General features: G+C 66.8%; 50 protein-coding genes and 1 pseudogene (2 of these 51 only partly in view). 28 read left to right on the top strand and 23 right to left on the bottom strand.

Annotated elements, in window-relative coordinates; all coding sequences use genetic code 11:
• Both U4Y88_RS32190 and U4Y88_RS32185 read left to right on the top strand, forming a co-directional pair.
• Positions 1-270 carry the 3' portion of a histone deacetylase family protein gene (locus tag U4Y88_RS32190; protein ID WP_321788847.1) on the top strand. 753 nt of this gene lie to the left of the window's left edge, so 270 of the gene's 1023 nt are visible here — the last part of the coding sequence; its start codon lies beyond the left edge, outside the window; the stop codon is at positions 268-270.
• 39 nt (positions 271-309) lie between these two features.
• Positions 310-1416: a porin gene (locus tag U4Y88_RS32185; RefSeq protein ID WP_321788845.1), complete on the top strand. Its 1107-nt coding sequence runs from the start codon at positions 310-312 to the stop codon at positions 1414-1416.
• Positions 1417-1588: 172 nt separating this feature from the next.
• On the opposite strand, the gene U4Y88_RS32180 is transcribed toward U4Y88_RS32185, so the two are convergent.
• On the bottom strand, positions 1589-2230 hold the full coding sequence (locus U4Y88_RS32180) for a LysE family translocator (RefSeq protein WP_321788843.1): 642 nt from the start codon (positions 2228-2230) through the stop codon (positions 1589-1591).
• Positions 2231-2649: 419 nt separating this feature from the next.
• Between U4Y88_RS32180 and U4Y88_RS32175 the strand changes: the two genes are divergently transcribed.
• On the top strand, positions 2650-2874 hold the full coding sequence (locus U4Y88_RS32175; RefSeq protein ID WP_224012137.1) for a hypothetical protein: 225 nt from the start codon (positions 2650-2652) through the stop codon (positions 2872-2874).
• A 143-nt stretch (positions 2875-3017) separates the two neighbouring features.
• On the opposite strand, the gene U4Y88_RS32170 is transcribed toward U4Y88_RS32175, so the two are convergent.
• Together U4Y88_RS32170 and U4Y88_RS32165 are read right to left on the bottom strand one after the other, a co-directional pair.
• Positions 3018-3425 (bottom strand): hypothetical protein, encoded by a 408-nt coding sequence (locus U4Y88_RS32170; protein ID WP_321788841.1) that lies wholly within the window; start codon positions 3423-3425, stop codon positions 3018-3020.
• Between the two features lie 145 nt (positions 3426-3570).
• Positions 3571-4446: an aldo/keto reductase family oxidoreductase gene (locus U4Y88_RS32165; RefSeq protein WP_321788839.1), complete on the bottom strand. Its 876-nt coding sequence runs from the start codon at positions 4444-4446 to the stop codon at positions 3571-3573.
• 214 nt (positions 4447-4660) lie between these two features.
• Here U4Y88_RS32165 and U4Y88_RS32160 point away from each other — a divergent pair, with 214 nt between their 5' ends.
• A complete protein-coding gene (locus U4Y88_RS32160; protein WP_224012196.1) occupies positions 4661-5593 on the top strand; it encodes a LysR family transcriptional regulator in 933 nt (310 codons plus the stop codon).
• 30 nt (positions 5594-5623) lie between these two features.
• Here U4Y88_RS32160 and U4Y88_RS32155 read toward each other — a convergent pair whose 3' ends face one another.
• Entirely contained in the window at positions 5624-6127 is a 504-nt protein-coding gene (locus U4Y88_RS32155; RefSeq protein WP_224012134.1) for a GAF domain-containing protein, read from the bottom strand.
• Positions 6128-6354: 227 nt separating this feature from the next.
• Between U4Y88_RS32155 and bla the strand changes: the two genes are divergently transcribed.
• Complete coding sequence (gene bla, locus U4Y88_RS32150; protein ID WP_321788837.1) at positions 6355-7248, top strand: class A beta-lactamase; 894 nt, start codon at positions 6355-6357, stop codon at positions 7246-7248.
• A 347-nt stretch (positions 7249-7595) separates the two neighbouring features.
• Here the strand turns inward: bla and U4Y88_RS32145 are convergent.
• Positions 7596-7847 (bottom strand): annotated as a pseudogene (locus U4Y88_RS32145) (hypothetical protein); the annotation flags it as partial.
• A gap of 176 nt (positions 7848-8023) precedes the next feature.
• On the opposite strand from U4Y88_RS32145, the gene U4Y88_RS32140 reads away from it, so the two are divergent.
• The 3 genes from U4Y88_RS32140 to U4Y88_RS32130 all read left to right on the top strand — a co-directional run bounded on the left by U4Y88_RS32140 (position 8024) and on the right by U4Y88_RS32130 (position 10547).
• Entirely contained in the window at positions 8024-8662 is a 639-nt protein-coding gene (locus U4Y88_RS32140; RefSeq protein WP_321788834.1) for an HAD-IA family hydrolase, read from the top strand.
• Between the two features lie 140 nt (positions 8663-8802).
• Positions 8803-9750: a LysR family transcriptional regulator gene (locus U4Y88_RS32135; protein WP_224012128.1), complete on the top strand. Its 948-nt coding sequence runs from the start codon at positions 8803-8805 to the stop codon at positions 9748-9750.
• Between the two features lie 98 nt (positions 9751-9848).
• On the top strand, positions 9849-10547 hold the full coding sequence (locus tag U4Y88_RS32130) for a DUF4410 domain-containing protein (protein ID WP_224012127.1): 699 nt from the start codon (positions 9849-9851) through the stop codon (positions 10545-10547).
• Between the two features lie 107 nt (positions 10548-10654).
• Here U4Y88_RS32130 and U4Y88_RS32125 read toward each other — a convergent pair whose 3' ends face one another.
• The 4 genes from U4Y88_RS32125 to U4Y88_RS32110 form a co-directional block, all read right to left on the bottom strand.
• Positions 10655-11359 (bottom strand): glutathione S-transferase N-terminal domain-containing protein, encoded by a 705-nt coding sequence (locus U4Y88_RS32125; RefSeq protein WP_310633432.1) that lies wholly within the window; start codon positions 11357-11359, stop codon positions 10655-10657.
• 105 nt (positions 11360-11464) lie between these two features.
• The gene (locus tag U4Y88_RS32120; RefSeq protein ID WP_321788832.1) at positions 11465-11800 is read right to left on the bottom strand and encodes a cupin; all 336 of its coding nucleotides are present in this window, start codon (positions 11798-11800) and stop codon (positions 11465-11467) included.
• A gap of 46 nt (positions 11801-11846) precedes the next feature.
• On the bottom strand, positions 11847-12617 hold the full coding sequence (locus U4Y88_RS32115) for a hypothetical protein (RefSeq protein ID WP_310633434.1): 771 nt from the start codon (positions 12615-12617) through the stop codon (positions 11847-11849).
• Between the two features lie 79 nt (positions 12618-12696).
• Positions 12697-13644 (bottom strand): LysR family transcriptional regulator, encoded by a 948-nt coding sequence (locus U4Y88_RS32110; RefSeq protein WP_224012123.1) that lies wholly within the window; start codon positions 13642-13644, stop codon positions 12697-12699.
• Between the two features lie 138 nt (positions 13645-13782).
• Between U4Y88_RS32110 and speB the strand changes: the two genes are divergently transcribed.
• The 4 genes from speB (at position 13783) to U4Y88_RS32090 (ending at position 18416) form a co-directional block, all read left to right on the top strand.
• Complete coding sequence (gene speB / locus U4Y88_RS32105) at positions 13783-14748, top strand: agmatinase (protein WP_321788830.1); 966 nt, start codon at positions 13783-13785, stop codon at positions 14746-14748.
• A gap of 78 nt (positions 14749-14826) precedes the next feature.
• Positions 14827-15282, top strand: a complete 456-nt coding sequence (locus U4Y88_RS32100; RefSeq protein ID WP_321788828.1) for a nuclear transport factor 2 family protein — start codon at positions 14827-14829, stop codon at positions 15280-15282.
• Positions 15279-16817: an aldehyde dehydrogenase family protein gene (locus U4Y88_RS32095; RefSeq protein ID WP_321788827.1), complete on the top strand. Its 1539-nt coding sequence runs from the start codon at positions 15279-15281 to the stop codon at positions 16815-16817. The genes U4Y88_RS32100 and U4Y88_RS32095 overlap by 4 nt, the downstream gene beginning before the upstream one ends.
• A gap of 135 nt (positions 16818-16952) precedes the next feature.
• Positions 16953-18416 carry a purine-cytosine permease family protein gene (locus U4Y88_RS32090; RefSeq protein ID WP_321788941.1) on the top strand — a complete coding sequence of 488 codons (1464 nt, stop codon included), beginning with the start codon at positions 16953-16955 and terminating at the stop codon, positions 18414-18416.
• 118 nt (positions 18417-18534) lie between these two features.
• Here U4Y88_RS32090 and U4Y88_RS32085 read toward each other — a convergent pair whose 3' ends face one another.
• Together U4Y88_RS32085 and U4Y88_RS32080 are read right to left on the bottom strand one after the other, a co-directional pair.
• Positions 18535-19248 (bottom strand): dienelactone hydrolase family protein, encoded by a 714-nt coding sequence (locus U4Y88_RS32085; protein WP_310630870.1) that lies wholly within the window; start codon positions 19246-19248, stop codon positions 18535-18537.
• A gap of 198 nt (positions 19249-19446) precedes the next feature.
• Positions 19447-19866: a secondary thiamine-phosphate synthase enzyme YjbQ gene (locus U4Y88_RS32080; protein ID WP_224012118.1), complete on the bottom strand. Its 420-nt coding sequence runs from the start codon at positions 19864-19866 to the stop codon at positions 19447-19449.
• A gap of 167 nt (positions 19867-20033) precedes the next feature.
• On the opposite strand from U4Y88_RS32080, the gene nfsB reads away from it, so the two are divergent.
• Both nfsB and U4Y88_RS32070 read left to right on the top strand, forming a co-directional pair.
• Positions 20034-20687 carry an oxygen-insensitive NAD(P)H nitroreductase gene (gene nfsB / locus U4Y88_RS32075; RefSeq protein WP_321788825.1) on the top strand — a complete coding sequence of 218 codons (654 nt, stop codon included), beginning with the start codon at positions 20034-20036 and terminating at the stop codon, positions 20685-20687.
• Positions 20688-20796: 109 nt separating this feature from the next.
• A complete protein-coding gene (locus tag U4Y88_RS32070) occupies positions 20797-21252 on the top strand; it encodes a PACE efflux transporter (RefSeq protein ID WP_224012116.1) in 456 nt (151 codons plus the stop codon).
• Positions 21253-21285: 33 nt separating this feature from the next.
• Here the strand turns inward: U4Y88_RS32070 and U4Y88_RS32065 are convergent, their stop codons facing one another.
• The 5 genes from U4Y88_RS32065 to U4Y88_RS32045 all read right to left on the bottom strand — a co-directional run bounded on the left by U4Y88_RS32065 (position 21286) and on the right by U4Y88_RS32045 (position 32363).
• Positions 21286-22533 (bottom strand): BamA/TamA family outer membrane protein, encoded by a 1248-nt coding sequence (locus tag U4Y88_RS32065; RefSeq protein ID WP_321788823.1) that lies wholly within the window; start codon positions 22531-22533, stop codon positions 21286-21288.
• Positions 22534-22925: 392 nt separating this feature from the next.
• On the bottom strand, positions 22926-24476 hold the full coding sequence (locus U4Y88_RS32060) for an efflux transporter outer membrane subunit (RefSeq protein WP_321788939.1): 1551 nt from the start codon (positions 24474-24476) through the stop codon (positions 22926-22928).
• Between the two features lie 43 nt (positions 24477-24519).
• Positions 24520-27834 carry an efflux RND transporter permease subunit gene (locus tag U4Y88_RS32055; RefSeq protein ID WP_321788821.1) on the bottom strand — a complete coding sequence of 1105 codons (3315 nt, stop codon included), beginning with the start codon at positions 27832-27834 and terminating at the stop codon, positions 24520-24522.
• Positions 27831-30992: an efflux RND transporter permease subunit gene (locus U4Y88_RS32050; protein ID WP_321788819.1), complete on the bottom strand. Its 3162-nt coding sequence runs from the start codon at positions 30990-30992 to the stop codon at positions 27831-27833. The genes U4Y88_RS32055 and U4Y88_RS32050 overlap by 4 nt, the downstream gene beginning before the upstream one ends.
• Positions 30993-31010: 18 nt before the next feature.
• Complete coding sequence (locus U4Y88_RS32045; protein ID WP_321788817.1) at positions 31011-32363, bottom strand: efflux RND transporter periplasmic adaptor subunit; 1353 nt, start codon at positions 32361-32363, stop codon at positions 31011-31013.
• A gap of 703 nt (positions 32364-33066) precedes the next feature.
• Here U4Y88_RS32045 and U4Y88_RS32040 point away from each other — a divergent pair.
• From U4Y88_RS32040 to U4Y88_RS32030, 3 genes are all read left to right on the top strand, one after another.
• A complete protein-coding gene (locus tag U4Y88_RS32040) occupies positions 33067-33441 on the top strand; it encodes a DUF4148 domain-containing protein (RefSeq protein ID WP_321788815.1) in 375 nt (124 codons plus the stop codon).
• Between the two features lie 189 nt (positions 33442-33630).
• The gene (locus U4Y88_RS32035) at positions 33631-34770 is read left to right on the top strand and encodes an MFS transporter (protein ID WP_224012110.1); all 1140 of its coding nucleotides are present in this window, start codon (positions 33631-33633) and stop codon (positions 34768-34770) included.
• Positions 34771-34847: 77 nt separating this feature from the next.
• Positions 34848-36248 (top strand): amidase family protein, encoded by a 1401-nt coding sequence (locus tag U4Y88_RS32030; RefSeq protein ID WP_321788813.1) that lies wholly within the window; start codon positions 34848-34850, stop codon positions 36246-36248.
• Between the two features lie 11 nt (positions 36249-36259).
• On the opposite strand, the gene U4Y88_RS32025 is transcribed toward U4Y88_RS32030, so the two are convergent.
• From U4Y88_RS32025 to bdcA, 3 genes are all read right to left on the bottom strand, one after another.
• Positions 36260-37126: a helix-turn-helix transcriptional regulator gene (locus U4Y88_RS32025; protein WP_321788811.1), complete on the bottom strand. Its 867-nt coding sequence runs from the start codon at positions 37124-37126 to the stop codon at positions 36260-36262.
• Positions 37127-37338: 212 nt separating this feature from the next.
• Positions 37339-37746 (bottom strand): VOC family protein, encoded by a 408-nt coding sequence (locus U4Y88_RS32020; RefSeq protein WP_321788809.1) that lies wholly within the window; start codon positions 37744-37746, stop codon positions 37339-37341.
• A gap of 280 nt (positions 37747-38026) precedes the next feature.
• Complete coding sequence (gene bdcA, locus U4Y88_RS32015) at positions 38027-38740, bottom strand: SDR family oxidoreductase (RefSeq protein ID WP_224012104.1); 714 nt, start codon at positions 38738-38740, stop codon at positions 38027-38029.
• A 164-nt stretch (positions 38741-38904) separates the two neighbouring features.
• Here bdcA and U4Y88_RS32010 point away from each other — a divergent pair, with 164 nt between their 5' ends.
• From U4Y88_RS32010 to U4Y88_RS31990, 5 genes are all read left to right on the top strand, one after another.
• Complete coding sequence (locus U4Y88_RS32010; RefSeq protein WP_321788808.1) at positions 38905-39414, top strand: TetR/AcrR family transcriptional regulator; 510 nt, start codon at positions 38905-38907, stop codon at positions 39412-39414.
• Positions 39415-39856: 442 nt separating this feature from the next.
• Positions 39857-40954, top strand: a complete 1098-nt coding sequence (locus U4Y88_RS32005) for an aromatic ring-hydroxylating dioxygenase subunit alpha (protein WP_321788806.1) — start codon at positions 39857-39859, stop codon at positions 40952-40954.
• 91 nt (positions 40955-41045) lie between these two features.
• A complete protein-coding gene (locus tag U4Y88_RS32000) occupies positions 41046-42335 on the top strand; it encodes an AAA family ATPase (protein WP_321788804.1) in 1290 nt (429 codons plus the stop codon).
• 12 nt (positions 42336-42347) lie between these two features.
• Positions 42348-44126, top strand: coding sequence for a cobaltochelatase CobT-related protein (locus tag U4Y88_RS31995; protein ID WP_321788802.1), 1779 nt, complete (start codon positions 42348-42350; stop codon positions 44124-44126).
• A 181-nt stretch (positions 44127-44307) separates the two neighbouring features.
• Positions 44308-45600 (top strand): J domain-containing protein, encoded by a 1293-nt coding sequence (locus U4Y88_RS31990; protein ID WP_321788800.1) that lies wholly within the window; start codon positions 44308-44310, stop codon positions 45598-45600.
• Between the two features lie 47 nt (positions 45601-45647).
• On the opposite strand, the gene U4Y88_RS31985 is transcribed toward U4Y88_RS31990, so the two are convergent.
• Positions 45648-46067, bottom strand: a complete 420-nt coding sequence (locus U4Y88_RS31985) for a MarR family transcriptional regulator (protein WP_321788938.1) — start codon at positions 46065-46067, stop codon at positions 45648-45650.
• A gap of 252 nt (positions 46068-46319) precedes the next feature.
• On the opposite strand from U4Y88_RS31985, the gene badH reads away from it, so the two are divergent.
• The 3 genes from badH (at position 46320) to aliB (ending at position 49131) form a co-directional block, all read left to right on the top strand.
• The gene (badH, locus tag U4Y88_RS31980) at positions 46320-47087 is read left to right on the top strand and encodes a 2-hydroxycyclohexanecarboxyl-CoA dehydrogenase (RefSeq protein WP_321788797.1); all 768 of its coding nucleotides are present in this window, start codon (positions 46320-46322) and stop codon (positions 47085-47087) included.
• Between the two features lie 46 nt (positions 47088-47133).
• Positions 47134-47916: a 2-ketocyclohexanecarboxyl-CoA hydrolase gene (badI, locus tag U4Y88_RS31975; RefSeq protein ID WP_321788795.1), complete on the top strand. Its 783-nt coding sequence runs from the start codon at positions 47134-47136 to the stop codon at positions 47914-47916.
• 63 nt (positions 47917-47979) lie between these two features.
• Positions 47980-49131: a cyclohexanecarboxyl-CoA dehydrogenase gene (gene aliB / locus U4Y88_RS31970; RefSeq protein WP_224012096.1), complete on the top strand. Its 1152-nt coding sequence runs from the start codon at positions 47980-47982 to the stop codon at positions 49129-49131.
• A gap of 12 nt (positions 49132-49143) precedes the next feature.
• Here aliB and U4Y88_RS31965 read toward each other — a convergent pair whose 3' ends face one another.
• The 3 genes from U4Y88_RS31965 to U4Y88_RS31955 form a co-directional block, all read right to left on the bottom strand.
• Positions 49144-50796: an inorganic phosphate transporter gene (locus U4Y88_RS31965; RefSeq protein ID WP_321788793.1), complete on the bottom strand. Its 1653-nt coding sequence runs from the start codon at positions 50794-50796 to the stop codon at positions 49144-49146.
• 267 nt (positions 50797-51063) lie between these two features.
• Positions 51064-52242: a porin gene (locus U4Y88_RS31960; RefSeq protein ID WP_224012094.1), complete on the bottom strand. Its 1179-nt coding sequence runs from the start codon at positions 52240-52242 to the stop codon at positions 51064-51066.
• A 134-nt stretch (positions 52243-52376) separates the two neighbouring features.
• Positions 52377-54302: a bifunctional sugar phosphate isomerase/epimerase/4-hydroxyphenylpyruvate dioxygenase family protein gene (locus tag U4Y88_RS31955; protein WP_321788936.1), complete on the bottom strand. Its 1926-nt coding sequence runs from the start codon at positions 54300-54302 to the stop codon at positions 52377-52379.
• A gap of 350 nt (positions 54303-54652) precedes the next feature.
• Between U4Y88_RS31955 and aroQ the strand changes: the two genes are divergently transcribed.
• The 3 genes from aroQ to U4Y88_RS31940 all read left to right on the top strand — a co-directional run.
• A complete protein-coding gene (aroQ, locus tag U4Y88_RS31950) occupies positions 54653-55120 on the top strand; it encodes a type II 3-dehydroquinate dehydratase (RefSeq protein ID WP_224012093.1) in 468 nt (155 codons plus the stop codon).
• Positions 55117-56013 (top strand): shikimate dehydrogenase, encoded by an 897-nt coding sequence (locus tag U4Y88_RS31945; RefSeq protein ID WP_321788792.1) that lies wholly within the window; start codon positions 55117-55119, stop codon positions 56011-56013. The genes aroQ and U4Y88_RS31945 overlap by 4 nt, the downstream gene beginning before the upstream one ends.
• 109 nt (positions 56014-56122) lie before the next feature.
• Positions 56123-56932, top strand: the 5' portion of a protein-coding gene (locus U4Y88_RS31940; RefSeq protein ID WP_321788934.1) for an MFS transporter. 519 nt of this gene lie beyond the right edge of the window; 810 of the gene's 1329 nt are visible here — the first part of the coding sequence; its start codon is at positions 56123-56125; its stop codon lies beyond the right edge, outside the window.

Here is a 56932-nt window from a genome sequence, read left to right as displayed (position 1 = left end):
GGCGCAGACGACGACACCTTCGTCGCTGCCGTCGCCGCCTTGTTCGAGCGCGCGCGGACATTCGGCGCGCAGGCGCTCGTCATCGCAGCGGGCTGGGACGCACACGGCGACGACCCGCTCTCGCCATTCGACGTGACGAGCGCGGCTTACGCGCGGATCGCGCGGCTCGTGAAGGCGCAGGCGTTGCCCACCGTGATCGTGCAGGAAGGCGGCTATCACCCCGGCGCGATCGAGGACGCACTGCTCGCATTTCTGGATGCCCTCGCCTGAGAGGCGCACACACTTTTTACAACAGCGAAGGGGAAGGCAATGAGAGGCAAGATGGCGTTCGCCGCGGCAGCCGCGGCGTCGATGACGGGGCTCGCCCATGCGCAGGGCTCGGTGACGTTGTACGGCATCCTCGACGAAGGCATCACGGTCGTGAATAACGAAGGCGGAGCGCATAACGTCCGCATGGAAAGCGGGGTGTATCGCGGCAGCCGTTGGGGGCTCGACGGCTCGGAGGATCTCGGCGGCGGGATGAAAGCGGTATTCAAACTCGAGAACGGCTTCAGCCTCGACAACGGTTCGCTCGGGCAGGGCGGCCTGATGTTCGGGCGGCAAGCCTATGTGGGCCTGAGCTCGTCTTACGGCACGCTCACGTTCGGCCGCCAGTACGACGCAACGACCGACTTCGCCTGGGACTACAACGTGGCGGCGATCGCGTCAGGCTACGGGTTCCACCAGGGCGATCTCGACCGGACACTCGGCGACCGTCTCGACAATTCGGTGAAATACCGCTCGCCCGACTTCCATGGCTTGTCGGCGATCGCGATGTACGCGTTCAGCAACACGGCGGGTGAATTCCACAAGGGCAGTGCGTGGAGCAGCGGCGTCTTCTACGATCACGGGCCGTTCACGGCGGCGGTGACCTATACGTATCTCGCGGGCACGACCTTCGATCCTTACGCGGCGATGGGCTTGCGCAGTTTCATGGGCCGGACCGTCGTGACGCGCGAGGGCGACGTGGTGACGCCGGTGCAGGAATCGTTCGCGATCGACTCGCTGGGGACCTTGGGTATCGGCGCGAGCTACGCGATCGGCAATGTTTCGCTGATTGCGAACATGACGAATACGCGCCTCAAGTATCAGGGCGACGCGACGGTGATGCAGGTGTACGAGGGCGGGGCGACGTGGCAGGCGACGCCCGCGCTGCTGACCGCGCTGGCTTATCAACATACGCGCTTCGAGGGCCACAAGTGGCATCAGGTGAGCCTCGGCGCGTATTACAGCTTGTCGAAGCGCACGCAGGTTTATGCGTCGGTCGACTATCTGAAGGCTTCGTCGGGCGTCGATCCCGTCACGGCTTACGACTTCGCGCCCTCGCAGGTGAGCTGGCAGGGGAATGCGCGCGTCGGCGTGTTGCATAACTTTTAAGCGGCGGCATGGCGGCATGGCGGATCGCGGACGTCGCTGTGCAGATGGCCCGGACTGGCGCTGCTCTGCGGCCGATTCAGTCCGGGACGTTGCTATGCCAGCGAAGCCTCAGGCGTTCGCCATGAGGGTGGCGTGCAAGGCGACGATGCTTCCCGCGCCGCCCGTATCGCGTTTACTGCCGCATCAGCGCCATCATCGCGCCGAAGCCGACGAACACGCCGCCCGTCACGCGATTGAACGCCTTCGCCACGCGGCGGCTCTTGAGCGTCGCGCCGATGCGCGTGCCGAAGCCCGCATAGACGAGATACCAGCTCACCTCGCAGACCGCGAAGGTCGCCACCAGCACGCCGAACTGCGGCAGCGTCGGGCGGCTCGCGTCGATGAATTGCGGCAGCAGCGCGGCCGCGAACAGGATCGCCTTGGGATTGCTGCTGGCGACGAGAAAACCGTTGCGGAACAGCGCGCCCGGCGAGCGTGCAGGGCGGGCGGCGAGCGCCTCGGCTTCGGCCTCGTCGTCGGCGTTTTGCTCGACCGGCGCGCCCCAGGCCTTCACGCCCAGATACACAAGGTAAGCCGCGCCGATGAAGCGCAGCACGTTGAACATCGTCGGCCACGCTTGCAGGAACACGCCGAGCCCGGCGGCGGAGACCGCGAGCATCAGCACGAGCGCGGACAGGCAGCCGCCCATCGTCGCGCTGGTGCGGCGCAGCCCGTACTGGGCGCCGTGCGACATGATCAGCAGCATGTTGGGACCGGGGATGGCACAGACGACGAAGACCGTGGCGAGAAACAGCCACCAGGTATGCAGGTTCATTGCGAAGGCAGACGTAAGAATTGAGCAGGCGAAACGTCGATTATGCCAGTGCGCGTGCGTCACGCGGGTCCGGCTTCGCGTGGCGATTCGCGAGCGGGCGGCCCAAAAGAAAAAAGCCCGCGATCAAGGCGGGCTTGAACCATGTCGATGGAGACATAGAGGAGACGAATCCAGTATAGGCGTGGCTTTGACGGCGGGCAATATTTCGTATGCAGATTGAACCGTTAACCATTGTTAAACCAGGCGATTTATGATTGCTATGCCGGTTGGCCGCGCCCAGAATGCATCAAACCGCCGACGCTTGGCGAGCGCGGTGCGAGCAACGAGAGAAAGGTGCGGCGGCAACGGAGTGCGTGTGCGGCCCGCGCCTCGACAGGCAAGAAGCAGGGATCGGCAATCGAGCAAACCGGAGGGGTCAAATGGGCATTCTGGACAAGTTGGGTGAAGTGGCGGGTGCGGTGGCCGCGGTGGAAGCGGCTGAGAAGGTCGATCCGGACGCGGGCTTTCTGACGAAAGCGGCAGCCGCGGTCGCGGGCTTCGAGGGCGCGGGGGCGCTCGAGAACCTCGTCGAAAAGAAGGAAGACGAGAAGGCCGCCGACGACGGCACGCAGCAGGCCGACGCGGGCGACACGCCCGCGGCTTGATGTTTGGCGTGATCTGTTCAGCGTGAGCTTTCGGGTGTGAAAGCGAGTGACAGGTCTCGATGCGTCATGATTAGCGCTCATGAGCCGCGGTCTTTGGACCGCGGTTTTTTTATGGGCGCGGGCCGCATCGGCGCTTCATGACTTCAAGACTTCACGAACACGAAATCGCACTGCCGCGCCGTAGTTCGCTGACCGCTGCCGGACGCCGCGTCGAAATGCGCGCTGACCTGGTACGAATACGGCGTGCGCGGCGACGGATGCCCGAGCGCATGCTCAGGCGAATTCGTCAGCCCATTCGCCACGAGCGTGGCGACGCCGTCGGGTTCGATCTTGCCGTCGAGCGCGAGCCAGCCGCCTTGCTCCTTCGCACCATGTTCGCCGTGCAGCACGCCTTCCACCACCGTGGCGGGAAATTGATAGGTATAACTAAATGCGTGATCGGGCGCGGGCGTCGTCGCGCAGTTGAGTGTGACGTGCCAGGCGCCGTCGAATTTCCCGGCGGCGTGCGCATCGAGTGCGCCGCCGAACCAAGCCGCGCAGGCGGTCATCATCGCGATGCCAATCCGCGCCCTGCGCATGATCCCGACACGCCGCCCGTCCATCGCCGTCCTCCGGTTTCGCGCAACATCGCGCTGCCACCGTAACGAACGCAAGGCGCATACCTGCGTGCGCCCGCGTGCGTGCGGGCCGATCGTGTCAGCTGGCGGTGCTGCCGATCGCGTCGAGTTTCGCCAGCACGTCCGCGCTCAGTACGAGGTCTTGCGCGCGCAAATTCTCACGCAGATGCGCACGCGACGACGTGCCCGGAATCAGCAGGATATTCGGCGCGCGATGCAGCAGCCAGGCGAGCGCGACGTTCATCGGCGTGGCATCGAGCGATTGCGCGATGTCCGAGAGCGCCGTCGACTGGATCGGCGAGAAACCGCCGAGCGGAAAGAACGGCACCCACGCGATGCCGCGTGCGGCGAGCGCGTCGAGGAAGGCGTCGTCGGCGCGATTGACCAGGTTGTAGTGGTTCTGCACGCAGACGATGGGCGCGATGCGCTCGGCGTCGGCGACCTGTTTCGCCGTCGCGTTCGACAGGCCGATATGGCGCACGAGGCCGCGTTCGCGCAGGCTCGCGAGCATTTCCATCTGCGGCTCGACGGGGCCTTCGGCGGGCTTGTGCACGTCGCCCATGATGCGCAGGTTCACGACGTCGATCGCGTCGAGGCCCAGGTTGCGCAGATTGTCGTGCACGGCGCGCTCGATATCGGCGGGCGCGTGCGCGGGCAGCCAGTTGCCCTGATCGTCGCGCACGGCGCCGACCTTCGTGACGATCGTCAGATCGGCGGGATACGGATGCAGCGCCTCGCGGATGATCTGGTTCGTCACGTGCGGGCCGTAGAAGTCGCTCGTGTCGATATGGTTCACGCCGCGTTCCAGCGCCTCGCGCAGCACCGCGACGGCTTCCGCGCGGTCCTTCGGCGGCCCGAACACGCCGGGGCCGGCGAGCTGCATGGCGCCGTAGCCCATGCGGTTGACGGTGCGGCCGGCGAATTCGAAGGTGCGGCTGGGGGTCTGCTGGGTCATGGTGTTTTCCTCGAAAAGGGATGGCGCCAGTATGGACTGCGGCGCGTTATTGGATAATCCCGTCAGATCCGCACGGGTTGTGCAAAATTTTGCACAATGATGCGGTGGCGCAGACATCACACTGTCCCATCCGATTGCCCCGTGTTTTCGACCCGAATCGATCCGACTCGACCTCACCATGACGCGCGAAACCCGTCCGCAAGGCCATCAGGCCCTGGAAATGAACGATCTGGCCACCTTCGTCGCGGTGGCGCGCGCGGGCGGTTTCCGCGACGCCGCGCGCGTCGGCGGCGTCTCGCCGTCGAGCCTGAGCACGGCGGTGCGGCGGCTCGAAACGAAACTCGGCCTGCGCCTGCTGAACCGCACCACGCGCAGCGTCGCGCCGACCGAGGCGGGGCAGCGTCTGCTCGAAACCATCACGCCGCTGTTCGCCGAGATGAAGGCCGCGCTCGACGTGCTCAACGGCTATCGCGACCGGCCCGCGGGCGTGCTGCGGTTGAACGTGCCGGCCAACGTCGCGCGCAGCGTGCTGCCGCCGATACTCGCGGGCTTCGCGCGCGCCTATCCCGAGATTCGCGTGGAAGTGGTGGTGGAAGATGGTTTCGTCGACGTGCTGGAGGCGGGCTGCCATGCGGGCATCCGTTACGACGAGCGGCTCGAACAGGACATGATCGCGATTCCGATCGGTCCGCGCGTGCAGCGATTCGCCACGGCGGCCGCGCCGGAGTACCTGGCGGCGCGCGGCGCGCCCGCGCATCCGCGTGAGCTGCTCGATCACGCCTGCCTGCGCGTGCAGTTTTCGGGCGGCGCGATGGCGATCTGGGAATACGAGCGCGACGGCGAGACCGTGCGGCTCGATCCGCCGGGACCGCTGGTGGTGAAGCCCGCGGCGGCGCTCGATCTGGCGATTGGCATGGCGTTGCACGGGGCGGGTGTGATCGCGATGTTCGAGGACACGCTCAAGCCGCATTTCGCGAGCGGCGCGCTGGTGCCGCTGCTGGAGGACTGGTGGCCGCAGTTTTCCGGGCCGTTTCTCTACTATCCGGGGCGGCGGCATCCGCCTGCGCCGCTGCGGGCGTTCGTCGACTTTCTGAAGTCGGGCGAGGGGGCGGATGCGGAGCCAGGCGCGGATACTTCGTCATCCTGACGATGCATCCGCGCGGGTGAAACGCGGCGTTTATCGCGCGGCTTGCTTCCAGCCGAATTCGATGAACACGCGGCACAGTTCGGCCATGCCCTTGGCGTCTTCGTCGTCGAAGCGCGCGAGATGCGGGCTGTCCACATCCCACACGCCGATCAGCGTGCCGTCGGCAGCCACGAGCGGCACCACGATTTCCGACTGCGACGCCGAATCGCAGGCGATGTGGCCCGCAAACGCGTGCACGTCGGGGACGAGTTGGGTTTCGCGCGTCTGCGCCGCCGTGCCGCACACGCCCTTGCCGAGCGGAATGCGCACGCAGGCGGGCTTGCCCTGGAACGGGCCGACCACGAGTTCCTTGCCGTCGAAGAAGTAGAAACCGGCCCAGTTCAGGCCTTCGAGCGAGTTGTAGACGAGCGAGGAGAAGTTCGCCGCGTTCGCGATCGCATCGGTCTCGCCTTCGATCAGCGCGCGCGCCTGGGCGGCGAGCGTGGCGTAGAGCGCGGGTTTGTCGGCGGGCAGGGAGTCGGAGAGCGAAAACATGGTGTGTCGAGCCTGGTGAATCTGGGGGTGAATCCGGGAATGAAGCGGCGCAAGGCGCCTTCGAGGGCGCCAGTTTAGGCCAGATCGGGCGTTCTTGCTCGTTTGGGCCCGATTACCGGCGACCGCCGTGGGGCCTTTTAGCCCGTTGCCGCGCACGCGCTGGCGCAACCGGTAGTCCATCGACAATAATCGCTCTCGTCTTTTTCAGCGACGGGAGTGGCATCGACGTGACGATTTCCAGAACGCGCAGACAGTTGAGCATCGGCTTGCCGCTCCTGCTCGGACTCGGCGGCATGACGCGCGCGGCGCGCGCCGCCGATGTGCCGCTTACCGACGCGCCGCTTGCCGAAATCGAGCGCCGCAACGGCGGGCGGCTCGGCGTGTTTGCGCTCGATACCGCGTCGGGCCGCACGCTCGCGCATCGCGCCGACGAGCGTTTTCTGATGTGCAGCACCTTCAAGGGGCTGCTGGCCGCGCAGGTGCTCGCGCGCGTCGATGCGGGCAAGGAAACGCTGGAGCGTCCCGTGCCGTACAGCGAGCACGATCTGATTTTCACCTCGCCGGTGACGAAGGCGCATGTCGCGCAAGGCGCGCTGCCGGTGCGCGCGCTGTGCCAGGCCGCCGTCGAAGTCAGCGACAACACGGCGGCGATCCTGCTGATGCGCAGCGTGGGCGGCCCGTCCGCGCTCACGCAGTTCATGCGCTCGATCGGCGACGACGTCACGCGTTCCGATCGCTACGAGCCGGCCTCGAACCAGGCGAGCGGCGTGCTCGACACCACGTCGCCGCGCGCCGTCGTGCAATCGGTGCGGACGATTCTGCTCGGCGATGTGCTGAGTCGCGCGTCGCGTGAACAACTCGAAAGCTGGATGGTCGCGAGCACGCCGGGACGCAAGCGCATCCGCGCGGCCTTGCCCGCCGGCTGGCACGCGGGCGACCGTCCGGGTACGAGCGTGGACGCGCAGACGAACGACTACGCGATCGTGCGTCCGCCGGGCCGCGCGCCGTGGCTCGTCGCGGCGTATTACGAAGCGCCGGGGCTTGATATGCCGCATCGCGAGGCCGTGCTGCGCGAGGCGGGCGCGGCGTTCGTCGCGTGGGCGCGGGACGGCGTGGCTTGAGGCGCGTTTCGCGATCGAGCGAGGATCGATCGGTGATCGTGCAACGATCAGTCGGCGTTCAAGCGGCGGCCTGCGCTTCCAGCGTCGACGCGAGGTGGTGGGCGAAGGCGCGTACGCGTTTCGCTTCGGCGATAGCCCGCGCGACACGATGCCTTCTTTCGCGCGATGGCCGCGCTGCCGGTGCCGCATGAAGCCGACGCCGTGCGGCGCGTCTGCGCGCAATTCCGGCAGCAGATCGTCGGGCTTTAGTTGCTTTAGTTGCTTTAGTTGCTTTAGTTGCTTTAGTTGCTTGAGTTGCCCGAGTTCTTTCCCGCACGCGCCTGGCGTTCGTGGATGCGGCCCGCTTCGTCGGCGATGTCGAGTTCCTTGCGTTCGCGGCGCTCCTCGTTGCCGCGCCGCGCGCGCATGCGCTGACGCGAAAGCACGCTGATGATCTCGCCGGTGCTGGCGTTTTCGGGGATCTCGTTGCGGATCACGTTGGGCACCATCGGCAGTCCTTGACGCTGCCGGCGCAGCGCCTGCGAGATCGCGCGGCGGCAGTCGTCGCCGTGGCAATCCCACTCGTCGCGCAGCTTTCCGCAATATCGGCATTTGTCCATCGATTCAGTTTAACCGGAATCGCGGTCCGCCTTTCGGGGCGCGAGCACGCCCGCGCACGCACGAACACGCGCACGCGGCGCGCTGCGTGCGCAGGCCGACGCAGCGCAGCAATCGGGGAAACGCGCGGAGTTTCGACGGCGCTATCATCGGCGATGACTCGGAGCGGGAGCGGCCCATGACGGCGACGGCGGCGCACAGCGGCAAAATCGGCACGGTCCTGTTCGACATGGAGGGCGTGCTCTCGCACTACGACCGCGACGCGCGCGCGGCGCGGCTCGCGGCGCTGACCGGCACCACGTCCGAGGCCGTGCGTGCGGCGATCTGGGATTCCGGCCTGGAGACGCGCGCCGACGCGGGCGAACTCGCGCCCGACGCCTATCTGCGCGCGCTCGGCGAACTGCTCGGCTGCGCGATGGACCGCGAGACGTGGCTCGCGTCGCGGCGCGCGTCGATCACGCCCAACGACGCGGCGCTCGCCCTCGCGGCGCGTGCCGCGCGGCGCTGCCGCATCGCCGTGCTGACGAACAACGGCCGCCTCGTCACCGATCATCTCGACGTGTTGAATCCGCCGGTCGCGCGGCTGTTCGGCGAGCGCGTCTACGGCTCGGCGGCGTTCGGCGCGCTCAAGCCCGACGCGCGGGCCTATCTCGGCTGTCTCGCGCAGCTAGGCGCGACGCCGCTCGACACGCTCTTTATCGACGACAGCGAAGCCAACGTGCAAGGCGCGCGCGACGCGGGCCTGCACGCCTGCGTCTTCGTCGATGCCGCCACGCTCGAACGCGATTTGCGCCGCTTCGGCGTGCTCGACGGCTGAACGGGCCCGCACCCGCATGCACGCGCTCGAACCCCTGCGCGAGCGCAGCTTCAGGGCGGATCCGGCTTGAGCGCGGCGCGTTTCGCGACTACGCTGCGACATTCAGTAAACGCATTCTCATCGATGGGAGCTTGCAAGGCATGCATGACCTGAGTGTCCGGCGTTTGAGCCACGTGGTCGCGCTCGCGGAGGAGCGCAGCTTCGCGCGCGCGGCCGAGCGCGTGCATCTGAGCCAACCCGCGCTGAGCCGCAGCATCCAGGCGATCGAGGAGGAACTCGGGCTGCGCCTGTTCGACCGCGCCGTGCGCGGCGTCGCGGTCACGCAGGCGGGCAAGGCGGTGGTCGAGCGCGCGCGCCGCGTGCTGTTCGAGGCCAATTGTCTGACGCGCGACGTCGAGCTGCTGAAGTCGCACGAGGCGGGTGAGGTGCGCATGGGCCTCGGTCCGTATCCGACGATGGTGCTCATGCCCGATCTGCTGGTGGAGTTTTCGCGCCGCCATCCGGCGGTCGAGATGAAGGTCTCGGTGAATCAGGGCATGCATATGGTCGAGATGCTGCTGGCCGAACAGCTCGACTTTCTGGTGACCGACCGGCGCGTGCTGCCCGACAATCCCGCGATCGCCATCAAGTCGCTCAAGCGTCACGAAGGCGGCTGGTTCGCGCGCGCGGGGCATCCGCTCGCGCAGCGCGGGCCGGTGACTGCGGCGGCGGCGCGCGCCTATCCGCTGGTGTCGGTGCCGCTGCCGCCGTTCATGCGCGCGGCCGTGCATCGGCTCATGAAAATCCGCTCGCACGAGCCGATCGCCGTGCAACTCGAATGCAACGATCTGCAGGTGCTCAAGTCCTTCGTCGAGCAGACCGACGCCTTGCTGTTCGGCACGGTCTCGTCGGTGCGGCGCGAGCTGGCGGCGGGTACGATCGAGCGCATCGAAGTGGCCGATTCGCCGCGCATGGGCCTCGATATCGCGATCGTGGTGCTGGCCGAGCGCACGATGTCGCCGGCGGGCGAAGTGGCGCTCGCGCTCGCCCAGGACCTGCTCGGGAATGCGCAGAAGGCGAGCGCCGGGCTCGGGCAGGCGAGCGCCTGAGCGGCGGCTGGCTTTGCGCGCGGCACGGTTGGCAGGCAAACGGAACACGTCCCGCGCCGCCGCTATGATGGGCGAATCCTCAACCGCTGGAGGCTGCGATGAGCCTGCCCCGATGGCCGATCGTGCTGGCCGCGCTGTGGTTCGGCGCGGGTGCGGGCGCCGCGTGCGCGCAATCGTCGGCGCCTGCCGAAGCGGCGCCGTCGGCCGTGCCCGCCGCCGCGCCGCTCGTCTACGTGAGCGACTTCGAACTCGACGCCGCGAACGTCACGACCGATCCGAATCCCGTCGATCAGGCGCGTCATCTCGGCGGCGGTCTGCTGCCGCGGCCCTTGTCGCGTCTGCGCGGCGAGGACCCGCAGGCGAAGGCGCGCGATATCGTCGAGGAAATGGCGTCGACGCTGGTCGCCGATCTGCGCCGCGCGGGCGTCGATGCGCGCCGCCTGCCGACGGGCGCGCCCACGCCCGCGCAGGGCTGGCTCGTGCGCGGCGTGTTCCTGCAGGTGGATGAGGGCAACCGGATGCGGCGCGCGATGGTCGGCTTCGGCGCGGGCGCGAGCGAAGTGCAACTGGCCGTGGCGATCGACGATCTCGCGGCGCACGCGCCCGCGCCGCTGTATCAGGTGATCGACACGCAGTCGAGCCACAAGATGCCGGGCGCGGGCGCGGCTATCGCGCTGAATCCGTACGTGGCCGCCGCGAAGTTCGTGATCGCGCGCGGCGATCAGCGCCTGACCGTGGAGCGCGCGGCGGGGCAGGTCGCCGATACGGTGTCGGCGCGCGTGAAAACTGCGCCGTGAGTCACGGGTTGAAGCGCGGTATCAAGCGTGATTTAACGCGTGATTTAACGCGTGACGCAAAGCGCGCCATCAAAACGCGCTAACAGAAACGCCGCGCTCAATCGCGTTTACACGCGCTTCGGAATTTCCAGTCCGCGCTGCACGGCCGGACGCGCGACGAACGCATCGAGCACGCGCTTGACGTTGCCGAACGCGTGGAAGTCCACGAGATCGCCCGCTTCGTAAAAGCCCACCAGATTGCGCACCCACGGGAACGTGGCGATATCGGCGATCGTGTAGTCGTCGCCCATGAGCCACGCGCGGCCTTCCAGACGCTGGTCGAGCACCTTGAGCAGACGCTTCGACTCGGCGATATAGCGGTCGCGCGGACGCTTGTCCTCGTAGTCCTTGCCCGCGAATTTGTGGAAGAAGCCCACCTGGCCGAACATCGGGCCGATGCCGCCCATCTGGAACATCACCCACTGGATCGCTTCGTAGCGCGCGGCGCCGGAGCGCGCGAGCAGCTGACCGGTCTTGTCGGCGAGATAGATCAGGATCGCGCCCGATTCGAACAGCGGCAGCGGTGCGCCGTCCGGGCCGTGCGGATCGAGAATCGCCGGAATCTTGTTGTTCGGATTCAGCGAGAGAAAGGCGGGCGACAGTTGATCGTTGGTGTCGAAGCGCACCAGATGCGGCTCGTAAGGCAGGCCGATTTCCTCCAGCATGATCGACACCTTCACGCCGTTGGGCGTGGGCAGCGAATAGAGCTGGATGCGCTCGGGATGCTGCGCGGGCCATTTCTCGGAGATCGGGAAGGTCGAAAGTGCGTTCATGCGGTTCCTATGGAGGGTCGGGTCGCGCGTGCGCGGCGACAATGGCCGCCTAGTGTAGAAGAATTACGGCGAGCGCGTTGGACGCGGCCGGATTCACACGAGCGCTTACACGCTGCCTTCCTTTTCGATCACGAGAATGCGCGCCTCGCCGCGCGGATGCGCCACGTGCTCGCAGCCCACCTGCGCGTAAAACACATCGCCGGCTTCGAGCACGGCGATGTGTTCCGAAACGCCTGCTTCGCCGCCTTCATCGCTGCGTTCCCGATAGTGCATCTCGACGATGCCGTCGAGCACGGCGAACACTTCCTCGCCGTCGTTCACGTGCCATTTGTAGGGCTGATCGGTCCAGTGCAGGCGCACGGTGGTGCCGTTCAGATTTGCGATGTCGAGCGCGCCCCAGGCGCGTTCGGCGGTGAAGTTTTTGCTGCAGATGATCTTCATGATGGCGTGAAAAATGCGGCGGGCAGTGAGGCGCTCGGTGCGGCCTTCAATGCTGCGCCGGCAACGATTGCTGGAAGCTGAGCAGATTGAGCGGCGCGACGCGGATAAAGCCGCCGCGCGGGCTGTCGATATCGGCGATCAGGGTCAGCGAGAGCGACACCGTGATCGGCAGCACGAACAGCAGGATGCGCTTGCCGTGGTCGCCGCGCGCGCCATAGCCCTGCATCAGATTGCTGAACAGCGCGATGATGACCATGAGGATCCACGCGGCCACCGGAATGCGGTTGATCCACGCGGCCTGCGTATAGCCCTGAGAGTTGATGACGTCGTTCATGCCCGCAACCACGAGCGCGGTGACCGGATTCGGCTGCGCCGCCGCCGCGTCGCGCACGCCGTTCCAGAGCTGCGTTTCGAGATCGGCGGTCTCCCGGTCGATCTGCGCGAGTCCTTCGCGGTCGTGCGTCGTGTAGTAGCGCACGCGCACATCCGTGTACTTCGCGAGCAGCGTTTTCAGATGCTCCGCGCCCGCGCCGCCGACCAGATCCGCGCGCAGATACTCGGTGCCGATCGCATTCGCTTCCTCTTCCTCCAGATTCTTGCGCTGGTCGTAGCGGCCCACCGCCATCGACAGCGTGAAGCCGATCAGCAAGGCCAGCAGCGTGAGCGTCGCGCCTTGCACGACGTTATAGTTTTCGCGTGCCGAGTCGGAGAGCGGAAAGCGCCGGTTGAGCAAGACGGCGCCGAGCGCGGCGGCGAGCGGCAGGCTGACGATCAGCGTGATGAAGAGATAGATCGGGTGCTGAAGGTATTGCGTCATGGAGGCTCCGAGTATCGTGAGTCGAAGGCGCGTGAACGGCAATAAGCGTCGGCAATCAAGGCGTTTCGGTGAGGCGATTCTACGCGTTCGCGGCGTCTTCGCGTTCGATCTCGTTCAGATGCACGGCGCGCAGATCCTCGATGAAGGCGCGCTGAATGTCGCCCGCGTTCGTCATGCGCCGCGTGACCATGTGGAAGGTCACGTCGTAGCGCAGCGCCGCCGGATTCACGGCGCGCAGCAGGCCGCCATCGACATACGGCTTGGCGAAATGCACGGGCAGATAGCCGAGATGATGGCCGGAGAGAATCAGCAGCGCGACGGCTTCCATGTTGTCGGCGATGGCGGTCACGTTGCGCTCGTGCGTGGAGTGCTGCGCCTCGGGCAGCGGATAGCTGCGCCACGCCCACTCGCAGGCAGCGGCTTCGGCGGCGCCCACGTCGCCCGGATGATCGGCGTGCGCCGCGCGCTCGAACAGCGCGTGACGCGCGCCGCAATACGCATACTGGCGCTCGATGAACAGCGCGGTGTAATCGAGGCTCGGCACGCGGTGCCAGAAATAGCCGATCGCGATATCGACCTTGCCGTTGAGCACCTGTTCCTCCAGTTCGCCCGGCGAGCGGATCTGGATGTTGAAGCGCACGGCCTGGTCGCGCTGGCGAAAGCGCGCGATGGCGTCGCTGATGCGCGCGTTCTGGCTGAACGGCGTATGGCCGATCAGGCCGAGATTGAGCTCGCCGACGAGCTGGCGGTCCATGTTCGCGGCTTCGGCGCAAAACGTATTGGTCGCCATCAGCAGCCGCCGCGCCGACATGGCGAAGCGCTCGCCCTTGGCCGTGAGCTTGAAGCCGCCGCGCCCGCGCTCGCAGAGCCGGAAACCGAGCCGCGTTTCCAGCGACGCGAGCTGCGTGCTGATGGTCGATTGCCCGACGTTCAGCGCCGCCTGGGCGGCCGTCAGCCCGCGCGCGTCGACCACGGCGAGAAAAACGCGGATCAGCCGCAAGTCGAAGTCGGTCAGGTTGGCGAGCATGCTGCGGTCCTCACATTGATGCGAATCGATGTAAACATCATCAGGCCGTCATTTTATCCATAATTTTTTCCCCCTAGCATTGCCAGCATTGGGTTTCATCCCACTGCTCCTATCGATGTTTTCAGGGTTTATACGGATATGAACGACGCGCAACACCCCTCGCTGAACCAGCCGCTCTCCGGCAACGCCATGCCGCGCTTCGGCGGCATCGCCTCGATGATGCGTCTGCCGATCGCCGCCACGAGCGCGGGGCTCGACGCCTGTTTCGTGGGCGTGCCTTTCGATCTGGGCACCTCGAACCGCAACGGCGCGCGCCTCGGCCCGCGCCAGATCCGCGCCGAATCGGTGCTGCTGCGGCCCTATAACATGGCGACGCGCGCCGCGCCGTTCGACTCGCTCCAGGTGGCGGATATCGGCGACGTGGCGATCAATCCGTTCGACATCCACAAGGCCATCGCCGATATCGAAACGGCTTACGACGGCATCATCGCCGACGGCTGCAAGCCGGTCACGCTGGGCGGCGACCACACGATCGCGCTGCCGATCCTGCGCGCGATGCACAAGAAATACGGCAAGGTGGGCGTGGTCCACGTGGACGCGCACGCCGACGTCAACGACACCATGTACGGCGAAAAGATCGCGCACGGCACGCCGTTTCGCCGCGCGGTGGAAGAGGGCCTGCTCGATTGCGACCGCGTGGTGCAGATCGGTCTGCGCGGCACCGGCTATCACGCCGACGATTTCGACTGGTGCCGCGATCAGGGCTTCCGCGTGGTGCAGGCCGAGGCGTGCTGGAACCGCTCGCTCGAAACGCTGATGAAGGAAGTGCGCGAGCAGATGGGCAACGGCCCGGTGTATCTGAGCTTCGATATCGACGGCCTCGATCCGGCGTTCGCGCCTGGCACGGGCACGCCGGAGATTGGCGGCCTCACGGTGCCGCAAGGTCTGGAAATCATTCGCGGCCTGCGCGGGCTGAATCTGGTGGGCGCGGATCTCGTGGAAGTGTCGCCGCCGTATGACCCGCAGGGCACCACGGCACTGCTGGCCGCGAATCTCGCGTTCGAGATGCTGTGCGTGCTGCCCGGCGTGGCGTATCGCGCCTGAGCGAAACGCCGAACGACGCCAATTGATACGGCATCCGAAATAAATGAAAACATTGCGCCAGATTCCCGGAGAGCGTGCATGAGCGAGACCCAGACTGAAACCCAAGCCGCCGTGCTGGCCGCCGCCGATGCGCTGATCGCATCGTTCGCGCGCCACGACCGCGACGCCTATTTCGCGGCCTTCGCGCCGCACGCCAATTTCGTGTTTCATCACGTGAGCGAGGCGCTGCCCACGCGCGCGGCCTATGAAGCGCTGTGGCGTCAGTGGGAACGCGACGACGGCTTTGCCGTGATCGGCTGCGAGTCGAGCGAGCGCGCCGTGCAGTGTCTCGGCGACGTGGCGATTTTCACGCATAACGTGCGCACGCAGGTGAGCACGCACGCGGGCCGCGAGACGCTGGTCGAGCGCGAGACCATCGTGTTCGCCCGCGAAGGCGGCACGTGGATCGCCGTGCACGAGCATCTGTCGCCGCACGCCTGCGTGGCTGTGCAGCACGAGGTGAATGAGGTGAACGCGGTGGAGGCGTCCGCATGAAGCGCGAGACTGTACTCGCCGCCGTGGAGCCGGGCGTGTTCGTCGATGGCGAATGGCGACACGGCGAAGGCGCGACGCTCGACCTGATCGATCCGTGCAGCGCGCAGTCCATCGCGCGCGTCTCGGCCGCGAGCACCGCCGATGTGGATGAAGCCGTCGCCGCCGCCGCGCGCGCCTTGCTCGGCTGGCGCAAGACGCCCGTGACGGCGCGCGGCGATCTGCTCGAACGCATCGCGCAAGGCATCGAAGCGCGCAGCGTCGAACTGATCGATTTGCAGATGCAGTGCAACGGCAAGCCGCGTTTCGAGGCGCAACTCGACGTGAGCGACGCGGCGGCCACGTTCCGTTATTACGCGCAACTGTGTCGCGAGAGCGGCGTGGCGACGTCGTCGACTGTGGCGCTGCCCGATCCCGGTTTCGACGCCGAGGTGCGCCACGAAGCCGTGGGCGTCTGCGCGCTGATCGTGCCGTGGAATTTCCCGCTCGTGACGGCCGCGTGGAAGCTCGCGCCCGCGTTGGCGGCGGGTTGCACCGCGGTCATCAAGCCGTCCGAACTCACGCCGCTCGCCGAGCGCGCTTTGGTCGATATCGTCGCGGCGGCGGGCGTGCCAGCGGGCGTGGTGAATCTGGTCGCGGGCGCACGCGAGGTCGGCGCGCATCTGGCCGCGCATCGCGGCGTGGCGAAGGTTTCGTTCACGGGCAGCACCGCCGCAGGACAAGCGGTGATGCGCGCCGCCGCCGACCGCATGCAGCGCGTCTCGCTTGAACTGGGCGGCAAGTCGGCGCTGATCGTTTTCGACGACGCCGATCTCGACGAAGCCGTCGAACTCGCTTTTAACGGCGCGTTCTTCAACGCGGGGCAGATGTGTTCGGCGACCTCGCGCGTGCTGGTGGCGCGCGCGCTGCACGACGCGTTCGTCGAGCGGCTCGTTGCGCTGGCGCGCACGGCGACGGTCGCGGCTCCCGACGACGCCGACGCGCGCATGGGTCCGCTGATCAGCGCGGCGCAGCGCGAGCGCGTGCTCGGCCTGCTCGCGCGCGGCAAGGACGAGGGCGCGCGCGTGTTGTGCGGCGGTGCGCTCGCGCGTCCCGGCTTCTTCGTCGCGCCGACGGTCTGCGCAAACGTCGCGCCCGACAACGTGCTCTGGCGCGAGGAAATCTTCGGCCCGGTGACGCTGGTGCGCGCGTTCGACACGGAATACGAGGCCATCGCGCTCGCCAACGACAGCGACTACGGACTCGTCGCCACGGTCGTGACCGCCGACGCCGAACGCGCCGCGCGGGTCGCCGACGCCTGCGAGTCGGGCGTGGTCTGGGTTAACGCGCCGCAGGTGATTTTCCCGCAGACCGGCTGGGGCGGCCGCAAGCTCAGCGGCATCGGCCGCGAACTCGGACCCTGGGGCGTGCGCGCCTACCAGGAAATCAAGCATGTGATCCGCGCGCGTCCGGCCGGCGCGCCGCCATCGCCGTCATTGCCGCCATCGCCGTCATTGCCGCAATCGCCGTCATCGCCGCAATCTCAGCAACAACCGTAACCACGAACCCAGCCGTCAACGCTCTCGCTCGCACGCCTCGCGCGCGCGGGCGGGCGCGCACCCCACAGGAAGAGACAGATGAACACTGACAACGTCAACGGTTGGGCGGCCGACGGGGCCGAACCGCCACGCAGCATGGACGCGCCCGGCGCCGTCGCGCCCTCGAAATGGCGCAAGATCGAAGTGCGTTCGATCGACTACGTGCCCGCGCACGAACGCCACGGCAGCGTGGCCGGGCAGGGGCCGTTCTGGTTCCTCGGCAACTTCCAGTTCTTCACGATCGCCATCGGCTTCGTGGGTCCGAGCATGGGACTCTCGCTCGGCTACACGATCCTCTCGGGCGTGCTCGGCATTCTGTTCGGCACGCTGTTCATGGCGTTTCATGCCTCGCAGGGCGCGCATCTCGGCCTGCCGCAGATGATCCAGTCGCGCGCGCAGTTCGGCTATCGCGGCGTGGTGCTGATCCTGATCGCGACGCTGTTCACGTTCATCGGCTTCAACGTGGTCGATACCGTGCTGATGGCGAGCGGCGTGAAGGGCATCTTCGGATGGTCGCCGACGCTCGTCACCATCGTCACGGCGCTGATCGCGCTGGCGCTGGCGATCTACGGTCACGACTGGCTGCATCGCGTGTTCAAGTGGCTGCTGGTCGCGAGCCTGCCGCTCTACGTGCTGCTGACGCTGTGGATCCTGTTCGGCGCGGTTGGCGTGAAGCCCGGCATCGTGCACGCGGGCGGCTTCTCGCTCGTCGCGTTCGCCGCGCAGTTCGCCGCGAGCGCGAGCTACAACATCACGTATGCGCCGTATGTCTCCGATTACTCGCGCTATCTGCCGCGCGATACGAAACCGCGCGCGATCATCGCGGCGGTGTTCGTCGGCGCCTCGGCGTCGGCGATCTGGCTGATCGCGCTGGGCGCATGGCTTGCGACGCGTCTCGGTGCGTCCGATGGCCTCGTCGCGCTCTACGACGCAGGCAACGCGATGTTCCGCGGCTTCGGCGTGCTGATCTCGCTGGCTTCGGTGGGCGCGATGGTCGCGACGATGGGCCTGAACGCCTATAGCGCGATGCTGACGGTGGTCACGGCGGTCGATTCGTTCAAGCCCGTGAAGCCGACGCAGACGGTGCGCGTGGTCACGGTGCTCGCGCTCGGCCTCGTATGGGTGGCGATCTCGCTGTCGCTGTCGGGCAACGCCATCGACATTCTGTTCGCGGCGCTCACGATCATGCTGTATCTGCTGGTGCCCTGGACGGCCGTGAATCTCGTCGATTACTTCTTCGTGCGGCGCGGCCATTACGCGATCACGCAACTCTTCACGCCGCGCGGTCTGTATGGCGCGTGGGGCGCGCGCGGGCTGATCGCCTACGCGGTGGGTTTCGCCGCGACGGTGCCGTTCTTTGTGTTGCCGGGCATCTACACGGGGCCGCTCGCGGCGCGCATCGGCGGCGTGGATGTGGCCTGGGCGGTGGGCCTCGCGGTGTCGGCGATCGCGTATCTCGTGTTGGCCCGCTCGATCGACGCGAAGCGCGAGCGCAAGGCGGTTCAGCAGAGCGAGCGCGAAATCGCCGAACTCGATAATGCGATGAAGCGCGCGCATTGAACGCGATAGCGTCGTGTACTTCACGACGCTGAAAAAAACGACGCGGCGCACGTTCGAAAACGTGCGCCGCGTTTTTTCATGCTTTCAGCGTGAGGCGGCTAGCGTGAAGCCGCCGCGCTCAGCCTTGCTTCCAGAGCGTGCGGCCCCAGAACGTGAGCGTGCGGTCCCACGCCTGCTGCGACCAGACCGGATCGAATTGCGTGTGCGCGATGCGGCCCGGGCCGACGGCTTCTTCGTTCGCGAACGCGTGGTAGGCGAGGTAGCGATGGAACTCGACGTTCACGCCGCCGTCCTTGAGCTTCTTTTCGAGTTCGTCGACGGTTTCGATCTTGAAGAAGCCGTCCTGCGTGCCCCAGTGGCCGAGCACCGGCGCGGTGATCTTGCTCGCGTCGAGGTAGTCGAGCGGGGGGAAGCCGTACCACGTGACCACGCCCGCGAGGTCGGGGATCTGGTTCGCGGCCAGCAGCGTGAGCGCGCCGCCCATGCAATAGCCGGTCACGCCGATGCGGTCCGTGAGCGTGCGTAGATGATCGACCGCGCCGCGGATGTCCTGCGAGGCGGCGTCGCCGAAATCGAGGCCCGTCATCAGGTGATGGGCTTCTTCTTCCTCGACCGTGCTCTTGCCGCGATAGAGGTCGGGCACGAGCGCGTAGTAGCCGGCCTGCGCGAGACGGTCGGCCACGCCGCGAATCTGGTCGTTCAAGCCCCACCATTCCTGAATCACGACGATGGCGGGCGCGCCCTGCGTTTTGGCGGGCGTGGCCAGATAGCCTTGCAGCGATTTGCCGTCGGGGCGATTGAAGGCAATCATCGAGCCGGTGGTCTTTGTCATGAGTTATTCCTTGAGGGTTCGGTGGATCGGTTCGGAAACGAAAGAATCAGGTGAGAAGCGAGTCAAAACCGGTGCCGGAAAAGCGCAAGCCGTAGCATAGCCTCTGCGCGCAAGCTTTGCTCGGATGCGCCTGACGCGCGTTGAGGTCCGCTGAGGTTCGTTGAGGTTCGCTAACGGCGTGCGGCGTGCGGCGCGCCGTCATTCGCCGATCAGGTGCAGCACGATATCGCGCGTCGAGGCGTGACGCCGATGCTCGAACAGATAAATGCCTTGCCAGGTGCCGAGCACCGGGCCGCCGAACTCGACGGGAATCGAAAGCTGCGTCTGCGTGAGCGCGGTGCGCAGATGCGCCGGCATGTCGTCGGGGCCTTCGGTGTCGTGCTCGTAGCGCTGCGGGTCCTCGGGCGCGATCTCGTCGAAATAGCGTTCGAGGTCGCGACGCACCGAGGGATCGGCGTTTTCCTGAATCAGCAGCGAAGCCGAGGTATGGCGGCAGAACAGCGTCAGCAAACCCGTGCCGATGCCGGTTTCGCGCACGAAATCGCGCACCTGCGCGGTGAAATCGACGAGCCCGCGCGAGCGCGCGTGCACGTGCAGATGATGGATGGCCTGGCGCATGGTTTTCTCCGGTGAGGCGCGACGCGAAGTCAGTCGGCGGCAGATCAAATTGGCGGCAGCAGGGCCGAGGCGCGCCCGCACGGCCGCCGCCGCATGCTGGTAGGATACCGGCCTTGCCGCCGCGCTGGCGGCCGACGTCAGACCTCGCATCGATTCAGGAGAATGTTTTGAACCTCACCCGCTTCGCCAAGTCGCGCCATTCGACCAAGTCCTTCGATCCCGCCCGCAAGATCCCGGCCGCGGTCATCGACGAGCTGAAGGAACTGATCCGCTTCAGCCCGTCGTCGGTGAACTCGCAGCCGTGGCATTTCGTGGTGGCCGAAAGCGACGCGGCCCGCGCGCGCGTGGCGAAGTCCATGCAGCCGGGCTACGCGTACAACGAGCCGAAGGTGCTGAAGGCGTCGCACGTGCTCGTGCTGTGCGTGCGCAAGGACATGGACGAGGCGCATCTGAACGCCGTGCTCGCACAGGAAGAGGCGGATGGCCGCTTCGCGAGCGCCGAGGCGAAAACGGGTCAGGCGAACACGCGTAATTTCTACGTGAACCTGCACCGCGAGCGCAACGACCTCCCGGCGTGGATGGAAAAGCAGGCCTATCTGGCGCTGGGTTCGGTGCTGATCGGCGCGTCGACGCTCGAAATCGACGCCTGCCCGATGGAAGGTTTCGACGCCGCCGCGCTCGACGCGGAACTCGGTCTCGACGCGCAGGGGCTGACCTCGCTCGTCGTGATCAGCCTCGGCTACCGCAGCGCCGACGACTTCAACGCGAAGCTGCCGAAGTCGCGTCTCACGGCGCAGGCCGTGTTCACGGAACTCGCGTAAGTCTGTCCGGCACCTGAATGCCGTGAAAGCCATGAAAGCCGGGGGCGGTGCGGTGGTACCATCGTCGCTTCCGGTTTTCCAGGCAAAAACGCGCAGGAGCGTTCACGGCATGCAGGGAATCAAACGCAGGATCGTCTACGTCACGCTGTTCGAGGGGATCGCGATCCTCATCACCAGCACGAGTTTCGCCTCGCTCTCGGGCCGCGGCATGGACCGCGCGGGTGCGGCGGCGATTTTCTCGTCGCTGATCGCGGTGATCTGGAACGTCGTGTTCAATACGCTGTTCGAGCGCTGGGAAGCGCGCCAGACGAAGCGCGGACGCAGTGTCGCGCGGCGCATCGCGCATGCCGTGGGTTTCGAAGCCGGCCTGATCCTGTTTCTCGTGCCGATGATCGCGCTCACGCTGCGCGTGCCGCTCGTCGAGGCCTTCATCATGGACATCGGCCTCTCGGTGTTCTTCCTCGTCTACGCCTACGTCTTCAATCTGATCTTCGACCGCGTGTTCGGCCTGCCTGCCTCGGCGCTGCCGCTGGAGCCGCGCGCCGGATCGGAGCCTTGTGCGTGATTGTGTGTGATTGTGTGTGATTGTGCGTGCGCCTCAGTGCCACGCGCTGCCCACCTGGATATAGAACGCGTTCTGTCCGGGACCGTGCGCCACGTCGATCCCCATCGAGAGCCCGAGCTTGCGTGCGATCAGATAGCGAAAGCCGGTGCCGAAGCCGAAGGCCGTGGGCGCGTCGCTGAACGAATGCAGATTGCCGTAGGCCTTGCCCGCGCCGCCGAAACCGAGCACCGCCCAGCGCGGCGTGACGTTCCAGCGTAGTTCCAGTTCGCCGGTGAGCTGATTGCGGTCCTGGAATTTCGCATCGGAGACGCCGCGCAGATTCACATAAGGCTGCGCGAAAAAGGGGATGTCGCCCTGCGAGAAGCCGGTGTCCACGCGCAGTCCCAGCACCCAGCGCGGCGACAACTCGATCCAGTGGTACGCCCTCGCTGCTTGCATCTCGAACGCATTGGAACTGCCGAAGCCGCCGCGCGCGAATTCGGCTTCGAATTCCGCGTAAGTGCCGCGGCTCGGATAGAAGATGTTGTCGCGCGTGTCGTAATCGATGACGATGCCGCCTTTGCCCACGCGCACGTCGCGTTCGAAATTGTGGATGCCGTTCGGCACCAGCGGGTCGAAGCGCGTGGCCGAATCGAAGAACGTATAGCGCGGCCCGACGTACCACGGACTATTGGCAATCCTGAACAAAATCTGCTGAACCAGGGCGACGCCGCTCAACTGGTAGGCGTTGGCGTTGCCTTGCAGCCCATAGTAGTTCAGATGCAGATTCACTTTGCCGATCACGCCGAGATAACGGATGCGGTCCTCGTCCCAGGTGTGGAAGTGCACGAGTCCCACGCCCCAGCTTTGCGTGCCGGTGATGAAGCCGCCGACGGCCGTGATGTTGGGCGGCGACATTTTCGGTTTGGCGTTGGCGGGTTGTTTGCTGGCGTCGCTGTCGCTGCCGTTTTCGCTGCCGCTTTCACTCGCGTTTTCGTTGGCCGCGCGTTTGGGCGCGGTGAAGTAGAGCAGCGCGAGCCCGAAGCCGTAGCCCACTGCGGGCTCGGTGATGATGGTCGGCACCGGCAGCACGCCCTTGTGAGTGAGCAGCATGTCGCTGAGGTCGAACGCGCCGTCCTCGGTGTCGCGAAACCGGGAGAACCAGGACGGATGCGCCTCGCTGGCGGCGTTCGCGGCGTCGCCGGTGCGGTTCGCGTCGGGGCTGTCGTCGGCGTGGGCCGCGGCGGCGAGCGCGAGCAGCGCGCAAAGCGCGACGGACTTCGAGTGCCGGTGGCGTGCCATCGTGGCGAAATCTCCCGCATCGGATTGGCGCCGATGCTGACGTGCTGGCGATGATCGATGCGGCGCGTGGCGGCGCGCGCGGTGAAATGACGAAGTAGCAATGACGCGATGTCGCGAGCCGTCATGCGCGAATCAGACCGCGAATCAGACGAAACGGACGATGCGCGATGAATCTATCGCCACGCTTCTGACGCGCCAGCATAGCGCAATCGATCTGACGAACGGTTGCGCTTGCCACGAAGAAGAGGGGATCGGACGGGCTGCATCAAGGCGCATGCACGAACGGCATGCGCGGCGCATCGAAGCGCGGCGAGTCTCGCGAAAATCAGCGCGCGGCGCGGCGCGGCGCGGCGCGGCAAGCCCGCCCGCGCGCCAACCACCGCGACCGCGCTTTACGGACTCGGCATGGCGGCTTGCGCGCCGCTGGCCGCCGCCGCGCCGCTGGCTTGCGCGGGCGCAACCGCGCTGGCGGGCGTGCCCCCATTCGCGCCCGTATCGACGCGATCGGGATGACGCACATCGTGCAACTGGCCGTTCCAGCCGCCGCCCAGATCGCCGATCAGCGAGGCCGCGTCGAGCAGTCGGCTCTGCTGCACCGTGAGCGCGCTTTGCTGCGTGCTCAACTGCGTGGCCTGCGCGGTCACGACCGTCGTGTAATCGACCGTGCCGGCCTCGTACTCGTTTTGCGCGATCTGCGTGGCGCGCGTGGCGTCGCGCACGGCCGATTCGAGCACCGCGGCTTGCTGCGCGAGAATGCGCAGGCCCGAGAGATCGTTTTCGACGTCCTGGAACGCCGTGAGCACGGTGCCGCGATAGTTCGCGACCGAGGCGTCGTAGCTCGCGCGCGCGGCGTCGACATCGGCGCTGCGCAGACCGCCGTCGAAAATCGTTTGCGTCGCGCTCGCGCCGAGCGACCACACATAGTTGCTGATATGCAGCAGTCCCGACAGCGGCGACTGCGTGAAGCCGTCGAGCGCCGAGAGCGAAATGCTCGGATAGTACGCCGCCACGGCCACGCCGATTGCCGCGTTCGCCGAGGCCATCTGGCGCTCCGCGGTGGCGACGTCGGGGCGGCGTTGCAGGATCGTCGACGGCACACCTGCGGGAATGTCCGGCAGGATCGGCATGCGCTCGCTATGCGGGATCGTCACGTCCTCGGGATTGCGGCCCACCAGCACCGCGATCGCGTGCTCGTATTGCGCGCGCGAGACGCCCAGCGCGATCAGGCTCGCCTGCGCGTTCTCCAGCTGCGTGCGCGCCGTGATCAGATCGGACGGCGAGACGGTGCCCGCCGCGTCCTGATCGCTGACCACGCGCAGCGAGTGCTTGTACGCCTCGACCGTTGCCGTGAGCAGGTCGATATCGGCGTCGGTCACGCGCAGATTGATCACGGCGTTCGCCAGCGCAATCTGTTCGGATAGCTGAGCATTCGCAAGCGTGGCTTCGCTCGCCTGCGCGGTGGCCGACTGTTCCTCGACCTGGCGGCGCACCTCGCCCCAGAGGTCGGGCGCCCAGCTGACGTTCGCTTCGAGCGAGCCCGCATTGACGACGCGCGCGGCGCTGCCGCTCGTGGTGGTCGCCGAGGCGCGCTCGCGCGTGGCCGAACCGGTCACGCCCAGCGTCGGAAAGAGGCCCGCGCGCGCCACGCGCACTTCGGCGAGCGCTTCCTGATAGTTCGCGTAGTTCTGCCGCACGGTCTGGTTCGAGACGGTCACGAGCGGTTCGAGCTCGTCGAGCAGCGGATCGTGGAAGGCGGTCCACCAGTCGCCCTTCGGGGCTTCGGCGGCGCCCGGCTCGGCCTGGGTCCAGCCCGGCAGTTCCTTCCATTGCGTGGGCACGGAAACCTGCGGGCGATGATAGTCGGGGCCCACCATGCAGCCGCTCAGCGCGAACGTGAGGCCGGCGGCGAGCGCGAGCGGCAGCACGCGCCGCGTGCGCTGCATCAGATGGGGCAGAGTCAGGTCAGTCGTTTTCATGATGCGGTCTTCATGATGCGTTCTCATCGGCCTGGCGATTCCAGGGCAGGCGTGCGGCCCAGCGTGCGAGACGGGCGCGCAGGCGGTCGAGGAACAGATAAATCACGGGCGTGGTGTAGAGGGTGAAGACCTGCGAGAGAATCAGGCCGCCCATCACGGTCACGCCGAGCGGCTGGCGCAGCGACGCGCCCTGGCCGATGCCGACCGCGAGCGGCACTGCGCCCAGCACGGCGGCGAAGGTCGTCATCATGATCGGGCGCAGGCGCACCACGGCGGCGTCGTGAATCGCGCTGCGCGCGTCCATGCCGAGATTGCGCTGATTCTGGATCGCGACGTCCACCATCATGATGCCGTTCTTCTTGACGATGCCGATCAGCAGAATGATGCCGATCATCGCGATCACCGAGAACGGCGTGCCGAAGATCAGCATCGCGAGAATCGCGCCGATGCCCGCCGACGGCAGCGTCGAGAGAATCGTGAGCGGGTGGATGGTGTTCTCGTAGAGCACGCCCAGCACGATATAGACCACGACCAGCGCCGCGATGATCAGCAGCGGCACGGTGCCCATCGACTGCGCGTAGGCCTGGGCCGCGCCCGCGAATTCGCCGTGAATCGCGGCGGGCATGCCGATGTCGCGCTCGGCCTGTTCGATGACCTTGCCCGCTTCGGAAAGCGAGCCGCCCGTCGGCAGGTTGAACGAGATCGTGCCCGCCACCTCGCCGCTCTGGTGGTTCACCTGGGTCGCGGTGTGGCTGATGCTCCAGTTCATCATCGCGGTGACCGGCACCATGGTTTCGGCGGCCGTGCTGTCCGCGCTGCCGCTCGAACTGCCGCCCTTGCTGTTGGAGATCGCGTTGTTCTGCTGGTTCGCCACGGCGTCGGCGTTGCGCGAGTTGGTGCTGCTGCTCGAACTGCTGGTGCTGGTGATCGCGCTATACGCGGTCACGCCCGAGACCGTGCTGCTCGACATCTGCGTGGACGCCGAACCGCTCGCGTTGCCCGCCGCCGTGCTCAGATAAATGCGGTCGAACGACTGCGGATACTGCCAGTATTGCGGCGCCACTTCCATGACCACGAAGTACTGGTTGATCGCGTTGTAGATGGTCGAAACCGTGCGCTGGCCGAAGGCGTCGTAAAGCACGCTGTCGACCTGGTTCGGGTCGAAGCCGTAGCGTTTCGCGGTCTGCCGGTTCACGGTCACATAGGTTTGCAAACCGTTTTGCTGAAGATCCGAGTTCACGTCCATGATCGTGCCGCGATGCTTGTTCAGCTCGGTCACGAGTTTGGGCACCCATTTGAACAGCGCGTCGGCGTCGTCGCTCGTGAGCGTGTACTGATACTCGGCCGCCGACTGTCTTCCGCCGATCTGCAAGTCCTGCTGCGCCTGGATGAACAGGCGCGCGCCCGAGACCGCATTGAGCTTGGGCCGCAGCCGGTTCACGACCTCGCTGGCCGAGAGCTTGCGCTGCGCGAGCGGCTTCAGTTCGATGAAGACGTTGGCCGTGTTGAGCGCGCGTCCGCCCGTGAAGCCCGCCACCGACGCCACCGCCGGATCCTGCTGCACGATCTGCTGCAACTGCGCGAGCTTCTTCTCCATCGCCGTGAACGAGATGCTCTGGTCGGCGATGATCTGCCCGATCAGAATGCCCGTGTCCTGCTCGGGGAAGAACGTGCCCGCGAGCAGGCGCGCGAGAAACACATTGCCGACCAGCAGCGCGAACAGCAGGAAGATCACGAGCTTCGCGTGATTGAGCGCGACGTCGAGCGAGCGCGAATAGAACTGCTTGAAGCGCTCGAACTGCGCGTCGATCCACTTCGCCGCGCGCGACGGCTCCTTGTGCAGCTGTTCGCGCTTGAGCACGTAGGCGCACATCGCGGGCGTAACCGTGAGCGAGACGATCAGCGAGATGATGATCGCGATCGACAGCGTCATCGCGAACTCGTGAAAGAGCAGGCCGACGATGCCCGGCATCAGCAGGATCGGCAGGAACACGGCGATCAGCGAGAGGCTCATCGAGAGTACCGTGAAGCCCACTTCGCCCGCGCCGCGCAGCGCGGCTTCCTTCGGATCGAGCCCGGCCTCGATATGGCGCACGATGTTTTCGAGCACGACCACGGCGTCGTCGACCACGAAGCCGGTGCCGATCGTGAGCGCCATCAGCGAGAGCGAGTCGATGCTGTAGCCGAGCAGGTACATCGGGCCGAAGGTGCCGATGATCGAGAGCGGCAGCGCCACGGCCGGAATCAGCGTGGCGCGCGGCGAGAGCAGGAACACGAACACCACGCCGATCACCAGCAGCACGGCGATGAAAAGCGTGCGCTCGGTGTCGGCCACCGAGGCGCGCACCGACTCCGAGCGGTCCACCGCCACGTTCACCTTGATGGTGGCGGGCAGGGCGGCTTCGATGTTGGGCAGACGCGCCTGGATCTGCTGGACCGTCTTCACGACGTTGCTGCCCGGCATTGGATAGACGATCACGAGCACCGCCGACTTGCCGTTGTAGAGGCCGGCGTTACGGATGTTTTCGTTCGAGTCGCGCACGGTGCCCACGTCGCGCAGATACACGGGCGCGCCGTCGCGATAGGCGATCACCACGTCGCGGAACGGCGCGGCGTTGCTGATCTGATCGTTCGAGGTGACGACGAAGCGCTGGTCGCCCTGATCGAGATGGCCCTTCGCGCTGTTCGCGTTGGCCGCGCCGATCGCCGCGCGCACGTCCTCCATGCCGATGCCGTAGCTATTGAGCTTGCCCGGCTCCAGTTCGACGCGCACCGAGGGCAGCGCGCCGCCGCCGAGCGTGATCTGGCCCACGCCGTCCACCTGCGAAAGCTGCTGCATGATCACCGAATCCGCGGAATCGTAGAGCTGGGCTTTCGTGAGCGTGTCGGACGTGAGCGCAAGCACCATGATCGGCGCGCTCGCGGGGTTGTACTGGCGGTAAGTGGGATTGCTGCGCAAGGTGGTGGGCAGGTCCGCGCGCGCGGCCTGGATGGCCGCTTCGACGTCGCGCGCGGCGCCGTTGATGTCGCGGTTCAGGCCGAACACCACCACGATCATCGACGAGCCCACGTTGTTGATCGAAGTGAGCTGGCTCACGTCGGCGATGGTGCCCAGACGCCGCTCCAGCGGCTCGGCCACGGTGGACGCCATGGTGTTCGGGCTCGCGCCCGCCATGTTCGCCTGCACCACGATCACCGGATAGGCGATGTTGGGCAGCGGCGCCACGGGCAGGCGGAAGAACGCGAGCGTGCCGGCGAGCAGGATCGCGATCGCGAGCAGCGACGTCGCGACCGGTCTGCGGATAAAGAGCGCCGACAGGTTCACGGTGCCGCCTCGGGCGCGGGCGGTGTCGGGGGCGTGCCGCCGTCCGCATCGCCTGGCTCGCCGCTGTCTTCATCACGATTGCGCTTGCGGCCGAAACGCTCCGCGAGACGATCGAACAGCAGGTAAATCACGGGCGTGGTGAACAGCGTGAGCAGCTGCGAAACCGTCAGGCCGCCGATGATCGCGAGGCCGAGCGGGCGGCGCAGTTCCGAGCCCGTGCCGGTGCCGAGCAGCATCGGCAGCGCGCCGAGCATGGCCGCGAGCGTGGTCATCAGAATCGGGCGGAAGCGCAGCAGCGAGGCTTCGAAAATCGCCTCGCGCGGCGGCTTGCCGTGCACGCGTTCGGCTTCGAGCGCGAAGTCCACCATCATGATGGCGTTCTTCTTGACGATGCCGATCAGCAGCACGATGCCGATGATGCCGATCACGTCGAGATCCTTGCCCGCGATCATCAGCGCGAGCAGCGCGCCGATGCCCGCCGAAGGCAGCGTCGAGAGAATCGTCACCGGATGCACGTAGCTCTCGTAGAGCACGCCCAGCACGATATACACGGCCACGATGGCGGCGATCAGCAGATAGACCTCGCTGGAGAGCGAGTCCTCGAACGCCTGCGCCGCGCCCTGGAACGACGAGGTGATCGACGGCGGCAGCTTCGCGTCGGCCTCGGCCTTGCGGATGTCGCGCACGGCGGAGGAGAGCGACGCGCCATCGGCGAGATTGAACGAGATCGTCACCGAGGGGAACTGCGCGAGGTGGCTGATCATCAGCGGCGAGCGCGTGATGCTGATGGTCGCGATGCCCTTGAGCGGCACCTGGCCCGTGCTCGCGGTCTGGCTCGGCAGATAGATGTCGCCGATCGAATCGACCGTCGGCAGCGACTCCGGCTTCGCGACCAGGATCACGCGGTACTGATCCGACTGCTGGAAGATGGTCGAAACGATGCGCTGGCCCAGCGCGTCGTAAAGCGCGTTGTCGATGGTCGCCGCCGTGATGCCGTAACGCGCCGCGAGCTGGCGGTTCACCTGCACGTTCACGGAGAGACCGTCGGTGTTGAGGTCGCTCGTGACGTCGGCGATCGACGGAATCTTCTTCATGCGCGCGACGAGGTCCGGCACGTACTGCGTGAACGCTTCCTGGCTCGGGCCGCGCAGCACGAAGTTGTACTGGCTGCGCGACACGGTGGTGTCGAGCGTCAGATCCTGCTCGGGCTGCACATAGAGGCGGATGCCCGGCACCTTCGCGACCGACTGCTGGATGCGCCGGCCGATTTCCTCGGCGCTTTCCGAGCGGTCGTCGTGCGGCTTCAGGTTGATCAGGAAGCGGCCGTTGTTGAGCGTGTTGTTGATGCCGTCGATGCCCACGTAGGAGGTGAGCGACTCCACGTCCGGGTCCTTGAGGATCTGCTCGGCCAGTTCGGCCTGGCGGCGCACCATCGCCGAATACGAGACCGAATTGTCGGCCACGCTGACGCCCTGGAGCACGCCCACGTCCTGCACGGGGAACAGGCCCTTCGGAATCATCACGTAGAGCAGGCCGGTGAGGGCGACCGTGAGCACGGCCACGACGAGCGTGAGCGTCTGATGGTCGAGCACCCAGCGCAGGCCGCGCTCGTAGGCGGCGAGCGTCTTGTCGAACAGCCCTTCGCTGATGCGCTCGAAGCGGCTCGGATGGCGCTCGGCCTGGGCGCGCAGAATCCGCGCGCACATCATCGGCACCACGGTCAGCGAGACCACGGCGGAGAGCACGATCGTGACCGCGAGCGTGACCGCGAACTCGCTGAACAGACGCCCGATCACGCCGCCCATAAAGAGCAGCGGAATCAGCACGGCGATCAGCGAAATCGTCAGCGAGAGAATCGTGAAGCCGATCTGCCCCGCGCCTTTTAGCGCCGCCTGCAAGGGCTTTTCGCCTTCCTCCAGATAGCGCACGATGTTTTCGATCATCACGATGGAATCGTCGACGACGAAACCCGTGGCGATGATCAGCGCCATCAGCGAGAGATTGTCGATCGAGTAGCCCAGTTCGTACATGATCGCGAGCGTGCCGATCAGCGAGACCGGCACCGAGATGCTCGGAATGATCGTGGCGGGCAGATTGCGCAGGAACACGAAGATCACGGCGACCACGAGGGCGACCGCGAGCACGAGTTCGAACGCGGCGTCATGCACCGAGGACTGGATCACGCCCACGCTGTTCGACACCACCGTGACCTTCATGCCGGCGGGCAGCGTCGCTTCGAGCAGCGGCAGCTGGCGCATGATCTGGTTGACCGTGGCGATCACGTTCGCGCCCGGCTGGCGCTGCACGTTCAGCACGATCGCGGGCTGCTTGTTGTACCAGGCGCCGCGCTCGACGTCTTGCGCAGCCGTGGACACGCGCGCCACGTCCTTCATGAGAACCGGCGCGCCGTTCTGGTAGGCGATGACCGTTTCTTCGTAATCCTTGGGATCGGAAATCTGGTCGTTCGAATTGATCGTGTAGTCGAGCTCGGGGCCGTCGAAGTTGCCCTTCGGCGCGCTCACGTTGACGTTGGCGAGCAGCGTGCGCAAGTCGTCGAGATTGAGGCCGTAGGCGGCGAGCTTTTGCGGATCGGCTTCCACGCGCACGGCGGGCACGTTGCCGCCGGCCGTGCTCACGAGACCCACGCCCGGCACTTCGGAAATCTTGGTGGCGAGGCGGTTGTTGGCCGCGTCCTGCAACTGCGTGAGCGACATCGATTTCGACGTGATCGCGAGCGTGAGGATCGGCTGGTCGGCGGGATTGACCTTGGCGTAGGTCGGCGGCGCGGGCAGACCGGTCGGCAGATAGCTGTTGGCCGCGTTGATGGCCTGCTGCACGTTTTGCTCGGCGACGTCGAGATTGAGCGAGAGGTCGAATTGCAGCGTGATGACCGAGGCGCCCTCGGAGCTGTACGAGACCATCTGCTGCAAGCCCGGAATCTCGCCGAGCTGCACTTCCAGCGGCGCGGTGACGGTGGTCGCCATCACGGTCGGGCTCGCGCCGGGGTAGAAGGTCTGCACCTGGATGGTCGGATAGTCGACCGCGGGCAGCGACGAGACCGGCAGGAACTTCATCGCCACGAGGCCCACCAGCACCATCGCGATCATCAGCAACGATGTCGCGACGGGCCGCAGGATGAAAAGACGCGAAATATTCATCGGTGCGGGACTGGCTGCTTAAGACGCTTGCGAAGCGGAATCGGCCGGGGCGGCGCTGGCGCCCGATGCAGCCGGTGCGGCTGATGCACCCGATGCCGCGAAGCTCGCGCGGGCATGCGCGTGCGCGGCGTTGCCCATGCGCGCTTGCGCGCCGGTTGCCGCGCCGGCACCGCTTGCACCATTGGCCCGGCGCGCGCCCGCGGGCTGGATCTTCGCGCCGTCGTTGAGGCGGTCGAGCCCGTCGGTGACCACGCGCTGACCCGCGTTCAGGCCGGAGACGATCACCGTATGCTGGCCGTCGCTCGGCCCGATCGTGACCTTGTGGACCGACACGGTGTTGTCGTCGTTGACGAGATACACGTAGTCGCCGGGCGCGCCCGACTGCACCGAAGGCGTGGGGACGAGCACCGCGTTCTGCATCGTGTCGACGAGCAGCTTCACGTTGACGAACTCGTTCGGGAACAGCGCCTCGTCATCGTTGGGGATGCTCGCGCGCAGCGTGACCGTGCCGGTGGCCGTCGCCATCTGGTTGCTGATCGCGTAGAGCGTGCCGGTGGCGAGCTGCTTGGTGTTGTCGGCGCTATAGACCGTGACGGGCAGCTTCGCGCCCGCGGTCGTGCGTTGCAGCACGTCGGACAGCGCGTTCTGCGGCACCGTGAACTGCACGGTGGTGGGCTTCATCGTCGTGATGACGGCGATGCCCGTGGAGCTCGACGCCGTCACGTAATTGCCCGGATCGACGAGACGCAGGCCGACGCGGCCCGACACCGGCGCGGTGATATGGCAATAGATCAGATCGAGTTCGTACTGCTTGATGGTCGCGAGGTCCGACTTCACGGCGGCTTCGTCCTGCGCGACGAGGAACTTCTGGTCGGCGTAGGTCTGCTCGGCGATCGACTTCTTTTCGTTCAGTTGCGTGTAGCGCGCGAGGTCGGCGCGCGCCTGGGCAAGCGAGGCCTGATCCTTGGCGAGCGTGGCCTCGGCCTGCTCCTTGTTGATCTCGTACTGGCGCGGATCGATCTGCGCGAGGAACTGGCCTTTGATCACGTCCTGGCCTTCGCGATAGCCGACTTCCGTGAGATAGCCGCTCAATTGCGGCAGCACCGTGACGGTGGCGACCGGCGTGACCGTGCCGAGCGCGTTGAGCGTGACCGGCATCGCGCCGAGCGCGGCGGGCGCGACCGTGACGACCTGGGGCGCGGCGCCGCGCTCGGGCTTCTTGCGGTGCAGCACGTGCACCACCACGAGCACGATCAAGACGAGGATGACGAGCGCGAGAATCCAGACGCCGCGCCGCTTGCGCGCGGGGGCGGGCGGCGGCGGCGGCGGCGGGGTTTGCGGGGCGGTGGGCAGGTTCGGCGTATCGCTCATGCCAGTCTCCCGGTCGATGCGGCGGCGCCGTCGAAGCCGCGGGCCACGCTGTGTGCAACGCCGTCGCCAGCGCGATGGTCATCGTGTGCGGCGCGCGCGTTCGCGTGCTTGCAGGGGCCATGTGCGGGACACGGCGTTTTTCCCGCTTCGGGAACGTGCCGTTCGACGTCGATTCGCATACGCATTCTCGTGTTTGTTGTGGGCCGCCCAAGGCCGCGCGGTACGCAGCGAGAGGCGAGACTCGCAGTCTAACCAACTCGCGCGCTAATTTCGAAACGTTAGTTTTTTGAAAGGTTTTGCCGTATTACAAGGCCTCGAATCCGTCGTGCGCCGTGACAAAGGCGAGCCGCGCGACGGCTTGCCAACGCATTGGAAACCGGCGGTGCCAGGGCATGACCCGGGCATGACCAGGGCGTGAGCAGGGTTTCAACAGGGCGTAACGCACGCTAACGGAATAGTCTTGCAAACAGCTTTCGATTGCGTGCCGAGGGGCGCGCTTCGGGGCACTTTTTCCCGCGCCTTTGCGATGTGCCGCGTCCGCACTATGTATCGCAATGTATCGGGACGCAGATACGACATACACGCTTGCAAATTGGCACGCGCGCGGAAACAAGCCAGATACATCGCGGCGTTCAAATAACTCCTGTGCACGGTTGATACCTCATCCACTGCATCCCACCCACTCAATGCCAGGAGAAACACCATGAAACTCGTTCAATCGCTCGTCGTTGCCGCTCTCGTCGCTGTGCCCGCGCTCTCGTTCGCGCAGTCCAATGTGCAAAACGCGCCCATCACCCGCGCCGAAGTGAAGGCCGAACTCGTGCAGCTCCAGCAGGCGGGCTACAACCCGGCCAGCGACAACACCCAGTACCCGGCCAATCTGCAAGCCGCGCTGGCGCGTGTGAGCGCGGCCAACGGTGAAACGGCGGTCGCGTCGTCGGCATCGTCGTCCGCATCTTCGTCATATGGCGGCGTGGCGCAGGGCGCATCGGCATCGGGCAGCCGCGCACCGCGCGTCCACGTGAGCGCGCCCGACGCGGACGTGCCCGGCCTCGGCCCGATCTACGCGCACTCGTGATGCGCGTGCATGGCTCACGCATCGCTTGAACCCGACGCATCAGACACACACGACACACCCGAAGCACCCGGCACGCGCGCGGCCCCGCCGCGCGCAGCCCTGATACGCTGCCGACCATCCGCCTCATTCACTGGCCGATCATTGCCACCGACCGGGAACCCGACCGTGCGCCCGATACACGCCGCAATCATGCTCATAGGTGTGCTGCTCGCTTCAGGCGGCTACGGGGCGACGTTTCTGTTCTCGATGCACGTGCGCGCGATCGGCGGCACCGACTTCGACACCGGCGTGGCGCTCGCGGGCGCGGCGCTCGGTACTTTCGCGGGCGTCTCGCTGACCGGCTGGGTCGCCCAGCATGTGGGCGCGGCGCGCATGGCCGCGCTCGCGGCGCTCTGCGTGGGCGCGGGCGTGGTGGGCTTCGCGCTCATGGCGCACGCGAGCGGCATCGACGCGCTGCCCGGTTTTCTCGTCGGCCTCGGCTGGGGCGCGTTCTGCCTTGCCGCGCCGATGGCGCTCGCCGAACGCACCAGCGACGCCGACCGCAGCCTCTGGTTCCTGCGCTTCGCCACGTTCCAGATGGCGGGCGTGGGCGGCTGCCCCGCGCTCGCGGCCTTCGCGATGCGCTTCTGGCGTATGCCGCTCGAAGGCGTGCTCTACGCGATCGGCGCGCTGTGCCTGATCGGCGCGCTCACGCTCGAAATCTTCGGCCGCCTCGCGCGCGTGCAGCCCGCGCAAGAGCGCTGGCTGCGCAGCATCGGCGCGATCGCGCGCACGCGCGCCGTGTATCCGATCGTCATCATCGCGCTCGGCGGCTGTGTGTTCTCCGGCCTGATGACGTTCCAGATGTCGCTCGTGCAAGGCACGCAGGCCAAGGCGAGCACCTTCTTCAGCCTGTACACGATCACGGTGATTGCCACGCGCTGGCTGCTCGCGCGCCTCGTCGTGCGCATGCGCGCGGCGACGGCGACCAAGGTCCTGCTCGCGATGATGGTGCTCGGCAGCGCCGCGATGTTCGCGGTGCCGTACCACGCGGGCTTCCAGGCGCTGGCCGCCGTGCTGCTCGGCACCGGCTACGGGCTCGCGTATCCGATCGTGCAGGTGCAGGCCATCGACGACTCCGCCGCCGCGCACCGGCGCGCCGCGCTGACGTGGTTCGTGGCGGCGTACTTCGTCGGTGCGTTCGGCTTTCCGTCGCTGGGCGGCTGGGTGCTCGTGCACAACGGCAAGGGCGCGCTGCTCGCGCTGATCGCGGGCTGCGGACTGGCCGCGCTCGCGCTGGCGATCCTGCGCGACCGGCGGCGCGGCGGCACGCTTTCGGCGAGCGCGTGAGCCGTCGTCGAACGTAACGAATTTTGGTTTTTTACCCGACGCAACATCCCTCATCCCACAGAAGAACCGGAGGAAACGTGACTGAACTTTGGCGACTATCGGCAACGGAACTGGCGAAGCGCATTCGAAGCCGCGAAGTGTCGGCCCGCGAGGCCGCGACCGATGCGCTCGCGCGGCTCGACGCCGTCAACCCGCTCATCAACGCGGTGGTCGCGCACGACCCCGCGCGGGTCTACGAGCAGGCCGACCGCATCGACGCGGCCATCGCGCGCGGCGAGGACCCGGGCCCGCTCGCGGGCGTGCCGGTCACCACCAAGATCAACGTCGATCAGGCGGGCTTCGCCACCACCAACGGCACCGTGCTGCAAAAGGAGCTGATCGCGCCCGCCAACAGCCCGGCCGTCGACAACCTCGTGCGCGCGGGCGCGGTGCTGCTCGGCCGCACTAATTCGCCGACCTTCGCGCTGCGCTGGTTTACGAGCAATCAGGTGCATGGTGCGACGCGCAATCCGCGCAACGCCGCGCTCACGCCGGGCGGATCGAGCGGCGGCGCGGCGGCGGCGGTCACGGCGGGCATCGGCCAGATCGCGCTGGGCACCGATATCGGCGGCTCGGTGCGCTATCCGGCCTACGCGTGCGGCGTGCACGGGCTGCGCCCGAGCCTCGGACGCGTGCCCGCGTTCAATGCCTCGTCGCCGGAACGGCCGATCGGCGCGCAACTGATGTCGGGCGCGGGGCCGATGGCGCGCAGCATCGACGACGTGAGCCTCGCGTTCGCGGCGTTCGCGCAGCCCGACATGCGCGACCCGTGGTGTGTGCCCGCGCCGCTCAAGGGACCGGACGCGCCGCTGCGCGCGACGATCTGCCTGCGTCCCGGCGGCATGACGATCACGAAGGAGGTGGAGGACGCGCTGCTCGACGCGGGCCGCCGTCTCGCGGATGCGGGCTGGCAGGTCGAGCAGATCGACGACACGCCCTCGATGCGCGACGCCGCCGAAGTGCAGGAGCGCCTGTGGCTCGGCGACGGTTATCCGGCGCTGGTCGACGCGGTGCTGCGCGACGGCGATCCCGGCGCGCGCGCCGTGGTGGAGGGCGTGCGCGCGAAGGTGGCGGCGATGCCAGAGGACGTGGTGACCAAGTCGCTGGTGCGCCGCACCACGCTCGCGCGCCAGTGGCGGCTGTTCTTCGCCGAGCATCCGGTGCTGCTGCTGCCGGTGTCGGGCGAGCTGCCGTTCGCGGACGGGCTCGATCTGCAGGGGCCGGAGGGCTTCCAGCGCGTCTGGGATGCGCAACTGACGCTGCGCGCGTTGCCGGCGGTGGGCTTGCCGGGGCTGGTCGTGTCGACGGGCATGGTCGACGACGTGCCGGTGGGCGTGCAGATCGTCGCCGGGCATTATCGCGAGGATCTGTGCCTGCTGGCGGGCAAGGCGATCGAGGCGCGCGGCGCGCCGCCTTCGCCGATCGATCCGGCTGTCTGACGCGCGGCGGCTTAGCTGGCGGGTTGGTGTCCGTCGTCCTGGCTTGCCGGAGCGGCGGATGCCGATGACGCCGATGATGCCGATGAAGCGAGCGTCAGCGTATCTTCCGGGCGATAGTCGCTCGGCGAGACGCCCAGTTCGCGCCGGAACATATCGCTGAAACTGCTGGGCAGATAGCCGAGCAGCCGCGCCACGGCGCTCACGGGCTGGCCTTCCGCGAGCCGCGATACCGCGATGGCGAGCTGCACCTGCCGCCGCCATTGCGCGAAACCCACGCCCAGTTCACGCGTGAAGAGGCGCGCGAGTGTGCGCACGCTCGCGCCCACCGACGCCGCGTGCTGCTCGAAAGCGATCTCGTTCGACGGATTGTCGATGACCGCGCGGCACAGCATCGAGAGACGGCGGTCGGCGCTGCCCGACGCATCGGGCAAGGGAATGCGCAGCGTCGAGCGGCGCGCGTGCGCCAGTTCCATCCCCGCGAGACGCGAGGCGGCGGCGCGCCAGGCATCGTCGCGCTCGTGCTCGCGTTCGGCGAGATTCTTGATGAGTTCGCGCAGCAGCCCATCGACTTCAAAGACCTCGCAGCGCGTGCTCAGATGCGGGATGTCGTGCTCGTGCAGATAGAGATTGCGCATCTCGACCGCGCTCATCATATGGATCGCGTGCGGCGTGCCGGGCGGCAGCCAGACCGCGCGCTGCGGCGGCACCACGAGCGCCTCGCGGCCTGCTTCGACCCACATCACGCCAGAGACGGCGTACAGCACCTGCGCCCACGTGTGCGAATGCGGCTCGATCTGCAAGCCGCGCGGATAGTGGCGCGCGAGCGAGCGGGTGTGGCCGGGCGCGTCGTCGAGGGTGGGTGGGGTGGCTTGGGGCATGGAAGGCGTAGTGTGCGTGTTGCGTGGCGTGACGGGCGATAGCGCCGATGCGATACGCTAGCACGGGACGCGGCCCAGAGCGCGTTGGGGAACGCAGGAAGCGGCGGCGCAGTGCTCGACCGTGCCGCCGTCTTTTTTATCCATCCGCCAGATAACAATATGGATAGCTAACTAATCGGCATTCGATTACTCACCCGCGCAGACACCCCACCTCAATTATCAAACGTCCCCTGATACTTCGGCGCCGCATCCTGACGCGTGTTCAACTCGAACATCACGCCGCCCGGTGCGCGGCAGAAGAACCGCGAACCGCGCCCGTTATTGAACACGTCGGTTTCCATCTGCACACCTTCGGCCTTGAAACGCGCATGAAGCTGCTGCACGTCTTCGACGCCCGGCAGTTCGAAGCCCACATGAAAATTCCCCGGCCAAACCGGTGTTTCGCTGCTCGTGTGGTCGATCACCACGTCGTAGCCGGGGCGCTTGAGAATATACGACTGCTCCCACGAACCGGCGATCGTGAAGCCCAGATAGCGTTCGAAGAAGCGCGCGGTGGCGGCGGTATCGGAAGAGGGGAAGCTCAGATGGTTGAGCTTCATGGTTTGCGTGACGTCGGTCATTCTGGTCTCTTGTGCGATGGCGACGGCCCCATGCCGTGTTCGCCCGAGGACTTCAGAATATAAGAAAACGCTCGCATTCGATACTCGCATTGGGCGCGCGAGGCGCGTGCGAGAAAACCCCGCTAAACAAGCTATTTTCTGCATGTCGGCGCATGAACGAAGCAGGCCATGCTCGCGTTCGGCACGCCATTTTCGTGCTCGCAAAGCGTTCGTGCCCGCCTCGGTTCGCGAGGCGGGCACGTGACATACACTCCACACACTCATTACGCCGTCACGTTTTTCAAGCGCCGAATCCGCCGTCGATCGTATGCATCGCGCCGGTGATGCCGCTCGCGTGCGGACCCGCGAGATACGCGACGAGGCTCGCGACGTCCTCGGCCGTGCCGTGTCGCTTGAGCGCCATGACGCTGTGCATCATGCTCGCCATCGGACCTTCGGCGGGGTTCATGTCGGTGTCGGTCGGGCCCGGCTGGACCACGTTCACGGTGATGCCGCGCGCGCCGAAATCGCGTGCGAGCCCGCGCGCCATGCCTTGCAGCGCCGACTTGGTCATGCCGTAGGCGGTGAGGCCCTCGAACGGGATGCGATCGCCGTTGACCGAGCCGATCGCGACGATGCGTCCGCCATCGCGCATCGTGCGCGCTGCTTCGACGGATGCGTGATACGCGCCGCGCACGTTCACGTCGAGCATGCGATCGACGTCGTCGGCTTCGATCGTCAGCGGATCGCCGACCACCAGCAGCCCGGCGTTGTACACGAAGACGTCCAGCGGACCGGCTTCCTTGACGGCGGCGATCAGCGCGTCGCGGTCGGCCGCGTCGGCCTGCACGGCGCTCGCGCCGGTTTCCTTCACCAGCGATTCGGCGGCTTCGCGCGAGCCGGCGTAGGTAAAGCGCACCTTCGCGCCGCCTTCGGCGAACACCTTGACGATAGCCTTGCCGATGCCGCGGCTGCCGCCGACGACCAGAACCGATTTACCTGAGAACTGCGTCATGATGGATGACCTCCTTGAATTAAAGTAGTGACCACTATATATTTCAGGTACGGGTAAGGCAAGGACTTTTTATAGTGGTCACTAATTTAAATTCAGGACACAAGCCGGGCCGTGGCCGGCCAAGGGTTTTCGACCCTGAGGCGGCGCTGGCAATCGGCGAGCGGATGTTTCACGAGCACGGCTACGACGCCGTGGGACTGGCTGCGCTCACGGAAGAACTGGGCATCAAGGCGCCGAGTTTCTACGCGGCGTTCGGCAGCAAGGCGGCCTTCTTCGAGCGCGTGATGGAACGTTACGCGCAATCGGCGTTGCCTGCCGCCGATCTGCTCGCGCCGGACCGTCCGCCCGCCGAGGCGCTGGCGGATCTGCTGGAACGCGCCGCGCGCACGTATGCGAAAGACCCGCGCCGCCGCGGCTGCCTCGTGCTGGAAGCGGCGCGCGGCGCGGGCGATACCGAAAGCGCGCTGCTCGCACGCCGGATCGCCGAGGAACGCCGCGCGGAGATCCGCGCTTACGTCGCCGACACGCATCCCGACGCCGCCGATGCCGTGACCGATTACGTCGCGAGCGTGATGTCGGGCCTCTCGGGCAGCGCACGCGAAGGCATGAGCGAAGCGCGTCTTGCGGCCGTCGCTCGCGCGGCGGCGGGCGGCTTGCATGCGCTGCTCGACTGAGCACTTAAGTACTTAAACCTTCAACGGTCGATGCGCGGAGAACCGCGCATCGCTTGCGCATCGCCGCATAAATTAATCAGTCATGCTGATCGATGGTGCGAGGCACGGGCCCATCGCCATCGTTTTTTGCTCCTCGCGATCCATCAGGCAAGAAAATTGCTGTCTCCCTCGATTCAGGCGCGGCAGCGGTGCGCCGCATCCGTTCAAACCCCGTACACGGATTCCAAACATCTCCGGTACCATGGAGTCGTTCGCCCGCCATGGCTTCGGTGCGCCGCAGCAGCGGCGTGAACGCCAGGCCGGGCGGGGCAGCGCAGCCGGAACCGAATCAGTGAAGCCGCTTCAATGAAGCCGATTCATTGGAGCAGAGCGGCGTCTTCGGCCCATCCGCACCTTCGGGTCGATCGGGAGCGAAGACGTGAACCCAAAGGAGTCATCACGCATGTCCGCAGTGCCGTCCCGAGACAACCTGGCGAGCGAGTCATCCGTGCGCGATCTGCGCCGGGTCCCCATCCATCCCGACTTCTGGTATCCCGTCGCGTGGTCCAAAGAGGTGAAGCGCGGCAAGGCGCATGGCGTGCATTTCGCGGGTGAACCCATCGTGCTCGCGCGCACGGAATCGGGCCGCGTGTTCGCGCTCGAAGACCGCTGTGCGCATCGTCAGGTGCCGCTGCATGCGGGCGTGGTCGAAGGCGAGGGCATTCGCTGCGGCTATCACGGCTGGACTTACGACTGCAGCGGCCAGTGCGTCGACATTCCCTATCTCGGCCGCGAGCGCCTGCCCAATGGCGTGCGCGCGTATCCGTGCCGCGAGGCGCACGGCATGATCTTTGTGTTTCCCGGCGACGCCACGCTGGCCGAGCAGACGCCGTTTCCCGAGATGCCCTCGGTCACCGACAAGGCGTACAAGACGCGCCGCTTCGGACGGCCCGTGAAGTGCCATTACTCGTTCATGCACGAGAATCTGATGGACATGAACCATCAGTTCCTGCATCGCCGCCAGATGGGCCAGATGCGCGCGCGTTCGCTCGGCCGCCGCCGTGGCGAAAACTGGATCGAAGTCGATTACACCTTCATGCGCGAGGCGGGCAAGCAGCCCGCGGGCGAGGCGCTCGTGTTCGGTTCGAGCAAGCGCAGCGACGACCAGAGCGACCGCAGCGTCATGACGATCCGCACCGGCTATCCGTATCAGACCTTGCAGATCCGTTCGAGCGACGACACGCTTGTGATGGACCTGTGGATCGTCTACGTGCCGCTCGACGCGCAGCAGCGCACCAACCGCACCTTCGGCATGCTGTCGATCCGCAAGCCTTCGGTGCCGCTGCTGCTCGACGTGGCGTGGCCGCTGCTGGTGTGGTTCACGGAACGCATCTTCAAGGAAGACCGCGCGATCGTCGAACTGGAGCAGGCCGCGCACGACAGTCAGGGCGCCGACTGGAATCACGAGGTGTTTCCGGTCATCAACGAATTGCGTGATGTGCTGCGCAATTGTGGTGCGCGCGCGGTCATTCCGATTCACGCGGTGGACGATCTCGCGTAGCGGCCCCGCGGTCCGCCTGATGTCGTGAAAAAGGTCCAGCGGGTAAGATGATCCGCTGGACCTTTTTTTGCGCGCCGCGCCTTTCAACCCGATGAACGCCACGCCTCTTGCAGTTCCCGACGACGGCCCCGAAGGCATCTACACACGCGGCTTGGGCGCCGCGCGCGAATGGTGGCGCGTCTCGCTGTCCGAGCGCGCGCAGATGTTCCGCATCGAGCACGGCCATGGCGAAATCGGCGCGGGCCAGGTGGACATCGACACCGTTGTCGATCTGGATAATCTCGAAGCGAAGCTGCTGAAGTGGCGTCGCGAAGGTTTCGTCTCCGAAGCGGAGGCTGAAGCCGCGCGCGAGGACGAGGCGCGCGCCGCGCGTGCGGGCAGCGCGTTCGCGGCGGATCTGCAACGCGCCGTGCGGGCGGCGCGCGAGATCCGCGAGGCCAGCGAAGCGGCGCGTCCCGCGAACGCGGCGCGCAAAACCGCGCACATCGGCAACGTGGAGATGCCGGTCGCGAGCGATGTGAGCGATGCGAGCGATGCGCTCGTCCCGCGCCTGAACGAAGCGTATCTTTTCACGCCGCGCGCGGACGACATCGCGCTCGATATCGTCGAAAACCGCCGCGTGATGCTGATCGGCCACACGGGTTCGGGCAAGACCAGTTTCGTCGAGCAGGTGGCGGCGCGCACCGGCCACGGCGTGCTGCGCGCGAACATGAACGGTCAGACGACCGTCGGCGACTTCGTGGGTTTCTGGACGGTGAAGGGCGGCGAGACCGTGTGGGTCGACGGCGTGCTGCCCGTGGCGATGCGCGAAGGCTACTGGCTCATCATCGACGAACTCGACTTCGCCGAGCCCTCGATTCTCGCCGTGCTCACAGCGGTGCTCGAACCGAACGGCAAGCTGCTGCTCAAGGAGCGCGGCAACGAGATCGTTACGCCGCATCCGTCGTTTCGCCTGTTCGCCACCGCGAACGCGGCGGGCGCGATGAGCGCGTACCGGCACCTCTATCAAGGCGCGAATCTGCTCAACGAGGCCTTTCTCGACCGCTGGCGCGTGTATCTTTTCGATTACCTGTCGAAAGATGAGGAAACCGAAGTATTGCTGCGGACCTTGCCCGCGCTCACGCCTGCGCTGGCGCGCACGCTCGCAGCGATTGCCGCCGATTGCCGCGCCGCGTTCGCACGCGAGGATCTGGCGAGTGCGTTTTCCACGCGCCGCCTGATCGACTGGGCCGAACTGATGCTGCGTACCGGCGACGCCGAGCGCGCCGCCGCGCCCGCGATCTACGCGAAAGTGAGCGCCGAGGACGCCGCGCTGATCCGCAGCATCATCCGCCATCATGCGATTTTCGACGCATCGCCGGATGCGTCATCCGCGTCCTGATCGGCGCACGCGATGGACACCGCCCAGATCGACGAACTCGAAACGCGGCTCGGCAAGCTCGCGCGCGTGCTGACGGGCGAGCCGCGCGTGGCCGTGTCGATCGGCGCGGGCGGCCCCAGGGTGGAGCGCGAGCGCTTCGTGTTGCCGACCCACGCGAGCGAGCCCGACGAAGACCTGCTGCTCGGCTATCTCGATCTGCTGGCGGCGCGCTGGCGGCATAGCGCGATCCGGCGTCTCGATACCGCCGAGGCGGGCGTGACGGGGCGCATCGCGCAGGCCGTCGAGGACCGGCGCGTGCTCGCGCGTCTGCTCGACGACTATCCCGGCGCGCGCCGTTACGTCGAGCGCTGGCGCGCGCAATCGGAACAATCCACGCACGATGCGGCGCGGCGCTCGCCGCCGCTCGCGTGGCGCGAACGGCTCATCGGCGCGATCGAACACGCGCTCTGGAACGAGCCGCTCGCGCTCGCCGGTCCCGACGCGGACACGCTCGCGGCGGCGCTGCGCGTGCTCGAAGGCGCGGGTGGCGCGTTCGACATGGCGCGCGCGAGCGGCTCGACCGCGCAGAGCGTGCAGGCCGCGCGCGCGATCGTCGCGGGCGTGCGCTCGCTGGCCTCGGGCGGCGCGAACAACATGATGCAGACGGCCGGTCCCGATCAGACGCTCGATGAAACGGCGCTCGCGCGCGAGCTTGACGCGTTCGGCGAGCACGACGACCTCGCGTTCGCGCTCGAACTCGATAGCGCGCCGGCCGGGCAGCCCGCCGATACGCAGACGCCCGGCCAACCCGGCGATGCCCGCAACGACGCCGCCTCGGCGCCGGGCGCGACGCTCTCGGATTCGGACGCCGCCGCGTCGCCGCGTGCAACAGGCACCGCATCGGTGCACGGAAAACCGCTGCGCTCGATCCCGCTGACGACGGCGTTCGACGTCGTCACCGATCTCAGCGGCAGCGGCGACGCCACCGCCTGGCGCAAGTTGCGCGCGCTCGCCCGCGCGGAAACCGGCGCGCTGAAAACGCATCTCGAACGCGTGCTGAAAGCCGACGAACTCACGCACTGGAAGCGCGAGCGGGAGCGCGGCGAGATCGACCGCGCGGCGCTGGCGCGGCTCGCGGTGTCGCCCGGCTATCGCACGCCGTTTCGCGTGAGCACGCGCGCGAGCGGGCGCGACGCGGCCGTCACGCTGCTGCTCGACCTGAGCGGGTCGATGGCGGGCCGCAAGATCGAGCTTGCGCGGCTGTGCGCGGCGGCACTCGCGGACGCGCTCGCGCAACTCGGTTTCGACGCCGAGGTGCTCGGCTACAGCTCGATCGAATCGCCGGCCATGCGTGCGTACACCGAGCGCGAGCGCGCGGCGCACGCCGATCTGCGCGGCTACAACCGCTTCGTCGAGCGGCTCGATCTGCGCGTGTTCAAGCGTTTCGACGCGCGCGATCTGAGCGGACTCGCGCGCATCGAATGCGGCCACGAGAACCCGGACGGCGAGGCGCTGACGTGGGCCGCCGCGCGGCTCATGGCGCGCAAGGCGCGGCGGCGTCTGCTGTTCGTGCTCTCGGACGGCTCGCCTTCCACGAGCGACGGCGATCCGGCCGTGTTGCGCAGCGACTTGCACGCGCGCGTGGCCGAGGTGCGCGAGCAGGGCATCGAACTCGTCGGCATCGGCATTCAGGACGATGCGGTGGAGGCGTTCTATCCGCACGCGGTGGTCGTGCGCAAGCTACACGAATTGCCCGCCGTCGCGTTCGCGACCTTGAGCCGCCTGCTCGCGCAGCGCACCCGCCAACGCTGACGTTGACGTCGACGCTGAATATCGCGCCGCCGCTGTTGCGCGCGCGCCGCGCTTTTCTTGCGGCGAGGCGAGGCGTGTTTTACCCTTGTGCGCATCGCTTGTCGTACGCGATCGATTCGCCTCCAAAGCGTGACCGATCTGCGATTCGACTGAACAAACCCCTTGAAACAAGGCTTCGGACATGCCCGCTCCCCATCCGAGGACCCACGCAGACTACGACCGCCTCTATTACCGGCTCGAACTGGAGCCCGGCGCGAGCGCGGCCGACATCAAGCATAACTACCGTCAGCTCGCGCAGATTTTCCATCCCGACAAGTGGCGGCATCCCACGGCCGCGTCGCTGCATTGGGCCGACGAGCAATTCAAGAAGATCAAGGAAGCGCGCGAGGTGCTCGAAGGCTACTGGCTCGCGCATCACGAGGCGCCTGCGAGCCGCGCGGCGCTGAGCGAGCCGCAACTCGCGCGCGCGCTCGATCAGGTGCGCGACCTGCAATTGCGGCGCGAGCGTCTGCGCGGCGAACTCGACGCGCTGCAAAGCGAGCAGGCGCGCGGCGTCGCCGAACTCACGCGCATGCAGGCCGAGCGCGAACGGCTCGCGAGCGAACTCGTGCATTTGCGCGACGAAGCGGCGAGGGCGCGCGCAAGCGAGGCGGCGCGGCGCGAGATGGAGCTCGCGCAGCAGCGTTCGCGCGAGCGGGCCGCCGAGGCGCAGCGCGAGCGCGACGAAGCCGAGGCGGCTTCCGCTTCGGAGGCGGCAAGCCAGGCGGCGTCGGATGCGGCGTCGCATGCCACGCGCGACGCCGCGATGGCGGCCGGTCCGTGGCCGCCCGCGCGGCACGCGCTGCGCGACGCCTGCTTCGCGCGTCTCGACGATCCCTCGCGCGGCTGGCTGATCACGCTGAGCGGCATCGTCGTCGCGTTGATCGTGCTGTTCGTCGTGACGCACTGGATCGTGTTCAGCGTGTTCGATGCGACGGGCGGCTGGCGCTGGCTCGGCGACACGCTGCAAGCCGTGCTGATCGCGGCGGGCGTGGTGTTCGCGGGCGGTTTCGCGTGGGCGCAGCGCGGCTTCTATCGCGCCGACCGCGCCGGACGCGCGCATAACGTCGCGCTGCCTGCGCATGAAACGTGGCAGCGCGTGAACGCGGCGCTGCGCGGCACGGGCCGTTATGGCGCTTCGTGGCGCATCGAATCGTGCACGGTGTCGCCCGGCGATGCCGGTTTCGATCTGCGCGCGGTCCTCAGTTATTCGACGAAAGCCGACGCCGATTCGCAGACGAATCAGACGCTGCGCTTTCATTGCCGCGCGCAGCAAACTGGTGAGGGCGGCGAGGGTGATGTGGGTGGTGTGCGGGAAACGCGCCTCGCCTGGGGCTTCACCGTCGAAGCGCCGACGTGGTGGCTCGTGCCCGCCGCGAAGATCGTGCGCGATCTGCGCCGCCGCGTGGAAGCGGAGCTGGCGGCGCGCGTCTGAATCAGGCGTCTATGCACGCGTTGATTTCGGACGCTTGATTTCCAGACTCAATCCTCTTCGACCGCGCCGCGCCGTTCGTCGATCTGCTTCATGTTGTCGAGCAGCTTGAGCAGATAGTGCAGCGTGTGCGTTATGTCGTCGACGGAAAAATTCCCCAGCACTTCCTCGTAATACGCCTGGATCTTCGGCGTGGCTTCGTTCAGCCAGAGCTGACGGCCCGACTCGCTCATGCGCACGCGGCGCGAGCGGCGGTCCTGCGCGTCGGGCGTCGCGCTCAGATGGCCGTCGCGTTCCATGCGGCTCAGCAGGCCAGAGAGATTCTGGCGGCTCACCAGCAGATAGCGCGCGAGGTCGCCGACGCTCATGCCGTCGCGCGCCTCGTCGCGCGAGAGCGCGCCCAGCACGGCCCATTGCTGCGTCGTCAGTCCTTCCTCTTCCACTGCGCGCGTGCCCGTTTTATGCAACATATTGGCGGACTGGTAGAGGCGGAAGAACAGTCTGTTAGCCAACTCGAAGCGCGTCGCGTCATCCGATTGAACGGTTTTTTCGGGCGTTTTTACGTGTTTCGTCAAAGGGTTTCTCCTGGTGTTGCCGCGCTTGCCGACGCCGGGTGGGCTGCCTAGTATACGTCAATATGTTGACGTATTTAGCGCGAGCCGAAAGATCGCGACCACGTCGACGGACTCCATGGTAACAACCCGGCAACGAAAGGAGGCACGATGAAGCGGTTCGAAGGCAAGACGGTCGTGGTCACGGGCGGCGGAGGCGGCATCGGCGGTGCGACGTGCAGGCGCTTCGCGGCGGAGGGCGCGCGCGTGGCGGTGCTCGATCTGTCGCTCGACGCGGCGCAGCTGGTGAGTGCGCAGATCCTCGCGCAAGGCGGCACGGCGCTCGCGCTGCGTTGCGATATCACGCAGCGCGCCGACGTGAACGACGCGCTCGCGCAGATCGAATCGCAACTCGGTCCGGTCGATGTGCTCGTCAACAACGCGGGCTGGGACGTCTTCAAGCCGTTCACGAAAACCACGTCCGCCGAATGGGAGCGGCTCATCGCCATCAACCTCGTGGGCGCGCTGCATCTGCATCACGCGGTGCTGCCCGGCATGGTCGCGCGCAAGCGCGGCAGCATCGTCAATATCGCTTCCGACGCGGCGCGTGTGGGCTCGTCGGGCGAGGCCGTCTACGCGGCGTGCAAGGGCGGACTCGTGGCGTTTTCGAAGACGATCGCGCGCGAGCATGCAAGCCACGGCATCACGGTGAACGTGGTCTGTCCAGGGCCGACCGACACCGCGCTCTTTGCCGATTACAAGGAAGGCGCGGGCAACCCGGAGAAGCTGCTCGAAGCGTTCCAGCGCGCGATTCCGCTCGGGCGCATCGGTCAGCCCGACGATCTGCCGGGCGCCATCGTCTTCTTCGCCAGCGACGACGCGCGCTATATCACGGGCCAGGTGCTGAGCGTATCGGGCGGCCTGACCATGGCCGGCTGACGCGTGCGCGCGCCCGGCATCCCCTCACATCACCAGGACATCGACGATGCAATACGACGACATTCTCTACGAAGTGCGCAACGGCGCGGCGTGGATCACGATCAACCGGCCCGAGAAGATGAACGCGTTTCGCGGCCGCACGTGCGACGAGCTGATTCACGCGATTCAGCGCGCGGGCTATACGCGCGAGATCGGCGTCATCGTGCTCGCGGGCGCGGGCGACAAGGCGTTTTGCACGGGCGGCGATCAATCGGCGCACGAAGGGCAATACGATGGACGCGGCACGATCGGCCTGCCGGTCGAGGAGTTGCACAACGCGATACGCGATGTGCCGAAGCCGGTGATCGCGCGCGTGCAGGGCTATGCGATCGGCGGCGGCAATGTGCTCTGCACGATCTGCGATTTCACGATTGCCTCGGAAAAAGCGGTGTTCGGGCAAGTGGGGCCGAAGGTCGGCTCGGTCGATCCGGGCTTCGGCACGGCGTTTCTCGCGCGCGTGGTCGGCGAAAAGAAGGCGCGCGAGATCTGGTATCTGTGCCGTCGCTATCCGGCGGCCGAGGCGCTGGCGATGGGCCTCGTCAACGCGGTCGTGCCGCATGACCAGCTTGACGCCGAAGTGCAGAAGTGGTGCGACGAAATCATGGAGAGAAGCCCGACGGCCATTGCCATCGCCAAGCGCTCGTTCAACATGGATACCGCGCATCAAGCGGGCATTGCGGGCATGGGTATGTACGCGCTGAAGCTCTATTACGACACCGAGGAATCACGCGAAGGCGTACGGGCGTTTCAGGAAAAGCGGCCGCCGGAGTTTCGCAAGTACGCGAAATGAAGTCGTATTCGTATTACTACGGATACCTGATCGATTAATCGATTGAGCGATGCTGGAGCCAACGTGAACCCCTATATCGACGAAGACCTCGCCGCGCTCGGCGAGCATGCGCAGCGTTTCGCGCGAGGGCGCGTCGCGCCCGGCTTTCTGGAGCGCGACCGCACGCGCGTGCTCGACCGCGATCTGATGCGCGAAATGGGCGAGATGGGTTTCATCGCGCCCGAGTTGCCCGAAGCCTATGGCGGACAAGGGATGGGCTGCCTTGCGGCGGGCGTGATCCACGAAGCCATCGCGGCCGCCGACCTGAGCCTTTCGTATATCAATCTGCTCGCGTCGCTGAACGGGCAGATTCTCGCGCAGCACGCGCGTCCCGAGATCGCGCGTCCGTGGCTCGAACGGCTCACGCAGGGCCGCGCGCTGCTCGCCATCGCGCTTACGGAACCGCGCGGCGGTTCGGATGCGGCGAATCTGCGTCTGAAGATGGAGCGCGTCGGCGACCACTATGTGCTCAACGGCGAAAAGACCTCGATTTCCGCCGCCGATCAAGCCGACGCCGCCGTGGTCTTCGCCCGCAGCGGCCGCGTGGAAGACGGCGCACGCGGCATCTCTGCGCTGCTCGTGCCGATGGATCTGCCGGGCATCACGCGCACGCGTTTCGATTGCCACGGCCAGCGCGCGATCGGACGCGGCTCGATTTTCTTCGACAACGTGCGCGTGCCCGCCGATCATCGGCTCGGCGACGAGGGAAAGGGCTTCGTGCAGGTGATGCAGGGCTTCGACTTTTCACGCGCGTTGATCGGCTTGCAGGTGCTCGCGGTCGCGCGCGTGAGTCTCGAAGAAACGTGGGCGTGGGTGGCGCAGCGCGAGGCGTTCGGCAAGCCGCTTGCGGCGTTTCAGGGCGTCTCGCATCCGCTGGCCGAATACGCGACGCAGGTTGAAGCCGCGCGCCTGCTTTGTCTGCAAACGCTCTGGCTCAAGGATCGTGGTCTGCCGCATACGGCCGAAGCCGCGATGTGCAAATGGTGGGGGCCGAAGCTTGCCTACGACGTGGTGCATCAGTGTTTGCTGTCGTTCGGCCACGGCGGTTACGATCGCGGACCGATGGAGCAGCGCCTGCGCGACATCCTCGGTTTCCAGATTGGCGACGGCACCGCGCAGATCATGAAGACCATCGTCGCGCGCGCGAACGCGGGGCGCGAGGCCGTGTCCGCGTGATGACGAAAATCGTTAGAATACCTGACGAAATACCCAGTAGAGCGCGCCGGCGAGCGCAATGGAGGCGGGCAGCGTGAGCACCCACGCGAGCGCGAGATTGCGCACGGTGGCCCATTGCAGCCCCGAGCCGTTCGCGGCCATCGTGCCCGCCACGCCTGAAGCGAGCACGTGCGTGGTGGAAACGGGCAGCCCGTAGATATCGGCCATGCCGATGGTGAGCATGGCGACCGCTTCGGCGGACGCGCCCTGTCCGTAGGTCAAGTGCTGCTTGCCGATCTTCTCGCCCACGGTCACGACGATGCGCTTCCAGCCGACCATCGTGCCGAGACCGAGCGCGATCGCCACGGCCACTTTCACCCACGTTGGGATGAATTTCGTCGCGTGATCCATCTCGACGCGGAAGGCGTCGAGCGTGGCGGCGTCGGCGGGCGCGAACGCGGGCGCGTGTGCCTTTTCCATCAGGCGGATCGCCTCGGAGGCCACGTACATGTTGTTGCGCACGTTGTCGACGATCACGTCCGGCACCTTCGCGAGCGAGCCGGAGAGGCTCACCTGGTCGCCGATGGTGTCGGTGAGCGCGCGCAGCGCGGGCACGGTTTGCGGTTGCAACTCGCGCGTGCGCACATATCTTTCGACCTCGGCGCGCGGATCGGCGGGCGGATCGGCGGGCGCGGCGGCGGGCCTGGCGGCGGCCCTTGCAACCAGCCCGGCGGCCGGATCGGGCGGCGCATAGTGCGCGAGCGTGAGCGAGGCCGCGCGCGCCGTGGCCACGAAGGCTTCGGTCTGCTGCGGCGTCACGGCCTTGTTGAGCGCGTAGGCGGTGGGCACCACGCCGATCAGAATGAGCATGATGAGGCCCATGCCTTTCTGGCCGTCGTTCGAGCCGTGCGCGAACGACACGCCCGTGCAGGTGCCGATCAGCAGCAGGCGAATCCAGAACGGCGGCGGCTTGCCCGCCTCGGGTTCGCGATAGAGACGCGGCGCGCGCACGGCGAACTTCAGCGCGAGCAGCACGAGCGCCGAGAGCACGAAGCCCACCACGGGCGAGAACAGCAGCGCCTTGCCGACGCCCGCGGCCTGCGCCCAGTCCACGCCGCTCGTGCCGGACGGCCCGCTGATCCACTGGTTCATGATGCCCACGCCGATGATCGAGCCCACCAGCGTGTGCGAGCTCGACGACGGCAGGCCGAAATACCAGGTGCCGAGATTCCACACGATGGCCGCGATCAGCAAGGCGAACACCATCGCGAAGCCCGCGCTGCTGCCCACCTGGAGAATGAGTTCGACGGGCAGCAGTTGCAGGATGCCGAACGCGACCGCGCCGCTCGACACCAGCACGCCGAGAAAATTCCACGCGCCCGACCACGCGACGGCGATGTGCGGTTCGAGCGAGTTCGTATAGATGACGGTGGCGACCGCGTTGGCCGTGTCGTGAAAGCCGTTCACGAATTCGAAGCCGAGCGCGATGAGCAGCGCGAGCCCGAGCAGCACGAAGGGCAGCGCGGAACTCTCGCGCACCGCGCGCAGGTCGACGAACAGATGATCGAGAACATAGAGCGCGCCGACCGCGATGATCGCGAAGAACAGCACGACGGCGAGGTTGCGGCGGCGCGGCGGGGCGGCGCGTAGCGGATGGGGCGCGGGAGGTAAGGGGAGGTCCGGCATGACGGTGCGGGCGAATCGCTGGGCGAATGATCGGGCTCGTGAGCCTCGCGCGCGCCGCGCCGTGAATCATCGCGCATGACGACGCGGTTTGCGAACGTCGTCAGCGGATTCGGGAGCTGCTCGATCGAGACGAACCAGTTTCGCATATCGACCGGAATCGGCGCGCGAGCCGGGCAGCGCGCCGATATGTCCAGGGGTGCGGCAGACCGCGCGACGCCCGTGGGACGGGACGCCGCGCGTGCTTTGCGTCGTATTGACGCGCCCGCGTCAGAACAGGAAGGCGATGCCCGCCATGCCGACGAACTGCGAGTGCGTGCTCGACGGCGTGCTGTTCTGCGAATCGCCCACGGACGGCGTCGCGTCGACGATATCGCCCGCGCCGGTCGCGCCCAGCGTCTGGCCGCTCGCGTGCTGATAGCCTTGCAGCGCGTAGAGCGAAGTGCGCTTCGAGAGGTGGTAGGTCTCCTTGAGCGAGACCTGCTGATAGCGCGCGGCGTTGGTGATGCCGTTCGCCTTCGAAGCCATCGTGTACGCATAGCCGCCGCCCACGTCGAACGCCGGCGTGAAGCGATAGAAGGCCAGCGCGGCCCACGTGTTGAAGACCGCCGTGTTCGCGAACACCGACTTGCCGCCCGGCAGATACTCGACGTTCGAATACGAGGCGCCGAGCGTCAGGTTGCCGATCGCGTAGTTGCCCGCGACGGCGACGTGCTGCACCGAGCGCGCCGACACATAGCCCGTGTTCAGCGACGACTTGCCGAAGCTCGCCGTCGACGAACTGTCGAAGCCGCTCGTGATCGCCGCGTTGTCCATGCGCAGGTAGGCGGCCGCGAGCGAGAGCGGGCCGTTCAGGTAGCGCAGCGCCGCGCTCCACGTTTGCCCCTTGCCGGTGCTGCCCGCGATGCCGCCGAACGCGTACATCGCGCTCGCCTGCAGCCCGTTCCACGACGGCGAGGTGTAGACCGCCGAGTTGTTGATGCGCACGGTGGTGTCGAGGCCGTCGATGTCGCCCGGGTGCGCGCCGGTCGCGCCGGTCAGCCAGTTGCTGCCCGTGAGCGGGCCGACGAACTGGTAGTAGGGCGTGTACTGGCGGCCCATCGTGAAGGTGCCCGCGCTGCGGTTTTGCAGGCCCACGTAGGCCTGGCGGTTGAAGATGAGTCCGCTCGACTGCATTGCGCCAGTGTTCGGATCGAAGCCGTTTTGCAGGTCGAAGATCGCGAAGGTGCCGCCGCCGAGATCTTCCTTGCCCTGGAAGCCGAACTTCGAGGCGTAGACGTTACCCTGGCGCAGATAGACGTTCGACTTGCCGTTCTGGTTGTTCACGTAGGTGATGGCGTCGTCGATGGCGCCGTACAGCGTGACGCTGCTCTGTGCGAAAGCGGGGCTGGCGATCAGGGCGGCGCCGGCGGCGATAAACAGGCCGGGACCGAAGGCGGATTTCTTCATCGTTGTGCGTCTCCAAGGAAAGTAGGAATACTTATTGTTATGTGCCCTTTTAAGAGCACTTATAAGTTCTTTGCGAGAAGTGGGCGCGGCGGGTGCCGCGCCGGTGTTTCGTACTGCGTTTTAGGGGGTGTTTACTACTGCGGCTGCGCGCTCTGCGCCGCCTGGGTGACCTGTGCGCGCTGACGCGCCTGCGCCGCGAGACGCACGGCGGCATTCGGCGCGCCGTAGCCGTCGTAGCCGCCGCGCCGCTCGACGAGTTCGAGGAAGAAGCGCTGGTCGAGCGTTTCCGTGTAGGCGTGCAGGAATTCGCCGCCGTGTTCGTCGCGGTCGTAGAGCAGATTGTGCTGACGCAGCGCATCGAGGAAATCGCCGCTCAGCGCGAAGCGCGCGTCGAGATCGTCGTAATAGTTCGCGGGCACGCGCAGCAGCGGCACGCCCGCGGCTTCGAACTCGGTCACGGCGCGGAAGATGTCCGGGGTGCTGAACGCCACGTGGCTCAGGCCGCTGCCGTGATAGGCGCGCACGGTTTCCGCCGCGGCCGTGTGCTGGTCGACCGAGGCGTTGAGCACCATGCGCAGGCCGCGGTCGGCGCTGAAGAGTGCGCGGCTGCGCACGAGCCCGTACGGGTCGGGCAGCATCACGGGCGCGCTGGCCTGCAGGCCGAATACCGACTTCAGGAACAGCACCCACGCGTCGAACGAACCGGCGGGCAGCGAAAGACTCACGTGATCGATGGCGGCGATCGGGCCGACTTCGGTCGGGCCGTCCACATCGGTGAGCACGAAATCGGCTTCGAACAGCGTCGGCTGGCCTGGTTCTTCGTTAACGAAGTAGTTAAGACTGCCGTCCGGTCCCTGAACGGCCGGCACCACGCGCTCGTTCGGTCCCACGCGGCCGGAGAACGGTTGATAGCCGAAACCGGCGGCGCGTTCGAGCGCCAGTTGCGCGTTGTCCACGCGCAGCGCGGAAGCGCACAGCGAGAGGCCATGGCGCTGGAAAAAAGCGTCGGCGAACGAATCGCGTTCCGCGTTCAGCACGATGGCCGCCGAGCCGTGCTGATAGAGCGTGACGTTCTTCGAACGATGCTGGCCCGCGCGGCGGAAATGCAGCTTGCCGAGCCAGTCGGCGACCTGCGCGCGCGCCGTATCGTTGACGGCGAATTCGAGGAATTGCCATTCCGTATGCGCGGGCGCGGCGGGCGGATGATAGAGCGGCGCGGCCTGCGCGGTGTCGTTCTCCGCTTCGAGCGTGTCGCGCGTGAGCGCTTCGAGCAGCAGCAGCGAGCGATGGCCGTCGGCGGCCGTGGCCGCGGGCGGCGCGCCGCGAAAGCCGTCGTTGAAGATTTCGAGCGAAAGCGGGCCGGTGTAGCCGCTTTTCACGACCTGCGCCGTGAAATCGGCGAGCGCGAAGTCGCCCTGACCCGGGAAACAGCGGTAATGGCGGCTCCATTCGAGCACGTCCATCTGCATCTTCGGCGCATCCGCGATCTGCACGAAGCCGATGCGATCGCCCGGAATCTGCGCGATGGCGTCGGGCGTGTCGTCGAGCGAGAGCGTGTGGAAACTGTCGAGCGCGAGCGTGAGATTCGGGTGATTCACCGTGTTCACGAGCTTCCACGCGTGACGGTAGGTCCGCACGTGACGGCCCCATGCCAGCGCTTCATAACAGGTCACCACGCCCGCTTCGCCGGCCGCCTTCGCCAGCGCGCCGAGTTGTTCGGCGACCAGTGCGTCGTCGGCGATCGTGTCGGGCGAGACGTTGCTGCACACCAGCAAACGATCGGCGCCCAATTCGTGCATCACGTCGAATTTTCGCTTCACGCGCTCGACGTTGCGCGCGAGGCGCTCGGCGCTCACGCCCTCGAAATCGCGGAACGGCTGATAGAGCACGATATCGAGGCCCAGATCGGCGGCCATGCGGCGCACGTCGGCGGGCGAGCCTTCGAAATAGAGCAGATCGTTTTCGAAGATTTCCACCGCCGTGAAGCCCGCGGCGCTGATGGCGGCGAGCTTCTCCGCGAGCGTGCCGCTAATCGAAACCGTGGCGATCGAGCGGCGCAGGGGCGCGGGAGCGGAGGCGTGGAGCAGCTTGGACATGGCGTAAATGCAGCAATAACTGTGACCGGTAAGAGCCGTGCGACCCGGGACCGGCGGCGCGGATACAGATGCCCGCCGGAGTGTCGCAAGAATAACCAAACTAACCAGTTAGTACAAATTCTCGCAAACCCCAGGGTGACCCCGGGGCCCGCGCGCGGCACACTGGCGGCCATGCGTGGGATGCCATGCGGCCGATCAATGTCAGGAAGCTTATTTAGCGCCTTCATGCGCTGCGAATCAACCGCAAATCGGATCGCAACCGAAGTTTCCGCGCCTGCCAAACCGTTGTTGTGTGCTGTTGTGGAGTGTGTGTGATGCAATTGCCGTCGGTACTGGTCCTCAACGGGCCGAATCTGAATCTGCTGGGAACGCGGGAGCCCGCGATATACGGGGCGGAAACCCTCGACGACGTGGCGCGGATGTGCCACGAAGCGGCGGCCCGGCTTCATCTCGAAGTCGACTTTCGTCAGTCGAACGCCGAGCATCAACTGATCGACTGGCTGCACGAGGCGCGCACGCGCGTCGACGGCATCGTCATCAATCCGGCCGCTTATACGCATACGTCGGTCGCGATCGCCGATGCGCTGTCGGCTATCGCCAAACCCGTGATCGAGGTCCATATTTCCAACGTCCACAAGCGCGAGGCCTTCCGGCATCACTCGTTCGTTTCGCCGATCGCCGAGGCGATCATCGTCGGCTGCGGCACGCAAGGCTACGTGCTCGCGCTCGAACGCATGCAAACCTTGTTGACCACGAAATACGCCAAGCAGGTGAAGCAATGAGCCAGCACGACAGCAACAAGCCGCGCTCGTTTCTCTGCGGGCTGATCGGCAAGGGCATCGGCGGCTCGCTGACGCCCGCGATGCACGAGAAAGAAGGGCGCGAACTCGGTTTCAACTATGTGTATCGGCGTATCGATCTCGACACGCTCAACCTCACGCCCGCCGCGCTGCCCGAGCTGCTGCTCGCGGCCGAGCGCATGGGCTTCGACGGCCTGAACATCACCTATCCGTGCAAGCAGGCGGTGATCGAGCTGCTCGACGAACTCTCGGACGACGCCCGCGCGCTGGGCGCCGTCAACACGGTGCTGCTGCGCGACGGCAAGCGCATCGGCCATAACACCGACTGGTCGGGTTTCGCGAGCGCATTCAAGCGCGGCCTGCCCGATGTGTCGCTCGAATCGGTCGTGCAACTGGGCGCGGGCGGCGCGGGCGCGGCGGTCGCGCACGCGGCGCTGCAGATGGGCGCGCGCGCGCTCACGGTGTTCGACGTCGACGGCGCGCGCGCCGAATCGCTCGCCGCCGAATTGCAGGCGCGCTTCCCGCAGGCGCGCGTGCGCGCGGGCGGCTCGCTCGAAGAAACGCTCGCGGTCGCCACCGGCCTGATCCACTGCACGCCGACCGGCATGGCGAAGCTGCCGGGCCTGCCGCTGCCCGCCGAGTATCTGCACGCGGGCCTCTGGGTCGCCGACATCGTCTATTTCCCGATTCGCACGGCGCTGCTCGAAGCCGCCGAGGCGCGCGGCTGCCGCACGCTCAGCGGCGGCGGCATGGCGGTCTATCAAGCGGTGGACGCGTTCCGCCTCTTCACCGGCGTCGAGCCGGATGCCGAGCGTATGTACGCGCATTTGCAGTCGATGCTGGCGCTGGGTTCCGCCCAGGGCGCCGGCCAATAACGAAGCCGGGCCAATCCGGCCACTTACAGGAATGGAGACAGACATGGCACCTCCCGTATCCACGGGGCGCGACGCGCCGACGCTTTCCTCGACGTCCGCCGAGGGCACAATGCGCCGCTCGAAAGCGCGCTATCGCATCCTCGGGCTGCTCGCCGTGGGCACGATGATCAACTATCTGGACCGCACGGTGCTCGGCATCGCGGCGCCGCAGCTCACCAAAGAGCTGGGCATCAATGCGGCGATGATGGGTCTCGTGTTCTCGGTGTTCTCGTGGACCTACGTGGTCGCGCAGATTCCGGGCGGTGTGTTTCTCGACCGCTTCGGCAGCAAGGTCACGTACTTCCTCGCGATGACCTTGTGGTCGACCTGCACGCTGATCCAGGGCTTCGTCGGCAGCGTGGGCGCGTTGTTTGCCTGCCGCCTCGGGCTGGGCGCGGCGGAATCGCCGTGTTTCCCGACCAACAGCCGCGTGGTCGCGACCTGGTTTCCGCAGCACGAACGCGCGTTCGCGACGGGCACCTACACCGTCGGCGAGTACATCGGTCTCGCGTTCTTCAGCCCGTTCCTGTTCGCGCTGATGGGCGCCTACGGCTGGCGCTCGCTGTTCTACGTGGTGGGCGCGGCGGGCATCGCCTTCGGCTTCGTCTGGTGGTTCCTGTATCGCGAGCCGCACGAGCACCCGGCGGCCAACCGCGCCGAACTCGACTACATCGAGGCGGGCGGCGGTCTGGCGAAGCACGAGCGCAAGGTCGCGAAGGAAGAGGCGGCGGCTGAGCAGGCGGGCGGTCAGGCCGACGCCAAGGCCGCGAAGAAGGGCTTCGACTGGCGCCTCGCGGGCCAGCTGGTGCGCCGCCGTCAGCTCGCGGGCATCTGCCTCGGCCAGTTCGCGGGCAACTCCACGCTCGTGTTCTTCCTGACG

This window comes from Paraburkholderia sp. J94, assembly GCF_905220285.1.
Lineage (GTDB): Bacteria > Pseudomonadota > Gammaproteobacteria > Burkholderiales > Burkholderiaceae > Paraburkholderia > Paraburkholderia tropica_A.
This window is presented reverse-complemented; position numbering and strand designations above follow the sequence as displayed.

What these genes read in the sequence shown, in the direction of transcription:
- U4Y88_RS32125 (WP_310633432.1), bottom strand. Translation starts at nt 11,359, where the DNA reads ATGAACGCACTTTCGACCTTCCCGATCTCCGAGAAATGGCCCGCGCAG.
- U4Y88_RS31960 (WP_224012094.1), bottom strand. Translation starts at nt 52,242, where the DNA reads ATGAAGAAATCCGCCTTCGGTCCCGGCCTGTTTATCGCCGCCGGCGCC.
- U4Y88_RS32020 (WP_321788809.1), bottom strand. Translation starts at nt 37,746, where the DNA reads ATGACCGACGTCACGCAAACCATGAAGCTCAACCATCTGAGCTTCCCC.
- U4Y88_RS32100 (WP_321788828.1), top strand. Translation starts at nt 14,827, where the DNA reads ATGAGCGAGACCCAGACTGAAACCCAAGCCGCCGTGCTGGCCGCCGCC.
- U4Y88_RS32165 (WP_321788839.1), bottom strand. Translation starts at nt 4,446, where the DNA reads ATGACCCAGCAGACCCCCAGCCGCACCTTCGAATTCGCCGGCCGCACC.
- U4Y88_RS32130 (WP_224012127.1), top strand. Translation starts at nt 9,849, where the DNA reads ATGAGCCTGCCCCGATGGCCGATCGTGCTGGCCGCGCTGTGGTTCGGC.
- aroQ (WP_224012093.1), top strand. Translation starts at nt 54,653, where the DNA reads ATGCAATTGCCGTCGGTACTGGTCCTCAACGGGCCGAATCTGAATCTG.
- U4Y88_RS32135 (WP_224012128.1), top strand. Translation starts at nt 8,803, where the DNA reads ATGCATGACCTGAGTGTCCGGCGTTTGAGCCACGTGGTCGCGCTCGCG.
- U4Y88_RS32120 (WP_321788832.1), bottom strand. Translation starts at nt 11,800, where the DNA reads ATGAAGATCATCTGCAGCAAAAACTTCACCGCCGAACGCGCCTGGGGC.
- U4Y88_RS31995 (WP_321788802.1), top strand. Translation starts at nt 42,348, where the DNA reads ATGGACACCGCCCAGATCGACGAACTCGAAACGCGGCTCGGCAAGCTC.
- U4Y88_RS31945 (WP_321788792.1), top strand. Translation starts at nt 55,117, where the DNA reads ATGAGCCAGCACGACAGCAACAAGCCGCGCTCGTTTCTCTGCGGGCTG.
- U4Y88_RS32170 (WP_321788841.1), bottom strand. Translation starts at nt 3,425, where the DNA reads ATGATGACCGCCTGCGCGGCTTGGTTCGGCGGCGCACTCGATGCGCAC.
- U4Y88_RS32070 (WP_224012116.1), top strand. Translation starts at nt 20,797, where the DNA reads ATGCAGGGAATCAAACGCAGGATCGTCTACGTCACGCTGTTCGAGGGG.
- U4Y88_RS32060 (WP_321788939.1), bottom strand. Translation starts at nt 24,476, where the DNA reads ATGCAGCGCACGCGGCGCGTGCTGCCGCTCGCGCTCGCCGCCGGCCTC.
- U4Y88_RS31990 (WP_321788800.1), top strand. Translation starts at nt 44,308, where the DNA reads ATGCCCGCTCCCCATCCGAGGACCCACGCAGACTACGACCGCCTCTAT.
- U4Y88_RS32080 (WP_224012118.1), bottom strand. Translation starts at nt 19,866, where the DNA reads ATGCGCCAGGCCATCCATCATCTGCACGTGCACGCGCGCTCGCGCGGG.
- badH (WP_321788797.1), top strand. Translation starts at nt 46,320, where the DNA reads ATGAAGCGGTTCGAAGGCAAGACGGTCGTGGTCACGGGCGGCGGAGGC.
- U4Y88_RS32065 (WP_321788823.1), bottom strand. Translation starts at nt 22,533, where the DNA reads ATGGCACGCCACCGGCACTCGAAGTCCGTCGCGCTTTGCGCGCTGCTC.
- U4Y88_RS32155 (WP_224012134.1), bottom strand. Translation starts at nt 6,127, where the DNA reads ATGTTTTCGCTCTCCGACTCCCTGCCCGCCGACAAACCCGCGCTCTAC.
- U4Y88_RS32010 (WP_321788808.1), top strand. Translation starts at nt 38,905, where the DNA reads ATGTTTCACGAGCACGGCTACGACGCCGTGGGACTGGCTGCGCTCACG.
- U4Y88_RS32090 (WP_321788941.1), top strand. Translation starts at nt 16,953, where the DNA reads ATGGACGCGCCCGGCGCCGTCGCGCCCTCGAAATGGCGCAAGATCGAA.
- speB (WP_321788830.1), top strand. Translation starts at nt 13,783, where the DNA reads ATGAACGACGCGCAACACCCCTCGCTGAACCAGCCGCTCTCCGGCAAC.
- U4Y88_RS32040 (WP_321788815.1), top strand. Translation starts at nt 33,067, where the DNA reads ATGAAACTCGTTCAATCGCTCGTCGTTGCCGCTCTCGTCGCTGTGCCC.
- U4Y88_RS32185 (WP_321788845.1), top strand. Translation starts at nt 310, where the DNA reads ATGAGAGGCAAGATGGCGTTCGCCGCGGCAGCCGCGGCGTCGATGACG.
- U4Y88_RS32095 (WP_321788827.1), top strand. Translation starts at nt 15,279, where the DNA reads ATGAAGCGCGAGACTGTACTCGCCGCCGTGGAGCCGGGCGTGTTCGTC.
- U4Y88_RS32025 (WP_321788811.1), bottom strand. Translation starts at nt 37,126, where the DNA reads ATGCCCCAAGCCACCCCACCCACCCTCGACGACGCGCCCGGCCACACC.
- U4Y88_RS32140 (WP_321788834.1), top strand. Translation starts at nt 8,024, where the DNA reads ATGACGGCGACGGCGGCGCACAGCGGCAAAATCGGCACGGTCCTGTTC.
- U4Y88_RS31965 (WP_321788793.1), bottom strand. Translation starts at nt 50,796, where the DNA reads ATGCCGGACCTCCCCTTACCTCCCGCGCCCCATCCGCTACGCGCCGCC.
- badI (WP_321788795.1), top strand. Translation starts at nt 47,134, where the DNA reads ATGCAATACGACGACATTCTCTACGAAGTGCGCAACGGCGCGGCGTGG.
- U4Y88_RS32180 (WP_321788843.1), bottom strand. Translation starts at nt 2,230, where the DNA reads ATGAACCTGCATACCTGGTGGCTGTTTCTCGCCACGGTCTTCGTCGTC.
- U4Y88_RS32000 (WP_321788804.1), top strand. Translation starts at nt 41,046, where the DNA reads ATGAACGCCACGCCTCTTGCAGTTCCCGACGACGGCCCCGAAGGCATC.
- bdcA (WP_224012104.1), bottom strand. Translation starts at nt 38,740, where the DNA reads ATGACGCAGTTCTCAGGTAAATCGGTTCTGGTCGTCGGCGGCAGCCGC.
- U4Y88_RS32045 (WP_321788817.1), bottom strand. Translation starts at nt 32,363, where the DNA reads ATGAGCGATACGCCGAACCTGCCCACCGCCCCGCAAACCCCGCCGCCG.
- U4Y88_RS32175 (WP_224012137.1), top strand. Translation starts at nt 2,650, where the DNA reads ATGGGCATTCTGGACAAGTTGGGTGAAGTGGCGGGTGCGGTGGCCGCG.
- U4Y88_RS31985 (WP_321788938.1), bottom strand. Translation starts at nt 46,067, where the DNA reads ATGTTGCATAAAACGGGCACGCGCGCAGTGGAAGAGGAAGGACTGACG.
- U4Y88_RS32035 (WP_224012110.1), top strand. Translation starts at nt 33,631, where the DNA reads ATGCTCATAGGTGTGCTGCTCGCTTCAGGCGGCTACGGGGCGACGTTT.
- U4Y88_RS32115 (WP_310633434.1), bottom strand. Translation starts at nt 12,617, where the DNA reads ATGACGCAATACCTTCAGCACCCGATCTATCTCTTCATCACGCTGATC.
- U4Y88_RS32050 (WP_321788819.1), bottom strand. Translation starts at nt 30,992, where the DNA reads ATGAATATTTCGCGTCTTTTCATCCTGCGGCCCGTCGCGACATCGTTG.
- U4Y88_RS32005 (WP_321788806.1), top strand. Translation starts at nt 39,857, where the DNA reads ATGTCCGCAGTGCCGTCCCGAGACAACCTGGCGAGCGAGTCATCCGTG.
- U4Y88_RS32085 (WP_310630870.1), bottom strand. Translation starts at nt 19,248, where the DNA reads ATGACAAAGACCACCGGCTCGATGATTGCCTTCAATCGCCCCGACGGC.
- U4Y88_RS32110 (WP_224012123.1), bottom strand. Translation starts at nt 13,644, where the DNA reads ATGCTCGCCAACCTGACCGACTTCGACTTGCGGCTGATCCGCGTTTTT.